The following is a 54,357-nucleotide window of genomic DNA, read 5'->3' as shown; positions in this document are numbered from 1 at the left end:
GGTAGGCCCGCAGGGTGGCGGCGGAGCCGCCGAGGGCCGTCCAGCCCACCGGTCCGAGGAGCGCGGCGACCCGGCCGCAGTTGCGGGCGTGGGCCATCTCCGAGGTGGAGTGGGCCAGGCGCAGGTCGTCGGGGCAGGCGGCGACGAGCGCGCGGATCGTGTCGAGCCGGCGCAGGGTGCCGATCGCCCCGTCGTCGGAGTCCACGTGCAGCGACCAGAACTGGGCGCCCGCCTCCGCGGCCCGGGCGGGCGGCAGGTCCTCGGGGTCGAGGAGCGCGGGGAGTTCGGTGTGGCCTTCGAGGACGGGCTGGGCGGCGAGGATCGCCCGGGCGCGGGCGGTCTCGTCGAGCGGCGGGGGTGGTGGCTCCGGGGGTTCCAGCGCGCCGACGGCGCCGGAGGCGGCAGAGAAGGGGGGATGATCGTCTAGATCTGCCATCGCACTACTCACACTTCCGAACTCGGTGATGCAGTACTACCCCGCCAAGGGGGCGGGGCAGTACCGTCCACCGTGCCAGCCGCTCCCGGCCGGGGGCCCGCCGGAGTGAGCCGTTCGGGTGAGGGCGCGGTCGCGGCTCAGTCCTTGGTGGCCCACACCCACTCGACGCCGAAGCCGTACTCCCGGTCGATCAGCTGCTGGTTGCTCGCCCACGGCGTCGCGGTGAACCAGCGGACCTCGCGGCGCACGTCCATGCCGCCGCCGGAGGCCGTGATCTGCGCGATCGCGCAGGCCGTCGCGCCGACCGGGGCGTCGTCGAGGAGGATCCGCAGAGCGCCCGAGGAGGCGGTGACCGTGACCGTCGCGCCGAGGCTGCGGAAGTCGACCGCCCCCTCGTAGACGAAGGTGTAGACGAGGATCCGGCGGATGCCCGCCCGGTGCTCCAGGTTCGTCCGCACCGTCTCGCCGTCCGAGGAGGCCCCGGTCCTGTCGTCCTGGTCGAGGAGCGTGTACGGGGGCGCGTCGAGCGCGCCGAAGGAGTTGCCGAGCGCCTGGACGACGTGGACGGAGCCGTCGGCGAGCTCGACCAGGCAGCCGAGGTCGAGGTCGGCGCCGGACGCGGCGGACCAGTTCAGATTGGCCTGGAGGACGCCCCTGCCGGAAACGAGACCGAGCGGGGCAGCCCTGGTCAGCAGGGACTCGCGCCCGGTGCGCTCCGAGGCCTGCGGGAGGGGCGGCCGAGAGCTCTCGGCCGGCGCCTTGGGCTTGAGCCGGATGACCCCGCGCTGCCTGTCTGATGCCACGTCAATTCTCCCTGACCGTATAGCTTCAGCGACCCACACAGTATCCGCGAGTGGGCTACGATCTGCTCCCTGACGGGGGATGAAGGGCGTGACGGGTGCGCTGGGGAGCGCACGGCGCCGAGAACGGCACCCCCCGCTCCTTCGTCGCGCCATGGGGGTGGGCATGACCGTCGGTTTCGCGACGGATCGTCTGAAAGTGGCCCGGGAGATCGAGGAGTTGAGCCGGGACGCCCGACTCGCCCCGCGCGCTGCCGAGTTGACCGAGCTGTGCCGGGCGCTGCGGGCGGCCGACGACGATTCCCGGCCGCTCGATCCGTGGACCGACCTCGACCTGGTGGCGGCGTACGCCCGTCCGGAGAGCGTCGACGCCGGCCCGCCGCGGCGCGACCACCCCGGCTGGGGCTGGCTGGAGACGGCGCTCGGCGGTCTCGTCTTCGTCCCGCTCGCGCTGACCTGGTACGGGCTCACCCAGGCGTCGAGCGCGTACGGGGCACTGACCGGGGCGAACCCCAAGGCGGCCACCCGGCCCTTCCTCCAGCTGTGGCAGTCCGGCTTCGAAGGGCACCTGACCGGCTTCTTCACCTTCGGGCACGTCGCCGGGACCGCCACCGGCGCGATCGTCCTCCTCCTCGTCCTCGCGGTGGTGCACGGCTGGCGGCGGGGCCGGGCGGACCGGCTGGAGCGGGTCGCGGAACAGCGGACGGAGGAGCTGCTCCGGCGCCTGGTGCCGGTGCTGACCCGGGCGCAGCTCTGCCTCAACGCGCACCGGTACTCCTCCCCCGTCAGGTTCGCGGAGGAGCTGACGAAGTCCGCCGCGGTCCTGGGCCGGCTCGGCGACCGGGCCACGAAGACCCAGGGGCTGCTCGCGCAGGCCGCCACCAGCGTCGGCGACTCCCTCGACCGGGCCCAGGAGCGGCTGGCCGGCGTGGACGACGCCGTGAAGCCGCTGGAGTCGGCCGCCGCGCGCATCGAGACGGCGGTCACCGGCGGCGGGGCCATGGTCAGCAAGGCCCTGGAGGACGTGCGGGGGACGAACGACGAGGTCCGGGACGTCCTGGAGAAGGCCGGCACCCGGGTCGAGGACTCCGTCATGACGCTGGCGGCGGCGCAGCGCTCGTTCACCACCGGGATCGAGGTCTCCGGCGACCTGTCCGGGCAGGTGCTCGGACGGCTCTCCGGTGTCGTCGAGGGGGCGGCGCAGGACCGCGCGGACGCCCAGGCCCTGCTCGGCAGGCTGGCCGACCAGGCGGACGCGCTGACGCGGGTGGCGGAGCGGCTGGGCCAGGCCTCCGACACGCTGGCGGCGGCGCTGGCCCGCGACGCGGGCGGAGGCGGCGGCCGGGAGCGCGGGCGGTGGGGCGGCGGCCGGGACGGGAGCCGGGACGGAGGGCTGAGCCTCGGCAAGAGCGGCGGGGACCACGGAGACGGCGGCGGCCGGGACGGCGGCGCGGTGCACCGCAACGACCCCGGACCCGACGGCGCGGACCACGGAAGCGGCTCCGGACGCGACGGCGGCACGGTGCACCGCAACGACCCCGGACCCGACGGCGCGGACCACGGAAGCGGCTCCGGACGCGACGGCGGCACGGACCACGGGCGGGAATCGGGCGACGGCTCCGGTGCCGGTGTGCCGTCCGCCCGGGAGGCGGGTCCGGGGGCGCGGCCCGCGCTGCCGCCCGCCACGCCGGGCCGCGGGAGCCGGGACGGGGCCGGGCCGCGGTGAGGGCGCCGCGCGCGCCGCGCTTCAACCCCCTGCACCTGGCCGGCTGGCTCTTCGCGGACATGCTGCTCGTCCTCGCCCTCGTGGCGATGGGCGACCGGGGCGACCCGCTGGCCGCGGAGGCCCGCCCCGGCGCGTCGGCGAGCCCGAAACCGGGCGCGAGCGAGCCGCCGAAGCCCAAGGGGCCGCGCGCCGTGGTCCGCACCCCGGTGAAGGTGTCGATCGCGGCGGCCCCGGGCGACCGGACCGCCATGCGGAACCGGCTGCGCGAGGCGACCGCGACGTACGCGGGCCGCCAGGCGGCCTTCGTCCTCACCTTCGGCCGCCACCCCGACCCGGGCGCCGGCGGCACCTACGCGAGCGAGGTCAACTCACAGCTGGCGAAGGCCCGTCCGGACATGTTCAAGGGCACCACGACCCGGGACTTCTGGAAGGGCGGCGCCTCGGGCGGGCGCGCCGACATCGAGATCTACTTCTACACGTACTGAGGGGCGCGCGACCGCCCCACCGGAGGGAACCGAACCATGCAGATTCTTCCGTTCTACCTGCTGTGCGACGAGTCGGGCTCGATGGCGGGCGACAGCGTCGACGCGCTGAACACGGCGCTGGTGGAGCTCCACACCGAGATCAGCACCAACCCGACGGTGGCCGACAAGACCCGGTTCAGCCTGATCGGGTTCTCCACCGACGCGCAGGTGCTCCAGCCGCTGGCCGACCTCAGCGACATCGAGGAGGTCCCGGCGCTCTCGGCGGGCGGCCTCACCTCCTTCGGCAACGCCTTCCGCACGCTGCTGCGCTGCATCGAGACGGACGTGGCCGCGCTGAAGGCGGAGGGGCACGAGGTCTACCGGCCGGTCGCCTTCTTCATGTCCGACGGCATCCCGACGGACGACGACTGGCCGCAGGCGTACAAGGAGCTGACCGGGTCCCGCTTCTGCCCGAAGATCATCGCCTTCGGCGTCGGGGAAGCCGAGGAGTCGACCATCGCACAGGTGGCGAACTTCCGGGCCTTCATCCAGCAGGACCAGCACGTCTCCCCGGCCGCCGCGCTGCGCGAGTTCGCCTCCAGCCTGACCCGCTCCATCGTCCGGTCCGCCACCACCATCGCCTCCGACGGCAACTCGGACTTCTCCCTCGTCGTCGAGGAGACCGTGCCCGGCTTCGCGACCGTCTCGCTCGACAAGCTCTGAGGACGCCGAGATGGAGCACATGAGCCGGCCGGAGCCCCCGGCCGCCGGGGAGCCCCCGCGCCCCTGGGAGTTCCCGGGCCGCGTACGCCTGGAGAAGACGACACCGCCCGAGGTGCCGTCCGCGGTGCCGTCCGCGCCGACGGCACCCCCGTCGGCGGCGCCCCCGGCGGAGCCCGCCCAGGCGGAGCCCGTACCGGCTGAGCCCGCCCAGGCGGAGCCCGTACCGGTGGAGCCCGCCCAGGTGGGGCCCGTACCGGCTGAGCCCCTACCGGTGGGGCCCGTCCAGGCGGAGCCCCTGCCGGTGGAAGCCGTACCGGCGGAGGTCCGGCCCGCGGCCGCCCCGCCGTCGCCCGCGTCGGCGCCCCCTCCGACGCCCCCGGCCGCGGCTCCCGCCGCTCCTCCCGCTCCTCCCGCGCCCTCCGCTCCCCCGGTCCCGTCCCTCCCGCCCGCCCCCGCCGGGCCCCCCGCGCCCGCCGCTCCGGTACTCGGGTCGCCGCCGCACGCCGGGCGGCGGGCGCCCAGCTATCCGCCGGTGCCGCAGGGGCGGCCCCGGATGACGGACGACACGCTCGCCGCGGCCGTCGTGCCGGACATCGTGCTCGACGGAGCGGCCCACGGGCCGCTGACCCTGCGGGCGGCCTCGGTGCGCGGGGACTCCCACCGGTACCTCGGCGAGGCCCGGCAGGACTCGGTGATGACCGCCCACCTCGGCGAGAAGGGATCCGGTGAGCTGCTTGCGGTGGCCGTCGCGGACGGGGTCGGCTCGCAGCCGCTCTCGCACCTCGGGTCGCAGCACGCCTGCCGGACCGCGCTGTGGGCCCTCGGCGTCAACGCCCGGGAGGTGTACGAGGCGCTGGCCGCCGGCCGCGAGGACCGGTTCGCCGAGCTGGCGGACGGGGTGGCCGGACACATCGCCGACCGGCTGGCGGACCGGGCCGCGCGCAAGGACCTCGACCCGGTCGTCTACTCCACCACCCTCCGGGTGCTCCTCGTCCCGCTCGACCCGGCCGTCCGCACCCGCGGGCTGCTCACCGTCGGGGACGGCGGTACGGCGCTGCTCCGTGACGGGGTGTGGGACCTGGCGCCGGGCGACGGCGCGAGCGCGGCGGACGGGGACCGGATGATCGACACCCGGACCGCCGCGCTGCCGGTGGCCCGGACCGCCGCGGCGCGGCTGGTCACCACCCGGCCCGGGGACGTCCTGGTGGTCTCCACCGACGGCTTCTCCTCGCCGCTGGCCGGGGAGCCGGAGATGCGGGCGTTCCTCACCGGCGCGTGGGGCGGCGGCGCGCCCGAACCGGCCGACTTCCTCTGGCAGTTCCAGTACCGGGTGAAGTCGTACGACGACGACCGCACCGCGGCCGTGCTGTGGGAGGGACGGCCGTGACGGCGGACGACGGCGCCGACGTCGAGCAGTCGTCGCTGCCGCTCGCGGGGAAGCTCACGGCGGGCGGCCAGGGCGAGGTGCACGTGGTCGGCGGCCCCGGGGACCTGCTCTTCAAGCGGTACCTGGAGCCGCACAAGGCGGACGGGTCGGCGCTCGCCGCGCTCGTCGCCCTGCGGACCGGGCTGGCCGCGGAGGAGCGGCGGCGGCTCGACCGGGAGGCGGCCTGGCCGCTGTGCCGGGTGACGGACGGCGGCCGGGTCGTCGGCTTCCTGATGCGCCGGGCGCCCGACACGATGACGTGGCGGACGGCCAGGGGCGACCGGCGGCTCACCGAGCTCCAGTTCCTCCTGCGCGCGCCGAAGGCGGCCACCAGGACGCTGCGGCAGCCCACGCCGGAGGAGCGGCTGGCGCTGGCCGTGGTGCTGGTGGAACTGGTGGACCGGCTGCACGTGAGGGGGCTGGTGGTCGGCGACCTCTCGCAGGCGAACGTGCTGTGGTCGCTCGATCCGGAGCCCGCCCTCCATCTGATCGACTGCGACGGCGTCCGGATCACCGGTCACCAGCCGGTCCTCGCGCAGGCCGACACCCCGGACTGGCACGACCCCCAGGCCCCGCCCGGGTCGGCGAGCGTGGACAGCGACCGCTACAAGGCGGCCCTGATGCTCGGCCGGATCCTCGCGCAGGACCCGTACGTGGCGCCGGGGCGGCCACTGGCCGTGCTGCCGGGGGTGCTGGACGAGCGGCGCCTCGACGCCGTGCTGCGGCTGTGGGAGCTGGCCGACGGGGCGTACGGCTCCCGGCCCGGCCTCGGGGAGTGGCGTACCGCGCTCTCCGGCCGGGCGACGATCAGGCTCCAGGCGGGCCGGCCCGCGCCGCGGCCCGCGGTGGACCGCTCGCGGTTCGACGGCGGGGCGGAGCGCGACCGGGGCACCATCCGGTTCAGGCGGTCCTGAACCGGACGGGCCGGGGGCGTGGGCCCCGGGTGTGCCCTCAGGCGCCGTCGAGCTGGGCGATCGTCGCGTGGGAGGCGGGGGTGCGGGCCGTCAGGTCGCGGGCGACGGCCTCCGCGTCGCCGAGCACGCGGAGCGCGTTCGACCAGGTCAGTTTGGTGAGGTCGGCCCGGGACCAGCCGCGGTGCAGGAGCTCCGCGATCAGGTTGGGGTAGCCGGCGACGTCGTCGAGGCCCGCCGGGGTGAAGGCGGTGCCGTCGTAGTCGCCGCCGATGCCGATGTGGTCGATCCCGGCTGCCTCGCGCATGTGGTCGAGGTGGTCGGCGACCGTGGCGGCGGTGGCGATCGGGCGGGGGTGCTCCGCCGCGAAGGCGGCGTGGATCGCCTTGGCCCCGGGGGTGGTGTCGAGGTGGTGCAGGCCGTGGGCGCGCAGGTTGGCGTCGGCGCGCAGGGTCCACTCGACGGCCTCGGGGAGGATGAACTTCGGCACGAAGGTCGCCATCGCCACCCCGCCGTTGGCGGGCAGGCGCTCCAGGACGTCGTCCGGGATGTTCCTCGGGTGGTCGCAGACCGCCCGGGAGGAGGAGTGCGAGAAGACCACCGGCGCCGTGCTGGTGTCGAGGGCGTCGCGCATGGTGGTGGCGGCGACGTGCGAGAGGTCGACGAGCATGCCGCAGCGGTTCATCTCGCGGACGACGGCGCGGCCGAAGGCGGTGAGGCCGCCGTGCCGGGGCTCGTCGGTGGCGGAGTCGGCCCAGTCGTTGTTCTCGTTGTGCGTGAGGGTCATGTACCGCACGCCGAGGGTGGCGAAGGCGCGCAGGGTCGCGAGGGAGTTGTCGATGGAGTGGCCGCCCTCGGCTCCCTTGAGGGAGGCGATCCGGCCCTCCTCGCGGGCCTTGACGACGTCGTCGGCGGTCCGGGCGGGTGCCAGGTCGGCCGCGTACCGCTCGACGAGCCGGTCGACGGCGTCGATCTGCTCCAGGGTGGCGCTGACCGCGTGGTCCCCGGTGAACCGGCCGGGCACGTAGACGGACCAGAACTGGGCGCCGACCCCGCCGGCGCGGAGCCGGGCGAGGTCGGTGTGGAGGGAGGCCGAGCGGTCGCCCGCGATGTCGAGCGCGTCGAGGTCGTAGCCGCACTGCTCGCGCAGCGCCCACGGGAGGTCGTTGTGCCCGTCGACGACGGGGGCCTCCGCCAGGAGGGCGCGCGCCTCGGCGAGCCGCTCGGCCGCGCTCATCGGGCGAATCCGAAGGAGTCGGTGCCCTCGACCTTGGCGCGCAGCCGCTTGCCCTTCTCGGTGGCCTGCGCGTTGAGGTCCTGGAGGAACTCCTCCATGCGGGCCTGGAGCGCCGGGTCGGAGGCGGCGACGATCCGGGCGGCGAGCAGGCCCGCGTTGCGCGCGCCGGCGACGGAGACCGTGGCGACCGGGATGCCGGCCGGCATCTGCACGATGGAGAGCAGTGAGTCCATGCCGTCCAGGTACTTCAGCGGCACGGGGACGCCGACGACGGGGAGCGGGGTGACGGAGGCGAGCATGCCCGGGAGGTGGGCGGCGCCGCCGGCGCCCGCGACGATCGCCTTCAGGCCGCGGCCGGCCGCCTGCTCGCCGTACGCGATCATCTCGCGCGGCATCCGGTGGGCGGAGAGGACGTTCACCTCGTAGGGGATCTCGAACTCGTCCAGCGCCTGGGCTGCGGCCTCCATGACGGTCCAGTCGGAGTCGGACCCCATGGCGATGCCGATGATCGGGTTACTCAACGATCGTCCCTCGCAGGTAGTCGGCGGCGTGGCGGGCGCGCTCCAGCACCTCGCCCAGGTCGTCGCCGTAGGTGTTGACGTGGCCGACCTTACGCCCGGGCTTCACGTCCTTGCCGTACATGTGGATCTTGAGCTGCGGGTCCCGGGCCATGCAGTGCAGGTAGCCCTGGTACATGTCCGGGTAGTCGCCGCCGAGGACGTTGCACATCACGGTCCACGGGGCGCGCGGGCGGGGGTCGCCCAGCGGCAGGTCGAGGACGGCGCGGACGTGGTTGGCGAACTGGCTGGTGATCGCGCCGTCCATGGTCCAGTGGCCGGAGTTGTGCGGGCGCATCGCCAGCTCGTTGACGAGGATCCGCCCGTCGGCGGTCTGGAAGAGCTCCACCGCGAGGTGGCCGACGACACCGAGTTCCTTGGCGATCCGCAGGGCCAGCTCCTGGGCCTGCCCGGCCAGCTCCTCGTCGAGGTCGGGGGCGGGCGCGATGACGGTGTCGCAGACGCCGTCCACCTGGCGGGACTCGACCACCGGGTACGCGACGGCCTGGCCGTGCGGGGAGCGCACGATGTTCGCCGCGAGCTCGCGGACGAAGTCGACCTTCTCCTCGGCGAGCACGGGCACGCCGGCGAGGAAGGGGTCGCGGGCGTCGTCGGCGGTGCGGACGAACCAGACGCCCTTGCCGTCGTAGCCGCCGCGCACGGTCTTGAGGATGATCGGGAAGCCGCCGACCTCCTCGGCGAAGGCGACCGCGTCGGCCGGGTCGGCCACGATGCGGTGCCGGGGGGCGGGGGCGCCGATCTGGTCGAGCTTCGCCCGCATCACCCCCTTGTCCTGCGCGTGCACGAGCGCGTCGGGCCCGGGCCGGACGGGGATGCCGTCGGCCTCCAGGGCCCGCAGGTGCTCGGTGGGCACGTGCTCGTGGTCGAAGGTGATCACGTCGCAGCCGCGGGCGAACGCGCGGAGCGTGTCCAGGTCGCGGTAGTCGCCGATGACGACCTCGCCGGCCACCTGCGCCGCCGAGTCCTGCGGGGTGTCGCTGAGGAGCTTGAACTTGATGCCGAGGGGGATGCCCGCCTCGTGGGTCATACGGGCGAGCTGACCGCCGCCGACCATGCCTACTACCGGGAACGTCACCCTCTTAGGGTATCCGCACCATCCGTGAACACGTTTCCGGCTGTGGATTGACACAAGGCGTGACGGGGCAGTGATGGGTTTTCCACAGGTTTCCCGCCTACCCGGGCGGGTGACAGGGGAGGCTGGTTAGCATGAGTGGGTTGACGTCACCCGGACGTCACCCGACGGACGGACCGACCCCACCATGAGCGAACCCGGCGCGCTGCGCATGCGACTCGCCCTCCTCGCCCGCGAGGTGGCCAAGTTCGGGGTGGTCGGCGGACTCGGCGTCCTGGTCAACCTGGCCGTGTTCAACCTGGTCCGGCACACCACGGAGCTTCCGGTGGTGCGGGCCAGTCTGATCGCGACGATCGTGGCCATCGCCTTCAACTACGTGGGGTTCCGCTACTTCACGTACCGCGACCGCGACAAGTCGGGCCGGACCAAGGAGATGTCCCTCTTCCTGCTGTTCAGCCTGGTCGGGCTGGTCATCGAGAACGGCATCCTCTACGCGGCGACCTACGGCCTCGGCTGGAACTCGTCGCTGGCCAGCAACTTCTTCAAGTTCCTCGGCATCGGCGTGGGGACCCTGTTCCGCTTCTGGTCCTACCGCACGTGGGTGTTCCGGGCGCTGCCGGCGAAGGAGGCCGTGCAGACGGCGGAGTCCTTCCTGGAGCAGGCCGAGCCGGTGGCGCCGCGGCAGGCCCGCCGCCGGCAGCCGGACCACGTCTGACCCGGCCCTCTCCCCCGCCCCGTGGCTGATCAGCGCACGGGGCGCTCCCGGTCCTCGGAGACCCTGCGGGTCTCCTTGCCGAGGAAGAGCGCGAAGACCGGCGGCTGCTGCTGGAGGAGCTCCAGGCGGCCGCCGTCCGCCTCCGCGAGGTCCCGGGCGACCGCGAGGCCGATGCCGGTGGAGCTGCGGCCGCTGACCGCCCGCTCGAAGATCCGCGCGCCGAGGTCGGCGGGGACGCCGGGGCCCTCGTCGGTGACCTCGATCACCGACTGGTTGCCGATGACGCGGGTGCGCAGGGCGACGGTGCCGCCGCCGTGCATGAGCGAGTTCTCGATGAGCGCGGCGAGGACCTGGGCGACCGCGCCCGGGGTGCCGACGGCCCGCATGCCCTGCTTGCCGGAGCGGACGATGGCGCGGCTCGCGCTGCGGTAGGCGGGGCGCCACTCCTCGATCTGCTGCTTGACGACCTCGTCGATGTCGAAGGCGACGGCGGAGCCGGAGCGGGGGTCGCGGGAGTTGGTGAGCAGCCGCTCGACGACGTCGGTGAGCCGCTCGACCTGGGTGAGCGCGATCGTCGCCTCCTCCTTGACCGTGTCCAGGTCGTCGGCGAGGGCGACCTCCTCCAGGCGCATGGAGAGCGCGGTCAGGGGGGTGCGGAGCTGGTGGGAGGCGTCGGCGGCGAGCCGGCGCTCGGCGGTGAGCATCCGGGCGATCCGTTCGGCGGAGGCGTCGAGCACGTCGGCGACCCGGTCCAGTTCGGGGACCCCGTACCGCTTGTGCCGGGGGCGGGGGTCGCCGGAGCCGAGCCGTTCGGCGGTCTCGGCGAGGTCGGTGAGCGGGGAGGCGAGCCGGTTCGCCTGGCGTACGGCGAGGAGGACGGCGGCGATGACGGCGAGGCCGGCGACGGCGACGATGATCAGGGCGGTGCTGCCGACCTCGGAGGTGATCGCGGAGCGGGGCTCCTCCACGATCACCGTCTCCCCGCGCTCGCCCTCGGCCTCGCCCCGGATGACGCTGCCGGCGGGGCGGGTGCCGATCTCGATGTCGGGCCGGCCGGGGATGGCGATCAGCGCGTACCGCTTGGCGCCGCTCTGCTCGGCCAGGATGTCCGGGTTGACCGGCTCGCCGCCGATCAGCCTGCTGTCGACGATCGACGCGATCCGCAGGGCCTCGGCCTCGACGCTCTCCTGGGCGCTGTTGGTGATCGTCCGGGTCTCCACGAGGACGAGGGAGACGCCGAAGACGGCGATGACGACGAGGACCACGGCGAGGGTGGAGGTGATGAGACGGCGGCGCACGTGCCCTCCCGGGCGGGGGTACGGGGGTGGGGGGCGCCGCCTGGTGTGCGGGGCTCCTGGTGTGCGGGCCCATTGCCGTGCGGGGCCCGGGCCGGGGCCCCCGGCCCCGCGGAGGGTACGCCGGCGGCGGGGCGGCGGGGCGCCCCCGGCCGTCAGCTCTTCTCGAAGCGGAAGCCGACGCCTCGGACCGTGGCGATGTAGCGGGGGTTGGCCGCGTCGTCGCCGAGCTTCTTGCGGAGCCAGGAGATGTGCATGTCGAGGGTCTTGGTGGAGGACCACCAGGTGGTGTCCCAGACCTCGCGCATCAGCTGGTCGCGGGTGACGACCCGGCCCGCGTCCCGGACCAGGACGCGCAGCAGGTCGAACTCCTTGGCCGTGAGCTGGAGCTCCTCCTCGCCCATCCAGGCCCGGTGCGACTCGACGTCGATGCGGACGCCGTGCGTGGCGGGCGCGGGGGCGGGCTCGGAGGCGCCGCGCCGGAGCAGGGCCCGGACGCGGGCGAGGAGTTCGGCGAGGCGGAAGGGCTTGGTGACGTAGTCGTCGGCGCCGGCGTCGAGCCCGACGACCGTGTCGACCTCGTCCGCGCGGGCGGTGAGGACCAGGATCGGGATCGTGTGCCCCTCGGCGCGCAGCCGCCGGGCGACCTCCAGGCCGTCCATGCCGGGCAGGCCCAGGTCGAGCACGACCAGATCGACGCCGCCCTGGAGCCCGGTGTCGAGCGCGCTCGGTCCGTCCTCGCGGACCTCGACCTCGTACCCCTCTCTCCGCAGGGCGCGGGCCAGCGGTTCCGAGATGGATGCGTCGTCCTCGGCGAGCAGTACACGGGTCATGGGGTGATGGTAGTCCGCACGGGTGCCGCGCCGGGGCGGGATCGTGAGCCGCCCGCCCCCGCTTCGGGGTGCCTCTGAAGCAGGGTGCGTAATCTGGACATCACCTTGGAATGACGCCTGTTGGTTCCATGGCCACCTGTGATCCATCTCTCAAGTCCTTCCATATCCGGCACTGTCGTGTCGTATGGTGGCGAGACGTCTGTAGCGGTAAACGGGGACCTTTGGCCTGCTTCGGCAGCCGAGGTCCTCTTTTCTGCGCAGGGTTGGCCTTGCCAGCCTTGAGACGGCGAACGACCTGTGGGCCGGGTCCCGCGGCGCGACGGCGCGCGGCGGGGCGTGGATCCCGGGCGGGGCGCACACGTCCCCTCCGGTGCCGGCCACCCCCCACCGGGCGCATCACGCTCACGAGGCGCGCGTCCCGACAGAGCAAGGATCGACATGGCGTCCAGCCTGACGACGGCTTCGAACGGAACCTCTGGTTCCGGGAAGACGTTCCTCGGCCACCCCCGCGGCCTGGCCACCCTCTTCTTCACCGAGATGTGGGAGCGCTTCTCCTACTACGGCATGAGGGCCCTCCTCGTCCTGTACCTGGTCTCCGGCGGCGCGGACGCGGCCACCGGCAGCCAGGGCGGCGGTCTCGCCATGACGGCGGCCACGGCCACGGCGATCTACTCCGTGTACGTGTCGATGGTCTACCTGATGGCCATGCCCGGCGGCTGGTTCGGCGACCGCGTCTGGGGCGCCCGCAAGACCGTCACGATCGCCGGCTTCGTCATCATGGCCGGTCACGCTTCGCTGGCCCTGCCGGGTCAGGCGATGTTCTTCGTCGGTCTGGCGCTGGTCGCCGCCGGTTCCGGTCTGCTCAAGGCCAACATCTCCACGATGGTCGGCCACCTCTACGACGGGCCGGACGACCCGCGTCGCGACGGTGGCTTCACCCTCTTCTACGTGGGCATCAACCTCGGCGCGTTCGTGGCGCCGTTCGTCGTCGGCACCGTCGGCGAGAAGGTCAACTGGCACCTCGGCTTCGCCCTCGCCGCCGTCGGCATGGGCATCGGCCTCGCCTGCTTCCTGGCCTTCACCAAGAGCCTGAGCCCCACCAGCAGCCTGGTCCCGAACCCGCTCTCGGCCCAGGAGCGCAAGAGCATCCTGGTCAAGGCCGCGCTCGTGGTCGTCGCCGCCGCCGTCTTCTACGGCGTCGTCGTGGGCCTCGACCTGTTCACCCTGAACTGGGCCCTGGTGCCGCTGACCCTCGCCGGTCTGATCATCCCGGTCGCCGTCCTGGTCCGCATCAAGCGCGACAAGGACCTCGACCGCTCCGAGCAGTCGAAGATGAACGGCTACATCTGGTTCTTCGTGGCCGCCGCCATCTTCTGGATGATCTACGACCAGGGCGGCTCGACGCTGTCGCTGTTCGCCGACGACAAGACCGGCTCGATCTTCGGCTTCGACCCGTCGGCCACCTGGTACCAGTCGCTCAACCCGATGTTCGTGATGGCGCTGGCCCCGGTCTTCGCGTGGCTGTGGCTGTGGCTGGCCCGCAAGAACCAGGAGCCGAACACCATCGTGAAGTTCGCGATGGGCCTGGTCCTGGTCGGCGCCTCGTTCTTCGTCTTCGTCGTCCCGATGGGCATGGCGGGCGACGGCACGATGGTCTCCCCGATGTGGCTCGTCTCGATCTACATGATCCAGACCATCGGTGAGCTGTGCCTCTCCCCGGTCGGCCTCTCCGTCACCACGAAGATGGCGCCGAAGAAGTACGCCTCCCAGATGATGGGCGTCTGGTTCCTCGCGGTCACCGCGGGTGACTGCACCACGGGTCTGCTGTCGCTGGCCGGGGTGGATCTCAACGGCACCGGGATCATCGCGCTCCAGGCGTCGCTGGCCGTCGGCGCGGGCATCGCGGTCTTCATGTACCGCAAGAAGGTCCAGGCCCTCATGGGCGGCGTCCACTGACGCACGTGACACCCGGGACGGCCCCGGCACACCCCACGGTGTGCCGGGGCCGTCCCGTTCGCGCGTCCTAGCGTTCGCGCCGGGCCAGCCTGCGCCACGGGGTGAAGGTGAAGAGCGCGCCGCCGAGGAGGATCACCGTGCCGGCCACGAGGCCGAGGGCGCGGAGGGCGCCGTCGGACTCGGCGCCGGTCTCGGCGAGGTTCTCGCCGCCGCCGGAGCCGTTGCCCCCGTTGCCGTTGCCACTGCCCCCGTCGCCGTTGGCGTTCGTGCCGCCGTTGTCCGTGCCGCCGTCGTCGGTGGAGCCGGAGGCGCCGCCGGACTGCTTGGCGGTGTCCAGGGTGAGCGACGCCTCGACGGCGCCCTTCACCTGGCAGGGGATCTTGATCGGGTCGGCTCCCGCCGCGAGGACGACGGAGATGGTGAGCGCGCCCGGGGAGAGCGTGGCCTTGCCGGTGGCGCCGGGACGGTAGGTGCCCTTCATGTCGGTGAGGCTCACCGGGTCGTTCATCTTGAGCGCGGTGGGGTTGGGCGCGCCGGTGACCTTGACGGTGCCGCTGTCGTCCCCGCCGATCTTGATGTCCATGCTGGGCGTCAGGGCGTTCGCGGGGAGCGGCGCCGGGCTGTTCATGACGCCCTTGGCCGTCCTGACCGTGAGGTCGTAGGCGCCGCCGTTCTTCTTCGCGTTGACGGTGACCTTGGAGTTGATCGAGGCGGGGCCGGGGGACGTACAGGTGAAGGCCACCTTGACCTCCTTGCCCGGGAAGTCGGTCCCGCCGCCGTTCCCGCCTCCGCCGTTCGCGCCGCCGTTGTCCGCGCCGCCGTCGCCGGATCCACCGCCGTCGTCCGAGCCGCCGTTGTCCGAGCCACCGTTGTCCGCGCCTCCGTCGCCGGAGCCGCCGTTGCCGCCGCCGTCCGCGCTCACCTTGATGGTGGCGCCGACGGGGACCTGCTCCTTCGGCGTGCACGCGGTGTTCGTCGACATCGGCTTGGACACGTTGATCGTGTACGCGCCGGGCGTCAGCGTGACGTCGCCCGCCTGGGTCAGCTTCAGGGTGCCCTTCATCTCGGGCAGGACCATGTCGGTGTTCTTGGGGATCGGCGGGTTCTGCCGGGGGCCCTCCATGGCGACCGTGCCGCTCTGGGCGCCGCCGATCTTCATGGTGCCGGTCGGCTTGACGGTGTTCGCGCCCAGATCCAGCATGTCGGGGTTCTTGGAGGCCGGCTTCACCGTCTTCCAGACGACCTCGACGGTGTCGCCGACCTTGGCGGTCGCGGGCGCGGTGACCAGCACCGTGGTGGTGCCCTGGACCGGAGGGAGGCCGGAGATCGCCGGCGGGACGCACTCCGTCCTGAACGAGATCTGCGCGGCCTGGGCGGGAGCGGCGGACAGCAGGATCCCCGCGCCGCCGAGCATCAGCGCGACCCCGGCCGCGATCGTCCTCCGTTGCGTGCTCACGTGAGTCCCTTCGTCGTCGGACTGTTCTCGGACGGTGCGGACCCGGGGTGGAACCACGGAAGGACCGCGGTCGTCCCGGGGCCGTCCGCGTCCGCCGGTACGGGGACGGGGACGGAGTGGTGGTTCCGGCCGCCGGCCCGGTCGACGAGGACCATGCCGATCCGGAAGAGGGCGGCGGGCACGACCACGGCGAGCAGGGCCCAGAAGAGGACGACGCCCCAGGGGCGGCCCACCTTCCAGGGTTGTTCGGCCAGGACCTTCCCGCCGTAGGAGACGGAGACCCGGTGGTCGCCGTGGGCTCCGGCGGAGAGCTCGACGTCCAGCTCGATCCGCGCCTTCTGCCCGGGCTTGATGGTGCCGCGCCACTGGTGCTGCTCGTCGCTCGGGGCGAGGACGCCGCGGGCGGTGCCGACGAGGAAGACGGGGTCGCGTACGGGGGCGGTGCCGAGGTTGCCGACGGTGAGCACGAGGGTGCGTGCGGGCGGCGCGCCGAACCAGGTCAGCACCCCGCTCGACCCGTCGAGGCGGGCGGCGGTGAGGACGGCGAGGCGTCCGTCGCCCGCGCTGTCCGGGAGCGGGGCCGTGGGGTGGCCGGCGACGGCGAGGGCGGCGTCGACGACGTCCTGCTGCCCGGTGACCCCGGAGACGTGGACGACGCAGGGGCAGGGCTTGGGCGGGGCGGTGACCGGCAGTCTGACGCTGAAGGCGCCGCGCGGGTCGACCGTGGCGGCCCGGCCGTCGGTGTTGGCGCAGGAGTTGGTGCCGCCGACGACGCCCTTGTCCGGGGTGCCCTGGCCGCAGAGCAGGACCATCAGCAGCGCTCCCGCCTTCCAGCCGGTGCCGCTGACGGTGATCTCGCTCCCGTTGGGGGCCTGGTTCCGCGAGACGGCCACGGCCGGGTCACCGGCGGCGGACACCGCCTGCGCGGAGGAAGCGGCGGACGCGGCGGACGCGGCGGAAGCGGAGGAAGCGGAGGAAGCGGCGCCGGCCGGGAGCAGGGCGAGGACGAGACCCGCGAGCAGCACGGCCAGGACGGTACGGACGGAGGCCGGGGCCGTACGGGCGGAATCCGGAGCCGTACGGGCGCGGGCCGGAGTGGTACGGGCGAGGGCCGGGGCCGTACGGACGGAGGCCGGGGCCGTACGGGCGGGGGCGGCGGCCGGGCTCATGCGGTGGCTCCCTTCGTGCGGCGCCGGAGCGCGTACGCGGCTCCGCCCGCCGCCGCGAGCAGCGCCCCCGCGGCGGAGGCGGCGGCGGGCCCGGAGGCGAGGACGGTCTCGGTGACGGCGGTGGCGGGGGTCGCCCCGGGGGCGGCGGCGGTGAACCGGACGGTCACGGAGTCGAGGGCCGGCCGGTCGGGCCAGGGTTCGGTGCGGGCGGTGCGCTCGCCGGGGCGGAGGCTGAGCGGCAGGGCGCGCTCGGGGCGGTCGAGGACGGTGCCGAGGAGGCCGTCGGCGCGGACGGCGAGGCGGGGCCGGTCGAGGACGGTGCTGCCGCGGTTGACGAGCGTGTAGTGGAGGGTGCCGGTGGCCCGGTCGACGCGGGCGTCCTCGACGGTGAGGGCGGCGAGCCGGGGGCCGCTGACCTTGAGCCGCAGGTCGACGGCGGTCCGTCGGCCGCCGGCCGCGGCGCTCACGGTGCCGCGGTGCTCGCCGGGCGGGGTGGCGGCGGCCACGGTGACGGCGAAGGGCACGTCGGCGCGGGTGCGGGCGGGCACGGTGACGGTGCGGGCGGCGAAGGCGACGGCGGCGGGGCCCTCGCCGGTGAGGGTGACGGTGAGCGGGCGCGGGCCGGGGTTGGTGACGGAGAGGGTGTCCTGGAGGACGCTGCCGGCGGGGCCTTCGAGATAGGCGTACGGCCGTCCGGCGGCGGGGGCGGCGGTCCAGGAGGGGGTGGCGGGGGGCGCGGCGCCGAGCGTGCCGAGGACGGCGGCGGCGAGGAGCGCGGACCGGGTCCTGGTCATGGGCGGGCCGGGCGGGGGCGGCGGGTGAGCCAGAGGAGTCCGCCGGCGCCGCCGAGGAGGACGGTGCCGCCGAGGGTGGCGAGCGCGGCGGTGGTGGCGGTGCCGCCGGTCCTGGGGAGTTCGCCGCCGGGCAGTCCGTCGGCCTCGTCCTCCTCGGCGGACCCGTCGGAGCCGTCGGAGCCGTCGGAGCCGCCGGACCCGTCGGAGCCCGAGGGTGCCCGGGTCTCCTCCCCGGGGAGGCCTGTGACGGTCAGGCTGAGCGACGGCCGCGGCTTGTTCGCGGGGGTGCAGACGGCGGCGTCCATCCCCAGGGCGTGGACGGTGAGCACTCCGGCGGTGAAGGTGACGGTGCCCGCGCGCCTCGGTGTGTAGGTGCCGGTGAGGGTGCCGATCCTGATGGGGGTGAAGGCGGGGACGGCGGCGGCGTTGGGGACGCCCTCGACCTTGACGGTGCCCCGGTCGGCGCCGCCGAGGACGAGGTCGGCGCGGGGGGTCATGACGCCCTTGGGGAGTTCGACGGGGCTGTCGGAGACGCCCTTGTCGAAGGTCATGGTGATCGCGTACGCGTCGCCCTCGCGCTCGGCCCTGACGTCCACGGGCGAGACGGCTGCGCGGTCGCCGATCTTGGTCTCGCACGCGTACCTCACGTCGACGATCTCGGCGTGGGCGGCGGGCGCGGCGACCAGCCCGGCCGGCGCCCAGACCGCGACGGCGGCCGTGAGCACGGCGGCCGCCCTCCTCCGGTTCGGCTTCCTGGACACCCGCGACCCCTCACCGCTCTATTTCCTGACGTCCCATCAGATTGGGCGTCAAGGTACGCCTGGGGCCGTACGGAGGGAAGAAGAGTGACGGTGAAAGTCCTGCGGCGGTCGCGCGGGGCGGCGGACGTCAGGCGGGAGCGGCCAGTTCGGCCCAGACCGTCTTGCCGGGGGCGCCCGGCACCCGCTGGATGCCCCAGTCGAGGCAGAGCCGCTGCACGATGAACATGCCGTGCCCGCCGGGGCGTCCGGACCGGTGCGGGGTGCGGGGCGCGGGCTGGCCGGCGCCCCGGTCGGTGACCTCCAGGCGGACGGCGTCGGCGAGGCGGACCACCCGGAGCCGCTCGGGGCCCTCGGCGTGCAGGCAGGCGTTGGTGACGAGTTCGGAGACGACGAGCAGGACGTCCTCGGCGGCGGCCCGCCGGTCGGCCGAGGCGGCCGGCAGCCAGCCCCACTCGGTCAGCGCCCCGCGGGTGAAGTCACGGGCGAGCGGGACGGTGCCGCTGGTCTCGCCGAGTGCGAGCGTCCGCACGTCGGAAGCCTGATCCATCAGCACTTCACCTCACCGGTCGACGAGACAGCAGGGGCAGGAAAGGGGGGGTCAGCCGGAGCCGGGGAGGGCGGTGTCGAGGCTGTCGTGCACGGTGAAGACCGCCTCCGCTCCGGTGATCTGGAAGACCCGGGCCACGGCGGGCCGCATGGCCACCAGATGGACCCCGCCGCCGGCCGCCTCGGCCCGCAGCCGCGCCCCGAGGAGCACGTTGAGTCCGGTCGAGTCGCAGAACGCGAGCCCCGAGCAGTCGACGACGAGCCGGACGCGGCCGGCGTCGAGGGCCGCGTCGAGCGGTTCGCGCAGCAGTTCCGCGGTGTGGTGATCGAGCTCACCCACCGGAGCGAGAAGTTCCGCGCCGTCGTCCACAGCGCTGGCCTCGACCCGCAGACGCGCAGGCTGCGCGCTGCCGATGTGCTGGCGGTCCATGGTCGGGCCCCTCCTCGATCGACTGCGCAGAACCCTACTAGCGGAGCGCCTTCTCGTGCACACGAGCCCCCCACATAACCACCCAATACGGATTATTGCCACTTGCAACGATCGCCGCCGAGCAGGTAGGGCTAGTAAAGAACACCCGATCCAGCCGGCTTGGAGGCGCCGCACACCGCACCCGGACACCCACCCCCTGAGGAGACTCATGTCACCCCGGCTCGACGTCCCGCGCACCCCCCTCGCGCCGTCGACACCAGCCCTTCCCCGTCCCGCCGATCCCACACCCCCTTCGCCCCTCGCGATCGAAGGACCCCTCGACCGGGTCGCCCCGGCCGACGCCCGCGCGCTCTCGAAGGAGCTCTTCGCCCGGCTCACCGAGCTGGAGGAGGGCACCCACGAGTACGCGTACGTCCGCAACACCCTCGTCGAGCTCAACCTGGCCCTGGTCCGCTTCGCCGCCGCCCGCTTCGGCACCCGCAGCGAGCCCATGGAGGACATCGTCCAGGTCGGCACGATCGGCCTCATCAAGGCCATCGACCGCTTCGAGCTGTCCCGCGGGGTGGAGTTCCCCACCTTCGCGATGCCGACGATCATCGGCGAGATCAAGCGCTTCTTCCGCGACACCTCCTGGTCCGTGCACGTCCCCCGCCGGCTCCAGGAACTCCGCCTCGACCTGGCCCGGGCCGGCGACGCGCTCTCCCAGCGCCTCGACCGGGCGCCCACCGTCGCCGAACTCGCCGCCGAACTCGGCATCGCCGAGGACGAGGTCGTCGAGGGCATGGCCGCCAGCAACGCCTACACGGCCGCCTCGCTCGACGCCCAGACCGAGGACGACGACCACGGGCAGAACGAGTCCACCCTCGCCGACCGGCTCGGCTACGAGGACCACGGCCTGACCGGCATCGAGTACATCGCCTCGCTCAAGCCGATGATCGCCTCGCTCCCCGAACGCGAACGGCTCATCCTCTCCCTCCGCTTCGTCACCGGACTCACCCAGTCGGAGATCGGCGCCGAGCTCGGCATCTCCCAGATGCACGTCTCCCGGCTGCTCTCGCGCACCCTCGCCCGGCTACGCCGGGGGCTCACCCTGGAGGAATGAGGCGCCTCTCTGGAGGAACCGCCTCCGCCGCTCCCCGCGAACCGTCAAGATAGCGACGGAAAGGGCCCGTTCACGGTCGACCGACCCGGACGGGCCCTTCCGCGCGCCCACGGCGGCCGGGGCGGGAACTTGTTGACGACCCCGCCCGGTATGGGCGACATTGAGCCCGTGGAGCCAGGGGGGAATCACATGGTTTCTGCTTACGCGGAACTGGAAGAACGCATGCGCGTCCGGCTGGGGGGCCGGGCGTGCCTCTACGTGCCGTCGTGCCGCCTCGGCCTCTACCTCGCGCTGCGCCGCTGGTGCGCGCCCGGAGGCCGGGTGCTCATGTCGCCCGTCAACGACGACGTCATCTTCTTCGTGGTGCTCGCCGCCGGCCTCCGGCCCGTACAGGCCCCGCTCGACCCGCGCGACGGCTCCCTCGACCCGGCGGCCGTCCCCGACTCCGTCTGGTCCGGGCTCTCCGCCGTCCTCACCACCAATCTGTACGGCAACCCCGACCCGGCCCCCGCACTGCGCGCCCGCTGCGACCGGCTCGGCATCCCGCTCCTGGAGGACGCCGCCCACGCCATCGGCACCACCGTCGGCGGCCGCCCGGTCGGCGCCTGGGGCGACGCCTCCGTCTTCAGCCTCTCCAAGCACACCGGCGCCAGGACCGGCGGCTTCCTCACCGTCGCCGACCCCCGGCTGCGCGACGGACTCGCCGCCGAGCGGGACGCGATGCTCCGCCCCGCCCGGCTCACCGGGGAACTCGCCTACCTGGCCCGCCCCTACGCCGAGTCCGCCGCCCGCGGCCTGCGCCTCGCCCGCCCCGCCCACGCCGCCCTGCGCGCCGCCGGACTGCACGAACGACCCGGCATCCGGATGCCGCTGCGCCCCGACGAGCTGGCCCGGGCCCTCGCCACGGCACCCGCCCTCGATCCCTTCCACTCCTGGATCCGCGTCGACATGCACGACTACCGGCTCCGCCCCGGCGCCGCCCGCCTCCGCCACGCCCGCCACCGGCTCGCCGCCCTCGACTCCGTCCTCGACGCCCATCGCGCCGGCACCGCCCGCCTCCTCGCGAGCGAGTACTCCGCCCAGGGCCTCCCCGCCGACGGCGAGGTCCCGCCGCTCTTCCGGACCCCGCTGTTCGTCGAGGACCGGGACTCCGCCGTCGCCGCGCTCGCCCGCCGCCGGATCACCGTCGGCTACCTCTACGACCCGCCCCTCGACGGCTACGCGGGCGAGGCCTTCACCGACCCCTCCCCCGCCCCGGCCGCCGCCGCCTGGTTCGCCCGGCACGCCCTGCCCGTGGACCCGCGCCGCGCCGACGAGGCGCTCGCCGCGCTGCGCGCCTCCGGCGCCCGCCCCGCCGTGCCCGCGCCCGCCCCGGGCGGCGCCCGGTGACCGACACCGTACGGACCCGGGGCGCCGAACCGGACGCCCCGGGGGCACCCGGCACCGGGGCCTCCGAGGCGAAGGCCGCCGGCGAGGACTCCCCCGGCGAGGACTCGCTCTTCCGCAACGCCTACGCCCTGATGCTCTCCACCGGCGTCTCGGCCGCCCTCGGCCTCGGCTTCTGGCTGGTCGCCGCCCGCTACTACACGGAGGAGGCCGTCGGCCAGGGCTCCGCCGCCATCGCCGCCCAGCGGATGCTCGCCTCCATCACGGCGACCACCCTCGCCGGCGCCGTCGTCCGCTACGTCCCCCGGGCCGGCCGCGCCACCGGCCCGCTCGTGCTGCGCCTCTACCTCCTCAGCAGCGTGGTGGTGGCCGCCGCCTCCGGGATCTTCCTGCTCACCCTGGACTGGTGGGGGCCCTCGTACGCCCCGCTGGGCACCCTCTCCGCCGGGATCTTCTTCACCCTCTCCTCGGTCGGCTGGGCGCTGCTCAGCCTCCAGGACGGGGTCCTCACCGGGCTGCGCAAGGCGTTCTGGGTGCCGGTGGGCAACGCCGTCTTCTCCGTCGGCAAGCTCGCCCTGCTGGTCGTGCTCGCCGCCGCCCTGCCCGTCCTCGGCGTCTTCGTCTCCTGGGCGGCGGCGATCGCGTTCTCCACGATCCCGCTGGCCTGGCTGGTCTTCCGCCGGCTCATCCCGCAGCAGGCCCGCGCCGACAGGGACCGCGAGCCGCCCACGTACCGCGAGATCCGGCGGTTCGTCGCCGGGGACGCGGTGGGCGCGTTCTTCAGCCTCCTCATGATCAGCCTGCTGCCGGTCATGGTCGCGGTCCGCTTCGACGCCGCGCACAACGCCTTCTTCTACACGGCGTACACGGTCGGCGGCACCATGGAGTTCATGGCCATCAACATGGCCTCCTCCCTGACCGCGCACGCCTCCCACAGCCCCGACTCGCTCGCCGAGGGCGTCCGCGGCGCGCTGCGCCGGATGGTGGTGCTGCTCGTCCCGGTCGTCCTGGTCCTCGTCCTCTTCGCGCCGCTGATCCTCGCCCCCTTCGGCCCGGGCTACACCGACAACGGCTCCACGGTGCTGCGGCTGCTCGCCGCCGGGGCGCTCCCCCGGGTCGCGGTGGAGCTGTACATCGGGGTGCTCCGCGTCCAGGGCCGCACCGGCATGCTCGCCGCCGTGCAGGGCGGCATGTGCGTGCTCGTCCTCGGCAGCGCGGTCGTGCTGCTCGGCCCGTACGGCATCAGCGGGGCCGGGATGGCGGTGCTCGGCGGGATGACCGTGATGGCCGTGGTCTGCGTCCCGGGCCTGCGGGCGGTCCTCAGGGGCAAGGCGCCCGAGGCCGCCCCGCCGGCGCCCGCCGCCCCCGGGGACGACGACGGCTACGGCACCAGCTGGGCGCGGCAGAGCGCCTATCTGCGCTCGACGGCCGCCCAGGACACGGTCACGCCCGCGTACGGCATCCCCGTGTACGTGCCCCGGCCGCCCGAGCCCGCGCCCGGCACCCGGCACCCGGACGCGCGGGACCGCTCGCCCGCCGCCGTCCTGTGGGCGCTGCTCGCGGTCGCGGTGCTCGTCTTCTGGCTGCCGCTCGCCTTCGCCGCGCCGCTCGACGCCGCCCGGCCCTCCGGCCGGGACCTGCTCGCCGCGCTCCCGGTGCCGACCCTGCTGGCCGGCCTGGTGCTGGTCGGCCTCCAGGGCGCGGCCGTCGGGGTGCGCGTCTTCCGCGGCGGCTACGCGTGCGCGGTGCTGCTGGCCACCTTCCTCGCCCTGCACACCGCGCCCGCGTTCGTGGGCCTGCTCCCGCCGCCGGCCGCGGGTCCGGCGGCCGAGCTGCTCGGCACCGGCCCGGCGGCCTGGGCGGCGCCGGTGGTGGCGCAGGGCCTGTGCCTGGCGCTCGCGGCGCTCCTGCTGCGGCTGCTGGGCGCGGGCGGGCGGATCGCGGCCGGGGCGGTGTGGGTACTGATATGGGCCGGCTGGGCGGCCCAGCAGTCCCTCGCCACCGCCCCGCTCCCGCTGCTGCTCGGCCTGTCCGGCGTCACGATGGCGGTGTACGCGATCCGCGGTCTGCGCTCCTGAGCGGGCTCAGCGCCGCGGCAGGGGCTGCCGGAACCAGGCGTCCTGCCCGGCCGCCCGGTAGCCGTCGAGACCCGCTCCGGAGTTCACGGTGAGGTCGCACCCGGGTCCGGGCACGGCCCGGTTCCAGTGGACGTACGCCTTGGCCTCGGGCAGGGTCGGCGCGACGGCCGGGATCTTCGCGTACCAGTCCCGCTGGCGCTGCGGGCGCTCCGGGTCGGGGGCGGTCGCGAACTCGGCGAGCATGACCGGCTTGTCGTCGGCGATGTTCTCGCGGAGCCAGTCGTAGGTGGGGCGCTGGCTGGCCTCGAAGTCCCGCCAGGCGTCGGTGTCGTGGCAGCGGTAGTAGTTGTACTGGTCCATGCCGAGCCAGTCGACGTACCGGTCGCCGGGGTAGAGGCTCTTCATCTCCTCGGCCATCCCGAGGTAGCCGGAGACGGTCCACACCCAGACGACGTTGTCGGCGCCGAGCTTCCGGAAGCGGTCGTGGAGGTGCCGGTAGGCGGCGACGTACTCGGCGGGGGTGCCGGCCCCCTCCTTGATGCGGGCGTCGACCTCCTGGTCGAAGGAGAGGAAGACCCGCTTGCCGTAGTCCTTCACGCGGCGGATCTGCGGGTCGATGATCTCGGCGTCGTACTGCCCGGAGGCGATGTTCTTCCAGCCGAGCTGGGTCTCGGTCCAGCCCTCGTGGTGGGGTTCCTTCCAGACGGTGGACTCCCAGGCGAGCATCAGCAGCCGGTCCCGGCCGAGTTCGCGCTCGTCGTCGGTGAGGAGGGTCCCGTCGAGCGCGTTGCCCGACATGTCGTGGTACGTGTACACGAGGTCGAGCTTGCGGCCGATCTTCCGCTCGAAGGCGTACACCGGCCGGGTGAGCGAACTGTCCCGGTCGTAGGGGAGATACGCGCCCCACCAGGCTCCGCAGGGGGCGACGAGCCGGGTGTCGGGGGCGCAGCGGTCGTCGCCCTCGGCGACGGTGGCCCACACCCCTATCCCGGCGGTCAGCGCGCCGACGGCGGCGAGGGCGACCGCGAGGCGTCCGGTGGCGGTGCCCCGGGCGTGCCGGCCGCCGGTCACCGGCCCCCACCGGGCCCTCGTTCGCGGGGCAGGAAGGACTCGGCGTCCGCGGGGGCGACGGCGCCTCCGGTGGCGGCGGGCAGCGGGAGACCGGGAAGGAGGACGGCGACCGTGGTGAAGGCGGCGAGCGGGACGAGGAAGGCGGGCACGGAGAAACCTCCGATCAGGAAGAGGAAGGTGGCGGTGAGCGCGGCGAGGGCGAGGCTGAGCGGGGCGGCGAGGGCGAAGGCCTCCAGGCGCGCGCCGGGGCGCAGTCCGCGCGGCTGCGGGTGGAGCAGGGCCGTGCCGGGGCCGAGGCAGACGAAGAGGAGCACGGGCGGCCAGCGGAGCGGGAAGCCGTCCGGGAGCAGGGTCGCGGCGAGGGCGACCCAGCCGGAGGCGGCGACGGCGGCTCTGACGAGGTTCCCCCGGTTCCGGGGGGCGGGAGCGGTCGGGTTGGTGGTCACGAGGCACCGCCCGGGGTGGTGGTCGACGGGATGTGGTCGAGGACGATCCCGTACGGGTGTTCCTCGACGGTCCTGAACAGCGGGGACGCCTTGAGCCGGTCGCGCAGGACGTCGAAGCCGCCGGCGGGCAGCAGGCCCTCGCCCGCGGTGTAGATGTCCTGGGTGCGGGTGAGGACGACGCGGGCGGTGACGCCGCGCGGGAGCCGGTCGGTGAGGTAGCGCGCGGGGTCGGCGAGCATCTTCTCGTTCTCGGCAGGGTCCTGTTCGCAGAACCACCAGTGCTCGACCTCGTCGTAGCGGTGCAGGGCCTGGGGGAAGGAGCCGGAAGTGGCGAGGAGGAGCCCGTCGTCCGGCATCTGGTCGATGGCGCGGGTGACGAGGGCGGACTCGGCGGGCGGGGTGTAGTACATGGCGTCCTTGCCGTAGTAGGCGGGCAGGAAGCCCGCCGTCAGGGCGAGGAGGACGGCCGGGAGGGCGACGGCGGTGACCCGGCGGCGGGCGACCGCCGCGCGGCTTCGGCGGGCGCCGCCGGCGGCGGGGACGAGCGCGGCGGCGGCGAAGAACGCGGCGCCGGGCAGTCCGAAGAGGTAGACGCGGAAGAGCATCTCGCCGCCGTAGTCGTTGACGGCGAAGAGCGGTACGGGGGCGGCCGAGGCGAGCAGCAGCGGCAGGGCGCCGCGGGTGAGGCGGCGGCGGAGCAGGACGGCGACGCCGGCGAAGAGGACGACGGCGAGGGCCATGGCGATGCCGGCCCGGCCGGCGAGTTCGGGCCCGGGCCCGGTGAGCTGTCCGGTGTATCCGGCTCGGGAGTTCTGGGTGAGCCGGCCGAGGGAGTCCTTGAGGGTGCCGAGGGTCTCCAGGAAGAGCGGGCGGCCCATGGTGAGGTTCCAGGCCAGCATGATCAGGCCGGTGACGGCGAGGAGACCGAGGTTGCGGTAGCGGCGGGTGAGGCAGAGGGCGGCCAGGACGACGCAGAGCATGACCGGGGTGAGCTGGTGGACCGCGTTGATCCCCAGGATCAGCGGGGAGAGGATCAGCACCCCGACGGCCCGCTGCCGGGTGGTGGTGGACGGCGGCACGGCGGCGGCGGCCGGGTCGAGCGCGGCGCGGTCGCGGAGCCGTCCGGCGGAGCCGGGCCGGACGAAGTGGCGCAGCACGACGGCGAGCACGGTCAGGTGGAGGACGTAGGCGAGGCCCTGCGGGGCGAGGTAGTCCTGGCCGACCCAGTTGGCGAGCTGGAAGATCCAGACGGCCGCCCAGACGAGCCGCCAGTCCTCGGTGAAGGTGCGGTAGAGGAGCACCAGCACCGGGAGGAGGATCAGGCCGAGGACGATGGGCGCCCAGTTGAGGTAGACGGCGGTGGACTCGACGCCGAAGGCGCGGACGAGCGCCGCGTTGAGCGTGAAGAAGCCCGGCCACTGGTCGTAGGCGGACATGTTGCCGGACAGGGCCGCGTGCGGGCGGAGTTCACCGGCGCCGAGGATGGTGTTGACGACGGCGTCGTGCTTGGACGCCCACGGGTAGCGCACCGAGTCGTAGAGGACGGCCGGCGCCGCCTTGAGGGCGACGAGGAGTCCGACGCAGTAGACGAGCGGCCAGCCCGGTGAGGTCCCGGCGCGGCGCAGGGCCACCAGGAAGCCGGCCGTGAGGACGGCGAGGGAGGCGTAGAAGAGGACGGGCAACCGGTCGAGGAGTCCGTAGTCGACCATGGAGCGGAAGTCGACCAGGGGCAGCGAGACCGCCCACAGGCCGAGGCCGAGCACCAGGAGGGCCGGGGGGAGCCAGGCGAGGGCGGGTGGGGCGGTGCGGCGCGGCTGCGGCGCGGTCGGATCCGGACGGTCGTCGTCCTCCCGGCCGGGGGCGCCGGGCTGTGCGGGCACGGCCCCCTCGCTCACCGGTGCCGGCTCCTGGTGGTGCTGTCGCACGATCGCGTTCTCCCCCCACTGTCCCCTCGGACGAGGCAAGGGAACGTACTTCGGTTCTGTCCTGGTGCACAACTCCCGTCTCGCGCACGGGCTTCGTCGATCCCGGTCCGGCTCGTCCGGCCGGTGCCGGTGGCCGTTCAGCCGGCGAACTCCGGGCCCTTCACCAGCGCTTTCGCCCGGCGGTAGAGCCGCCAGCCGACGGTGGGGAGCGAGTCGGGGTAGGGGGCGGTCCTGGCGCCCCGGCCCTCCATCCACGCCTCGACGTCGGCGGCGGTGTGGTCGCGGCGGACGATGAGCCGGGCGAGCCGAAAGAGCTCGTCGGTCCGGGAGCTGAGCGCGTGCCGGACGGCGACGGCGGAGGCGTATCCGGCGGCCCGCGCGGCCCGGCGCACGGCGGGGCTGTTGTAGCCGTGCGGGTAGGCGAGGTGGCGGACCTCGTGGCCGAGGACGTCCTCCAGTTCGGCCTTGGAGTCGCGCAGTTCGGCGCGGAGGGCGGCGGGCCGGAGGGTGTCGAGCTGGGGGTGGCTGACGGTGTGCCCGCCGACCTCCATCCCGTACTCCTCCAGGCGGGGCGCCTGCGCCAGGGTCATCATCGGCGCGGGCGGCAGGAGGCACGGCCGGCCGGGGGCGAGGGCACCGGTGGTGAGGTACGCGGTGGCGGGCAGCGACCGGGCGGCGAGCGCCTCGGCGGTGGGTCCCGCGAGGTCGGCGAAGCCGTCGTCGAAGGTGAGGACGACGGGCCGGGGCGGCAGCGGGGTCCCGGCGGCGAGGTGTCCGACGAGCGCGCCGACGGTGAGCGGGGTGCGCCCGCTGCCGGTGACCACGTCCAGATGCGCGGCGAACTGGCGCGGGGTGACGGTGAATTCGGCGATCCAGGCGGGCGGGTCGTCCATCACGGGGTGGTAGAGGAGGACGGGGATGCGGGTGTGCGCGGGGGCGCCGCTCATCGGGAGGCTCCCTGGGAGAGTCGCGCCTTGAGGTAGCCCACCGGGCCGTACAGCATCCCGCGCCGTTCGAGGCGGGAGAGGGAGGCGGGCCACGGGTGGTGGTGGGTGCCGTGCTCGCCGGGGACCCCGTCGCTCCCGCCGCCCCGTTCGGCCGTCATCGTGCGGGCGTGCGCGAGGCCGCGCGGGAGCCGGGCGAGGAGCGCGGGGAGCAGGGCGGGGCGGCGGACGAGGGTGGCGGTGAGGTACGCGGTGAGCCCGGCGCCGTAGCCGTACGCCTGGTTCCTGAGGTCCTGCCAGGTCTCGCGGTGGTGGTGCCAGACGAGGGCGTCGGGCGTGTAGCGGAGCCGGTGTCCGGCGGCGAGGACGGCGACGAAGGCGTAGAGGTCGTCGCCGCCCCTCGCCGGGGTCCCGGTGCCGGTGGCGGGGTCGAAGCCGCCGGCGCGGCGGAGCGCGGAGGCCCGGAAGGCCATGTTGGCGCCGGAGCCGAAGCTGCCCGCCGTGAACGGGAACAGCGGCTCGTCCGCGGGCGGCCGGGCCGGGTCGTACAGCCGGGGCGCGAAGCCCTTGGCGAAGCCGCCGTGGGACTCCAGGAGGATCTGGGCGGGGGTGCCGAGCCGGGCGGGCAGGATCAGGCCGGTGACGCAGCCGAGTCCGGGGTCGGCGGCGAAGGGCGCGGCGAGCGCGCTCAGCCAGCGCGGGTCGGCGATCACGTCGTCGTCCGTGAAGGCCAGGACCTCGCCCTCGGCGGAGGCGACCCCGGCGTTGTGGGCGGCGGCGAGCCCGGGCCGGTCCTCGCGCACGTACCGGACGCGGTCCGCGTACGTCCCGGTGACGAGGTCGCGGGTGGCGGAGGTGCGGGGCGCGTTGTCGACCACGATCACCTCGTGGTCGGGGTGGTCCTGCGCGAGCAGCGAGTCCAGGGCGCGGGCGAGGGAGCCGGCGCGCTCGCGGGTGGCGACGATCACGGAGGCGCGGGGCGGGGCGGCGGGGCCGGGCGCGGGTATGGAGAGCGCCGCTTCCTGTGCGGCGAGCCGTTCGGCGTCGGCATGGGGAGCGGCGCTCTCCATGAGCCGCTTCTCCGCGAGCGCGGCGAGCACCTCGGCCGGGTCCTCGCCCGCCCGGTACCGCCCGAGGACGGTGGCGGCGGGGCGGCCGTCGACCCGGACGAGGGCGTAGACGTCCCCGGGGACGGGCTCGTCCGCCCCGGGCGCGGGGCGGAGGCGGGGCCCGCCCGCGCCCAGCTCCAGCTCGGCGACGGAGACGGCGGACGGGCCGGACACGGCGGACTGCGGTCGGTTCATCGGTGCTCTCCCACGGCTTCGGTGCTCCCCTGCGCCTTGCGGTGCCCCCTCAGGGCTGTCGGCGGTCGCCGCGCAGGCGGGCGGCCGTGTTCAGGGCCTCGCGGGCCCGGGCTGCCAGGGCCGGGCGGGCCCGGACGTAGGCGTGGGCGGCGCGGACGGGCTCGCGGCGCAGCCAGTGCAGGGCGGTGCGCGGGTCGGGCCGGGTGACGGCGCCCTCGTACACGGTGAGCTCGCCGGTCTTCAGGGAGTCCTTGTACTCGGCGGCGCCCCGCCCGAGGTCGAGCGTCCCGATGCCCGCCTCCGCCGCGCCCGCCGCCATCCGCAGATGGAGGACGAGGCCCGGGGAGTACTTGGCGTACTCGGGGTCGTACGCGGGGAACCAGCACGACAGGACGGTCGCGGACCGCAGCCCGAAGTGGGCGGCGATCGGGCGGTCGCCCACGTACAGCACGGACAGGACGCCGGAGCAGCCGGGCGTGCGCTGTTCGTGGAGGCGGCGGACCAGGGTGCTGATCCACTCCTGTGCGAAGCGGTCGCCGCGCCCGGTGCGGCGGTACTGGGCGGACTTCCACGCCATGAGGGTGCGCAGGGCGGCCGGGTCGCGCTCGTCGAAGACGAACCGCACCTCGCCGTCGGCCTGGCGGGCGAGCTTGCGGTCCTTGGCGAGGGTGGTCCTCAGGAACTTCGGCGACTGGACGCGCAGGAGCGCCTCGTAGGCCGCGTAGCCCTCGCCGACGTCGATGACGGGCGAGGCGAAGGACTCGTCGGCGGCGCCCTCGAAGACGGGCTGCCCGGTCTCCAGGTTGTCGTACTCCCAGAAGACGAGCCCGCAGGCGCGGAGCAGCGCCCGCGTGCCGGGCCGCAGTCCGGGCCGGAAGATCCCGCCCTGGCTGTCGGAGACGCCGAAGCCGATGGCCCGGCCGCGTCCCAGCGGCCCCTTCTCGTAGGGGAAGAAGCCGACGGGTTCGCCGTCCTCCGACCACACCGCGACCCGCGAGCGGGGCCGCACGGAGCCGACGGCGAGGGTGAACTCCGGTTCCATGAACGGGTTCGCGGGAGCGCCGGACTTGGCCCTCAGCTCCCGCCACGCCTCGATCTCGCGCGGGCCCAGCTCCCCCGGCCGCACGACCCGCACACGCCACGCACCCACCTAGCCGACCCCCCGGTCATCCCCCTGAGCACTGCCAGGACAGGACGGTACCGGGCCGAACCCCTCCGCGGCAGGCATACTCGGCCTTTCGATCACGGAGGGGGCGCGCCCGCACACGTCCGCCGAGCGTCCCCGCCCGCGCGGCGGTGCGCGAGGCGGCCGGGCGGAGGGGTCGGTGCGGGCGCTGACGGGGTGACGGGGAGCCGGAGGGTCAGGACGTGGGCCCGTCGAGGACCGGCTTCCTCCGCACGTCGGTCACGTCCACGCTCGGTGACGCGGGGACCCCGAACGGTTCGACGGTCACGAAGTACCGGTAGCCGGTCACGTCGACGGCCACGTCGCCGCCGAACCGTCCGAGGCGCAGGTCGATCCGGGCCACGGGCGAGCCGTGGTGCCCCGGTACGCGGTGGACGCGCTCCGCCGGGTAGCCGAGGCCGACCAGCCTGGCGCGCAGCTGGGCGTAGTCGGCCGGGCCGGTGGGGAACGCCTGGGCGATGTGACGCCGGTGGTAGTCCCCGACGCACTGCTCGATCAGGCCGAGGCGCACCTCGTCCACGGGGGTGCCGGTCGTCGCCGACAGACCCGCGCGCTCCCCGGTCGCGCCGCCGGGCCGGGCCGGCAGGCAGCTGTCGAGGAGGTTCCCGGCCCACTTCCGGAACCGGGCCTCCGGGGTCGCGTCCCGCCACGGGAGGGCCGGGACCTTCACGACGGCGGCCCTGGCGGCGGACGCCGCGGCCGTGGCCCTGGGGCCGGGCGTCGCGGCGCCCGCCGTTCCGGTGGCGCCCGCGGTCAGGAGGACGGCGCCGAGGGCGGTGACGGTGACGGTCCGGGAGAGGCGCTGAGGAGTTCGCATGCGGGAATCATGCGGGCGGCCGGGGACCGCCGGCATGAGTAGGCGTACTCAACGCCGTCTGAGGTCGACCGGGCCTCGACCGTGCGCGGGTGACCCGTCGTCAGGCGACGCGGGCGCCCGCGCGCCAGACCTCCGAGACCAGCGGGACGCCGGGGCGGTAGGCGAGGTGCACGTGGGAGGGGGCGTCCAGGAGCGTGAGGTCCGCGCGGGCGCCGGGGGACAGACGGCCGACGTCGGTGCGGCGGAGGGCCGCCGCGCCGCCCGCGGTGGCGGACCAGACGGCCTCGTCGGGGGTCATGCCCATGTCCCGTACGGCGAGCGCGACGCAGAACGGGACGGAGGAGGTGAAGGAGGAGCCCGGGTTGCAGTCCGTGGAGAGGGCCACCGTGACGCCCGCGTCGAGCAGGCGGCGGGCGTCGGGCCACTCGGCGCGGGTGGAGAACTCGGCGCCGGGCAGGAGCGTGGCGACCGTGTTGCCGGAGGCCAGGGCGTCGACGTCGGCGTCCGTGAGGTGGGTGCAGTGGTCGGCGCTCGCCGCGTCCAGTTCCACCGCGAGCTGGACGCCGGGGCCGTACGAGAGCTGGTTGGCGTGGATCCTCGGCAGGAGGCCCTTCGCCTTGCCCGCGGTGAGGATCGCGCGGGCCTGGTCGCCGTCGAAGGCGCCCTTCTCGCAGAAGACGTCCACCCAGCGGGCGTACGGGGCGCAGGCGTCCAGCATCGGGCCGGTGACGAGGTCGACGTAGGCGGCCGGGTCGTCGGCGAGGTCGGGGGAGACGATGTGGGCGCCGAGGTAGGTCACCTCGTCGGTGTGCGCGGCGGCGATGCGGAGCGCGCGGGCCTCGTCCTCGACGGTCAGGCCGTAGCCGGACTTGGTCTCGAAGGTGGTGGTGCCCTGGCGCAGGGCCTCGTCGAGGTAGCGCGTCAGGTTGCGCTCCAGGGCCTCGTCCGACGCCGCCCGGGTGGCCGCGACCGTCGTGCGGATGCCGCCCGCCGCGTACGCCTGGCCGGACATGCGCGCGTTGAACTCGGCCGTGCGGTCGCCCGCGAAGACGAGGTGCGAGTGGGAGTCCACGAAGCCGGGGATCACCGCCCGGCCGCCCGCGTCGACCTTGTTGTCAGTGGCCGGTGCTTTGCTGGATTCACCGACCCAGACGACCCGGTCGCCGTCGATGACGACGGCCGCGTCCTGGATCAGGCCCAGGGGAGTGTGATCACCGAGGGAGGGGTCGTTCGTGACCAGGCCGGCGATGTTGACGATGGCGGTGGCGGTGGCGGCCGTCGCCACGGTGCTGTTCGCGCTCGTGGGGGCGGAGGTCGCCGCCGGGTTGTTCGTCGCCGCGGGGCCGGTGTTCATGAGGGGTGTCTCCTTCAGCCGCGCAGGGCGGCGATCGAGTCCGCGAGGGACCGGGCCACGTCCGGTACGGAGGAGTGGACCCCGTCCCGTACGACGTGCCGGCCGCCCACGACCGTGTGCCGGACGTCCGCTGCCGACGCTGCGAATACCGCCGTCTCGGCTGCCAGACGCGGTACCGGTCCCGCTGTCCTGACCGAGTCGAGGGCGATCGTGGTGAAGTCGGCGAGGGCGCCGGTCTCCAGGGCGCCGGCGTCGGCCCAGCCGAGGGCCGCGTGGCCGTCGGCGGAGGCGGCGCGGAGCAGCGCGGCGGCGGTCCAGTGGCCCCGGATGTGGGTGCGCAGCCGCTCGTTCAGCTCCATGGCCCGCGCCTCCTCCAGGAGGTCGACGACGGCGTGGCTGTCGCTGCCGAGGGAGAGCGGGGAGCCGGCCTTCTGGAGGGCGGCGGCGGGGCCGATGCCGTCGGCGAGGTCGCGTTCGGTCGTCGGGCACATGCAGGTGCCGGTGGAGGTGGAGCCGACGAGCGCGATGTCCTCGTCGGTCATGTGGGTGTTGTGGACGCCGGTGGTGCGCGGGCCGAGGACGCCGTGGTCGGCGAGGAGCCGGGTCGGGGTGGTGCCGTGGGCGGCGTGGCAGGCCTCGTTCTCGGCGGTCTGCTCGGAGAGGTGGACGTGGAGCGGGGCCCGCCGCTCCTCGGCCCAGCGGGCGACGGTGGACAGCTGGTCGGCGGGGACGGCCCGGACGGAGTGGATCGCCGCGCCGATCCGTACGCCGTCGCGGTCCTTCAGGGCGCTCGCCCGCTCGGCCCACCGCTCGGCGGTGCCGTCGGAGAAGCGGAGCTGGTGGTGCTCGGGGGCGGCGCCGAAGCCGGCCGAGAGGTAGGCGGTGTCGAGGAGGGTGATGCGGATGCCGGCCTCCCGGGCCGCCGCGATCAGGGCCTCGCCCATGGCGTTGGGGTCGGCGTAGGGGGTGCCGCCGGGGGCGTGGTGGAGGTAGTGGAACTCTCCGACGGCCGTGATGCCGGCGAGCGCCATCTCGGCGTACACGGCCCGGGCGAGCGCGAAGCAGCTGTCCGGGGTGAGCCGCTGGGCGACGCCGTACATGACCTCGCGCCAGGTCCAGAAGGTGCCGGAGCCGACCTGGACGGTGCCGCGCAGGGCGCGGTGGAAGGCGTGGCTGTGGGCGTTGGCGAGGCCGGGGACGGTGAAGCCGCGCAGGACGACGGCGCCGGGCGGCGGGGCGTCGACGCCGGTCCGGACGGCGGCGATCCGCCCGTCGGCCACGTCCAGGGCGACGCCCGGCTCGGCGTAGGTGCCGAGCCAGGCGTGCTCCAGCCAGTACGTCGTCAGCGGCACGCCAGCTCCTCCAGTACGTCGGCGAGTGCGAGGACCCCGGCGACGCAGTCGTCCTCGGCCGCGTGTTCGGCCGGGGAGTGCGAGACGCCGGTGGGGTTCCGTACGAACAGCATGGCGGTCGGGATCGATTCCGACAGGATGCCCGCGTCGTGTCCCGCACCGGTCCCGAGGACGGGGGTCCTCTCCCCGAGGACGCGGCCCAGCTCGTCGCGGAGGGCGTGCGAGAAGTCCACGACGGGGGTGTACGACTCCTGGACGACGGCGAGGTCGATGCCGTGCCGGTCGGCGTACTCCCGGGCGGCGGTCTCGACGCCGGCGACGACGGCGTCCAGGGAGCCTTGGTCGGCGGCGCGGGCGTCGAGCCAGCCGCGGACCAGCGACGGGATCGCGTTGACGCCGTTGGGCTCGACGGCGATCTTGCCGAAGGTGGCGACGGCGCCCGCGAGTTCGGCCTCGCGGCGGGCGGCGAGGACGGTCTCGGCGTAGGTGAGCATGGGGTCGCGGCGGTCGACCAGGCGGGTGGTGCCCGCGTGGTTGGCCTCGCCGGCGAAGTCGTACCGCCAGCGGCCGTGCGGCCAGATGGCGGAGGCGATGCCGACGGCGTCCCCGGAGAGGTCGAGGGCGCGGCCCTGCTCGACGTGGAGCTCGACGAAGGCGCCGACGCGGGCGAGCCGCTCGGGGTCGGGGCCGATCCGCTCGGGGTCGTACCCGGCCTTCTCCATGGCCTGCGGGAGGGTGATGCCGTCCGCGTCGCGGAGCTCGTACGCCTGCTCCTTCGTCAGCCGGCCGGCGGTGAGGCGGGAGCCGACGCAGGCGAGGCCGAAGCGGGCGCCCTCCTCGTCGCCGAAGTTGACGATGGCGAGGGGCCGCTTGAAGGAGGCGCCCCGGGAGCGGAGTTCGTCGAGGGCGGCGAAGGCGGAGACGACGCCGAGGGGGCCGTCGAAGGCGCCGCCGTCGGGCACGGAGTCCAGGTGGGAGCCGGTGACGACGGCGTCGCCCGCGGTCGGGTCGCCGAGCCAGGCCCACTGGTTGCCGTTGCGGTCGGTCTCGACGTCCAGGCGGCGGGCCTCGGCCTGCATCCGGAACCAGAGCCGGCAGTCGGCGTCGGCCTCGGTCCAGGCGTATCGGCGGTAGCCGCCCGAGGCGGCGCTGCGGCCGAGGGGCCGCAGCGACCGCCACATGGCGTGGAAGGTGGCGCTCACGCCTGGTCGCCCTCACGCATCGGGACGCGGACGCCCTTCTCGTCGGCGACGCGCTCGGCGATGTCGTAGCCGGCGTCGACGTGGCGGATGACGCCCATGCCGGGGTCGTTGGTGAGCACGCGGCGGATCTTCTCGCCCGCGAGCTTCGTGCCGTCGGCGACCGAGACCTGGCCGGCGTGGAGGGAGCGGCCCATGCCGACGCCGCCGCCGTGGTGGATCGAGACCCAGGAGGCGCCGGAGGCGACGTTGACCATGGCGTTGAGGAGCGGCCAGTCGGCGATGGCGTCGGAGCCGTCGAGCATGGCCTCGGTCTCGCGGTACGGGGAGGCCACGGAGCCGCAGTCGAGGTGGTCGCGGCCGATCGCGAGGGGCGCGGCGAGGGTGCCGTTGCCGACCATGTCGTTGAACATGTCGCCGGCCTTGTCGCGCTCGCCCTGGCCGAGCCAGCAGATGCGGGCCGGGAGGCCCTGGAAGTGGACGCGCTCGCCGGCCATCTTGATCCAGCGGTGCAGGGACTCGTTCTCCGGGAAGAGGTCGAGGATCGCCTTGTCCGTCTTGTGGATGTCGGAGGCCTCGCCGGAGAGGGCGGCCCAGCGGAACGGGCCCTTGCCCTCGCAGAACAGCGGGCGGATGTAGGCGGGGACGAAGCCGGGGAAGGCGAAGGCGCGGTCGTAGCCGGCGAGCCGGGCCTCGCCGCGGATGGAGTTGCCGTAGTCGAAGACCTCGGCGCCCGCGTCCATGAAGCCGACCATGGCCTCGACGTGCCGGGCCATCGACTCGCGGGCCCGGACGGTGAAGCCGGCCGGGTCCTTGGCGGCGGCGTCGGCCATGTCCTCGAAGGCGACGCCGACCGGGAGGTAGGAGAGCGGGTCGTGGGCGGAGGTCTGGTCCGTCACGATGTCGATCGGGGCGCCCTCGGCGAGCATCCGCGGGAGCAGCTCGGCGGCGTTGCCGAGGAGGCCGATGGAGAGCGGGCGGCGGGCGTCGCGCGCCTCGACGGCGAGCCGGAGCGCGTGGGCGAGGTCGTCGGCCCTCACGTCCAGGTAGCGGTGCTCGATGCGGCGCTCGATGGCGCGCGGGTCGACGTCGACACAGATGGCGACGCCGTCGTTCATGGTGACGGCGAGGGGCTGGGCGCCGCCCATGCCGCCGAGGCCGGCGGTGAGGGTGATGGTGCCGGCCAGGGTGCCGCCGAACTTCTTCGCGGCGACGGCGGCGAAGGTCTCGTAGGTGCCCTGGAGGATGCCCTGGGTGCCGATGTAGATCCAGGAGCCGGCCGTCATCTGGCCGTACATGGTGAGGCCGAGCTGCTCCAGGCGCCGGAACTCCTCCCAGTTGGCCCAGTCGCCGACCAGGTTGGAGTTGGCGATGAGGACGCGCGGGGCCCACTCGTGGGTCTGCATGACGCCGACCGGGCGGCCGGACTGGACCAGCATGGTCTCGTCCTGCTTGAGGGTGCGCAGGGTGCGGACCATGGCGTCGAAGGAGCGCCAGTCGCGGGCGGCCTTGCCGGTGCCGCCGTAGACGACGAGCTTGTCGGGGTGCTCGGCGACCTCGGGGTCGAGGTTGTTCTGGAGCATCCGGAGGGCGGCCTCCTGCTGCCATCCCAGGGCGCTCAGTTCCGTACCGCGGGGGGCTCGTACGGGGCGGGGTCCTGACATGGCGGTGCCTCCTCGGATGTCGTCCAGATATTCACATCCTGTCGTGATGAATAGTTGTAGTCAACAGGGCGCGGTGCGGCCGTCCGGCGCGCGGGGGCTCGCGCCGCCCACCCCGCGCCTCGGAGCGCCCCCTGCGCGCCCCCGCGCACGCCCCGGTGACGGGCCGCGCCGCGCCCGCCAGGATGGACCCATGGCCTCCTCCCGCCGCGACCTCGCCGTCCGAGCCGCCGTCGCCCAAGGACTCCTCGCCCCCGTCGCAGACACCCCGGGGCCCCACTCCCCCGCCGCCGCCCCCGTCGTCGCGCTCCTCGACACCGCCGGGATCCGCGCCTCCGCCGCCGCGCTGACCAGCGCCTTCGCCGCCGTCACCGACGCCGAGGTGCTGCACGCCTTCGCCGTGAAGGCCGCCCCGCTCGTCCCCGTCCTGCGCCTGCTCGCCGAAGCGGGCATCGGCGCCGAGGTGGCCAGCCCGGGCGAACTGGCCCTCGCCCGCGCCGCCGGGCTGCCCCCGTCCCGTACGGTCCTCGACTCGCCCGCCAAGACACCCGCGGAACTCCGCGAGGCGCTGGCCCTCGGGATCGCCGTCAACGCCGACAACCTCCAGGAACTGGCCCGCATCGACGCCCTGGTGGCCTCCGCCCCCACCGCCTCGCCGCTCGGGCTCCGGGTCAACCCCCAGGTCGGCGCGGGGACGATCGGCGCCCTGTCCACGGCCACCGCCACCTCCAAGTTCGGCGTCGCGCTGCGCGACGAGGGCGCCCGCGAGGCCGTCGTCCAGGCGTTCCTCGACCGCCCCTGGCTCACCCGGCTGCACACCCACACCGGCTCGCAGGGCGTCCCCCTCACCCTGATGGCCGAAGGCGTCGGGACCGCGTACGCGCTGGCCGAGGAGATCAACACCAAGGCCGGCCGCCCCCAGATCGACACCCTCGACATCGGCGGCGGCCTCCCGGTCAACTTCGCCTCCGAGGACGAGACCCCCACCCACGCCGAGTACGCCCGGCTGCTCGCCGCCACCGTCCCCGGCCTCCTCGACGGCCGCTACCGCCTGGTCACCGAGTTCGGTCGCTCCCTGCTGGCCAAGCACGGCACGGTCCTCACCCGCGTCGAGTACACCAAGACCTCCGGCGGACGCCCGATCGCCGTCACCCACGCGGGCGTCCAGCTCGCCACCCGGACCGTGTACGCCCCCGAGGCGTGGCCGCTGCGGATCCTCGCGTACGACTCCGAGGGCCGCCCCCGGTCCGGCGGGACCACCGTCCAGGACGTGGCGGGCCCGGCCTGCTTCGCCGGTGACCTGCTGGCCGCCGGCCGCGCCCTGCCGCCGCTCCACCCCGGCGACGTGGTCGCCGTCCCGGACACCGGCGCCTACGCCTTCGCCCACCACTACGCCTACAACTCCCTGCCCCGCCCCGCCGTGCACGGCTTCACCGTCGCGTGCGACGGCGGGGTCTCCTTCGCCCTCGTCCGCCCCGCCCAGACCGCGGAGGAGATCGTCGCCGAGGCCGGCGGCGCCCACGCCGACGCGCTCGTCCGGTAGCGGAGAAGCGGCACAACCCCTTCGATGGAGACCATGACCACCACCACAACCGTCGTCGTCGAGCGCCGGGTCGCCGCCTCGCCCGGCCGCGTCTGGGAGGCGATCACCGACCTGCCGGAGATGCCCCGGGTCCTCTCCGGCGTCCAGCGGGTCGAGGTCCTCACGGAGGGCGGCTTCGGCGTCGGCACCCGCTGGCGCGAGACCCGGAAGATGCTGGGCAAGGAGGCCACGGAGGAGATGACCGTGACCGAGTGCGAGCCGCCCGACCGGTACGTGGCGGTCGCCGACTCGCACGGCATGCACTACGTCTCCGAGCTCTCCCTGCGCGCCGAGGGACCGGACGCGAGCGTGCTCCGGATGACCTTCTCCGGCGGCCCCGCGGACGGCCGCAGGCCCGGATTCGTCACCCGCCTCCTCGCCCGCATCGGCTCGAAGGCCGTCGCCAAGGCGCTCGCGAAGGACCTCGACGACATCGCCCGGACGGTCACGAGCCGCTACTGACCCGAGGTCCACCCTCCATCGTCGATCACTTCAGGCCGCCCTTGGGCATGTTCCGATGGAAAATGCCAGAACCCCCTCCCGGGACCGCGCCGTTGAGTAACGTCACCGTCACTGCCGTTGCCCGCACGCCGTATCGGGAGGGGAACCCGCGTGCCCGGAATCGACGAGTGCCTCATGGAGGCCATGACCCTGCCGGGTGCTCGCGGTGCCTCCCTGGTCGACTGGAACAGCGGCCTCGCACTCGGGACCGCGGGCGAGTCTCCGGTCGGCGACCACGAGACGACCGCCGCCGAGACCGCGGAACTCGCACGCGCCGCGGCCGAGTTCGACTCCTTCACCGCCCCCGGGGACGAGCCGGAGGCCGCCGGAGGGGCCGAGGGCCAGCCGCCCGTCGAGGACCTGATCGTCACCACCCGGGCCGGCTACCACGTCCTCCGCTTCGTCCGGACCTCCTTCGACAGCAGCGTCTTCCTCCACCTCTGGCTCGACCGCGACACCGGCAACCTCGCCCTCGCCCGCCTCCGGCTCGGCGACCTCGCCGAGAGACTGGTCCTCGGATGAGCGTCTCCCCGATGCTCGTCCGGCTCGCGGCGGAGAAGGCCACCGGCGCCCTGCTGCGCGACCACGGCACCCTCTACCTCGTCGACGGGCACGTCGTGCACGCCGAGAGCCCCGCCGCCCCCGGCATGGACGTCCTGCTCACCACCGCGGGCCGGCTCCCCCGCGAGAACTGGGACGAGGCCGTCGACCGGGCCGGCGCCCACCGCGCCGTCGGCCGCTTCCTCGTCGACAGCGGCCGGCTGCGCGACGGCGAACTGGAGATATGCCACCTTGGCGCCGTCTTCGACGCCGCCTTCTTCGCCCTCGCCCCCACCAGCGGCCCCACCCGCTTCCGGTACGGGGTCGGCCACTGGTTCGGCACCGTCCGCCCGGTCTCCGCCGAGGCCGTCGAGCGCGAGACCCTCCGCCGCCGCGAACTCCTCGACGCCGTCTGGCCGTACGCCTCCGTCGACTCCGCCCCCGTCACCCCCCGCCCGGCCTCCCCCGGCCAGGGCGTCGGCGCCCGCCGCCGCGCCCTGCTCGCCGCCGCCGACGGCGTCCGCACCCCCGCCGAGCTGGCCCGGGTCCTCGGCCGCCCCGCCTTCCACACCCTCCTCGACGTCCGCAGGCTCGCCGCCGCCGGCCTCGTCGAGACCCCGCTCGACGCGGCCCCCGGCGCCACCCCCCCACCGCCGTCCCCGGAGTGGTCACCGGTCCCCCCGGTCTCCGACCCCGACATCGCCCTGCTGCGCCGGCTCCGTGACGCCCTGGAGGCACACCTGTGATGAGGCGTGCTCTGCGCCTGCGCGCCGAGAGGAGACAGTTGATGACAGCCGAAGCCGAGGTGCTCGGCGAGCTCAGACGCCTGCGCGCCCGGCTGCCCCAGCTCACCGGGGCCCTCGCCGCCAGCGCCGACGGCCTCGTGCTCGCCCACGACACCGTGGACGGCGCCGCCGAGAGCGTCGCCGCGCTGACCGCCGCCGCGCTCGGCGTCGGCCGGCGGCTGACCGAGTCCACCGGACAGGGCGGCTTCCGCGAACTGCTCGTCCGCGGCGAGACCGGCTACGTCGCCACCTACGCGGCCGGCGGCTCCGCCGTCCTCACCCTGCTCGCCGAGCCCCGTATCAACGTGGGCCGGCTCCATCTGGAGGCCCGCCGCTCCAGCGCGCGCATAGGCGACCTCGTCGACGGCGCCCTGGAGCGCAGGGACCTCAGCTGACCCGGCCCCGACAGCAATCCGAACCCGAACAGAAGGAAGTGCACACCATGGCGAACACCGAAGGCGCCCTCAAGGAAGCGCTCACGATCGAGGGCGCGGTCGGCGCGGCCCTCGTCGACTACACCAGCGGCATGGCCCTCGGCACCATCGGCGGCGGCAAGGAGCTCGACCTCACCGTCGCCGCCGCCGGCAACACCGACGTGGTGCGGGCCAAGCTCCGGACGATGGAGATGCTGGGCCTCCAGGAGGACATCGAGGACATCCTGATCACCCTCGGCACCCAGTACCACCTCATCCGGCTGCTCAAGTCGCGCGGCAGCAACGGCCTCTTCCTCTACCTGGCGCTCTCCAAGGACCGGGCCAACCTCGCGATGGCCCGCCACCAGCTGAAGAAGATCGAGGCGGAGCTGGAGGTCTGACCGGCGCCGGCCCCCGCCGCACGCCCGGAACGCTCCGTGCCGCCGGGCAGGACCAGGGCCGCGCCCCGCCGGCGGTCCCCGCCTCACTCCACGAAGAGCCCCCGCTCCGCCGCCCGCGCGTCGAACTGCTCCAGACGCGCCTGCGCGTCCGGCAGCTCGTCCGCCATGGCCTCCAGCAGGACCCGGCCGAGGAGCATCGGCGCGCAGGCGGTGTCGAAGGCGAGCCCGGTGCCGACGGCGGCCGGGATGAGCAGGTCGGAGTGGGCGGCGACGGGGGCGAAGGCGGACTCGGCCACGGTCACCACCAGGAGACCGGCCGCCCGCGCGTACTCCAGCGCCTCGACGACCTCGCGCGGGTGCCGGGGCAGCGCGAAGCAGAGCAGCGCGGTGGCCCCGGCCCGTACGGCCGCGTCGATCCGGTCCATGAGCATCGAGCCGCCCTCGTCGAGCAGCCGGACGTCCGGGTGCACCTTGGCGGCGAAGTAGGCGAAGCCGCGGGCCTGCGAGGAGGCGGCGCGCAGGCCGAGGACGAGCAGCGGCCGCGAGCCGGCGAGGAGCCGCCCGGCGCGCTCCACGGGCGCGGGGTCGGCGAGCAGTCCGGCGAGGTGCCGCAGGTTCTCGATCTCGGCGAGGACGGCCTGCTGGTACGCGTTGTGCCCGGCGTCCTCCCCGCCCGCGGGCCGCTCGGGCGGCGCGACCTCGCGCAGGTGGCGGCGGAGCGCGGGGTAGCCGTCGAAGCCGAGGGCGACCGCGAAGCGGGTCACGGAGGGCTGGCTGACGCCGGCGAGCTCGGCGAGCTCGACGCTGGAGAGGAAGGGCGCGTCGGCGGCCCGCCGGACCATGCAGTGGGCGATCCGCCGCTGCGTGGGCGTGAGCCGGTGCCCCTCGAAGAGCGCCTGGAGCCGCCCGGCCGGGCTGTCGCTCATGCCGTCCCCCTTCATCCATTCATCCCTGACCCTGTCTGCATAAGGATATGCAGAGGTGGTGCGGACGGGACGGGAGCGGCCCCTTCCGGGCGTCATGGTCACGCCATGACGTCCGCTTCGTCCGAGGGCTGTAACAAACGCGGGCGGCCGGTGGAGCCCCGCCCCCGGCTGGCAAGAATAGCCATGTCGCTTGCATACGGGCCGACTTGAGCTCGGCCACGGGGGAAGAGGGAACGGCATGAACTCGAAGACGGCCGGAGCCGGCGCACCGCGCCGCCGCCTGCGCGGCGCCGTCCTGGGCGCCGCCGTGGTCGCGGCGCTGCTGACGACCACCGCCTGCCAGGAACCCCAGGGCGACGACGGCGCCGCCGCGTCGCCGACCGCCTCCGCCCCGTCGGCCGCGTCCCCCTCGGGCTCCGCGTCCGCCGGCCGGGCCCCGGCGTCCACCGCGCCCGCGACCGCCGCGCCCACCGGCGACTCCGGGACCGGCTCCGCCGAGCCGTCGGCCACCGGGACCGGGGACAGCGGCGAGACCGGCGGCGGCAACGGCACGGAGTACGCGGACTGCGAGGCCGACGGGCTCGACACCGCCGTCGAGCTCCAGGACGCCTCCGGGGAGACCCCCCGCCGGTTCCTGCTGACGGTCACCAACGCCTCGAAGACGCCCTGCGTCCTCAACGAGGCCCCGATCCTGCGGCTCCGGGCCGGGAACGACGCCCCGATCGTCGAGACGCTCGGGGAGCCGGACTCCGAGCCGGTGGTCGTCGAGGGCGGCGGCAAGGCCTACGCGGGCCTGTACGTCTTCGGCAACGACGAGGGCGGCGAGGCGGTGTACGACCAGTCCGACCGCTTCACGGCCACGCTGGTCGCCGGTGAGGGCACCGAGCTGCGCGGCACGCTCGTCTTCGACCTGCCCGACGGCCTCGACACGGTCTCCGTCGACGACGCGGCGCGGGTGAACGGCTGGGCCGGCACCGAGGGCCTGGCGATGCGGCCGATCACCCAGCTCTGAGCCGGGAGGAGGATTGCGCGGGGACCGCCGCACCCCCATCGCTGGGGGGCGGGACGACGGCGGTCCCCGCGGGGGACACGGGCCCGGGTCAGGGCCGGTCTCCGCGTCCGCGGCGTCTTCAGAGGTCCGGGAGCCGCTCCGGAAGTTCTGTGACGCCGACGAGGAACACTCTGCCGGAGGCGTGTTAAGCGGGTGCTGCGCGGACGTGACGCGCTCGTACCGTTTGCGCGAACGCCCGCACGGGCTCCCGCCGCCCCCGGCCGGGTGCTACCTCGAACCGCCGTTGGCCAGGAAGGCCAGCAGGTCCTGGCGGCTGACGACACCGGTCGGCTTGCCCTCGACGAGGACGATGGCCGCGTCGGCGCCGCCGAGGACCGACATCAGGTCGGCGACCGGCTCGCCAGAGCCGACCTGCGGCAGCGGGGCGGACATGTGGCCCTCCAGCGGGTCCTCCAGCTTCGCCTTCTGGGTGAAGAGGTGGTCCAGGAGCTCCCGCTCGACGACCGAGCCGATGACCTCGGCGGCCATCACGTCGGGGTGGCCGGCGCCGGGCTTCACGATGGGCATCTGGGAGACGCCGTACTCGCGCAGCACCTCGATGGCCTGGCCGACCGTCTCCTCCGGGTGCATGTGGACGAGGGAGGGCAGACCGCCCGACTTGTGGCGCAGGACGTCGGCGACGGTGGCGGTGGAGGTGTCCTCCAGGAAGCCGTAGTCCGCCATCCACTCGTCGTTGAAGATCTTCGACATGTAGCCGCGGCCGGAGTCCGGGAGCAGCACGACGACGACGTCGTCGGGGCCGAGCTCCCGGGCGACCTCCAGGGCGGCGACCACGGCCATGCCGCAGGAGCCGCCGACGAGCAGGCCCTCCTCCTTGGCGAGGCGGCGGGTCATCTGGAAGGAGTCCTTGTCGGAGACCGCGACGATCCGGTCGGTGACGTTCCGGTCGTAGGCGGTGGGCCAGAAGTCCTCACCGACGCCCTCGACCAGGTACGGGCGGCCGGAGCCGCCGGAGTAGACGGAGCCCTCGGGGTCGGCGCCGACGACCTCGACGCTCCCGCCGCTGGCCTCCTTGAGGTAGTTGCCCGTGCCGGAGATGGTGCCGCCGGTGCCGACGCCCGCGACGAAGTGGGTGATCTTCCCCTCGGTCTGCTCCCACAGTTCGGGACCGGTGGTCTCGTAGTGCGAGCGCGGGTTGTTCGGGTTGGAGTACTGGTCGGGCTTCCAGGCGCCGGGGGTCTCGCGGACGAGCCGGTCCGAGACGTTGTAGTACGAGTCCGGGTGCTCCGGATCGACGGCGGTGGGGCAGACGACGACCTCGGCCCCGTAGGCCCGCAGCACGTTGATCTTGTCGAGCGACACCTTGTCCGGGCAGACGAAGATGCACTTGTAGCCCTTCTGCTGGGCCACGATCGCCAGGCCGACGCCGGTGTTGCCGGACGTGGGCTCGACGATGGTGCCCCCGGGCTTCAGCTCGCCGCTCTGCTCGGCGGCCTCGATCATGCGCAGGGCGATGCGGTCCTTGACCGACCCGCCGGGGTTGAAGTACTCCACCTTGGCGAGGACGGTGGCCTGGATGCCTGCCGTCACGTTGTTGAGCTTCACCAGCGGGGTGTTGCCGACGAGGCTGATCATCGAGTCGTGGAATTGCACCGTGTTCTCCGGGGTCTCCGTAATGGTGTGGCCAGCGTATGCGTAGTCGGGACGCCTTTCGGGGCAGTTAGACCCTGAACGGCTGGAACGGCTTGACGGACCTGTACGGCTCGAAGGAGGTGACGCCCCCGATGTCCAGGGCGAGGGTGGCGCGCCGGATCGCGGCGGGAGCGGCGTACGGCGGCGGGAGCATCGGACTGATCGGCGTGGCCGCGGTCGGGATCGTGCTGGCGGAGGCGCAGCTCGCGAAGCGGACGGTGGGCACGGGGACGGCCCCCCTGCCGCCGGCGGCGGACGGGCTCTACGGCAGGGCGTTCGGCGCGGAGGACCCGCTGCGGCTGGCCCTTCTGGGTGATTCCACCGCCGCGGGTCAGGGCGTGCGCCGGGCGGGCCAGACGCCGGGCGCCCTGCTCGCCTCGGGGCTCGCCGCGGTCGCGGAGCGCCCGGTGACGCTGCGGAACGTGGCGCTGTCGGGGGCCCGCTCGGACGACCTGGAGCGGCAGGTGTCACTGCTCCTCGCGCAGCCGCTGGGCCCGCCGGACGTCTGCGTGATCATGATCGGGGCGAACGACGTGACGCACCGGACGCCGGCGACGGAGTCGGTACGGCTCCTGGCGGCGGCGGTGCGGCGGCTGCGGACGGCCGGGGCGGAGGTGGTCGTCGGCACCTGCCCGGACCTGGGCACGATCGAGCCGGTCTACCAGCCGCTGCGCTGGCTGGCCCGGCGGGCCTCGCGGCAGCTGGCGGCGGCGCAGACGATCGTGGTGGTGGAGCAGGGCGGGCGGACGGTGTCGCTGGGCGACCTGCTGGGCCCGGAGTTCGCGGCGAACCCGCGGGAGATGTTCGGGGTCGACCTCTTCCACCCGTCGGCGGAGGGGTACGCGACGGCGGCGATGGCGGTGCTGCCGACGCTGTGCGCCTCGCTCGGCGTGTGGCCGGAACCGGACCGCCTGGAGCCGGGCCGCCGCGAGGACATGCTGCCGGTGGCGAAGGCGGCGGCCGAGGCGGCGAAGCAGGCCGGTACGGAGGTGACCGGGGCCCGGGCGCCGTGGGCGCTCCTGAAGCACCGGCGCCGGCGGCGGCTGACGGAGGCGGCCGAGGCCGCGGGGACGGGGGCCGGGGCGGAGGCCGGGTCGGCCGCGGGGGCGGACGCCGGGGAGGCGCCGGAGGGCCGGGGGGAGCCGCTGCCGCAGGACTCCCCCCGGGCCTGAGGGCGGGCCGGGAGCGAACCTCCACCACCTGAGCAAGCGCTTAGAAAAGAGGTCCGCATCACACGCCGATCCCGGTGACCCCGTGCGGTACGTCCGGGTAACTTCCCAGTGAGTCCGACCGCCACCAGCCCCCTGGAGCCGTGATGCCCGAAGCCGTGATCGTCTCGACCGCCCGTTCCCCCATCGGCCGGGCCTTCAAGGGCTCCCTGAAGGACCTGCGCCCCGACGACCTCACGGCCACGATCATCCAGGCCGCGCTCGCCAAGGTCCCCGAGCTGGACCCCCGCGACATCGACGACCTGATGCTGGGCTGCGGCCTCCCGGGCGGCGAGCAGGGCAACAACCTGGGCCGGATCGTCGCCGTGCAGATGGGCATGGACCACCTGCCGGGCTGCACCGTCACCCGCTACTGCTCCTCCTCGCTGCAGACCTCCCGGATGGCGCTCCACGCGATCAAGGCGGGCGAGGGCGACGTCTTCATCTCGGCGGGCGTCGAGATGGTCTCCCGCTTCGTGAAGGGCAACTCGGACTCGCTGCCGGACACGCACAACCCGTTCTTCGCCGACGCCGAGGCCCGTACCGCCGAGGTCGCCGCGTCCGAGGGCTCCTCCTGGCACGACCCGCGCGAGGACGGCGTCGTCCCCGACGCGTACATCGCCATGGGCCAGACCGCGGAGAACCTCGCCCGCTGGAAGGGCGTCACCCGCCAGGACATGGACGAGTTCGGCGTCCGCTCGCAGAACCTCGCCGAGCAGGCCATCAAGAACGGCTTCTGGGCCCGCGAGATCACCCCGGTGACGCTCCCGGACGGCACGGTCGTCTCCACCGACGACGGCCCGCGCGCCGGCGTCACCCTGGAGGGCGTCTCCGGCCTGAAGCCGGTCTTCCGCCCCGACGGCCTGGTCACCGCCGGCAACTGCTGCCCGCTGAACGACGGCGCCGCCGCGCTCGTCATCATGTCCGACACCAAGGCGCGCGAGCTGGGCCTGACCCCGCTGGCCCGGATCGTCTCCACCGGCGTCTCCGGCCTCTCCCCCGAGATCATGGGCCTCGGCCCGGTCGAGGCGTCGAAGCAGGCCCTCCGGCGGGCCGGCCTGACCTCCTCCGACATCGACCTGGTCGAGATCAACGAGGCCTTCGCCGCGCAGGTCATCCCCTCCTACCGGGACCTCGGCTTCGACCTCGACAAGGTCAACGTCAACGGTGGCGCCATCGCCGTCGGCCACCCCTTCGGCATGACCGGCGCCCGCATCACCGGCACCCTGATCAACAGCCTCCAGTTCCACGACAAGCAGTTCGGCCTGGAGACCATGTGCGTCGGCGGCGGCCAGGGCATGGCGATGGTCATCGAGCGGCTGAGCTGAGCCGCAGTGGAGGGTAGGGGTCGCTCGAGGAACGAGAGCGGCACCTGCCCGCAGCGGAGGCGAGGTGCTGAGCCGGTACGGGTCTCCACCCGCCGAGCGCGTCAACCTCACCGCGTCCGAGCCGTGACCGAATCTCCCCCAGGATGTGACCTACATCCCGGGGGAGTTCGTTTTCCCAGGTCAGCGCCATTTCGGGACTAAACACCCGGCCAAAATACCTGTCCATTTCGTGACGTAATGCACTGACAGGCAGCCCCACCCCACGACAAGCTGATGTAGGAAGTCGGGGGGATCGACTCGAACCGGGAGTACGTCAGTGAGCGCCATGTCTCTTGCCCTGCTGCTGACCACGGCCGCTGCCACGGCCGTGGGCGCCGCTGCCCTGCACCACGTGCGGGGTCTCCGCAAGGAGGTCACCGCCCTGCGCACCGAGCTGGCCGCCGGCCACGGCGTGACGGTCCCCGCGGCCCGCGCCACGCCCGCCGCCGAGATACGGGCCGCGGTCGCGGAGGCGCTGGCCGAGGAGCGCGAGCGCGAGCTCGCCGAGGCGCGGGCCTTCTGGGCCGCGCAGGAGGCCAGGGACGCGGCCGACGCGCCCTCCGCCCTCCTCGGCGGCCCGGGCGGCGAGGAGGCCGGTGGTCTCTTCGTCCCGCGGCAGACGGACTTCGTGGGCCTGGAGGCGATGGCGCTGGAGGCCATGGAGGCCGAGGCCGCCGCCCTGGACGGCATCGTCGACCCGCTGGACGACTTCCCGGAGTACCCGGAGGACTCGGCCGAGCTGGCCGCCGCCCGCCGCCGGCACCCCTCGCACCCGGACTTCGTGCCGGTGCAGACGCCGGTCGTCACGGACCACGAGCGCACGGTGGCGCGCCTGGAGGAGCTGGCCGACACGGCCACGGCCCTCACGGACGTCCGCCCGGGCCCGCTGGGCACTCTGGACGTGTACGTCTTCGCCGACGGCACCACGCTCTGCATGACCCCCGGGCACCGCGAGACCGCGGAGCGCCTCGCGGAGGCCCTCCAGGCCGGCCGCACCCCGGTCCTCCTCGGCGGCTCCGGCGTCTCGGGCGCCTTCGCCCTGACCTTCTCGTACGGCGAGACCGACGAGGAGAACGTCTACATCCTCGCCGACCGCGTCATCGCGTCGCTCTAGTCCTCGACACGCCCCCGCTACAGACCCGACCGCTCCGCGGCCTCCCGCACCAACCGCACGGCCTCGCCCAGCTCCCGCTCGCGGGAGGGGGACGGGGCCGTTCTCAGTGCCTCCGCCAGGTCCGTACCCACGACGACCAGCTGGTCCGCGACCGCGAAGAGCCCCGCGTCGGGGACGGTCCTGGGCTCACGGCCCGGCTCCTCCGCGCGCTGCGCGCGTACCGCCAGCTCCCTCGCCAGGGCCAGGCCCTCGGCGGCCGCGCCCCGCTGGAGGCGGCTCTGCGGGGCGACCCTCAGCCGGTCCGCGAAGCGTTCCACGACGCCGGTCAGTTCACTCGTGTCCAACACCCGCCCGACCCTACCGGGGGCCCGAGGGAGACGCGGAAGGGCCCGCCCGGCGGATGCCGGACGGGCCCTTCCCCCGAGTCACGGGGTGCGTCAGTCGTCGCCCTGGAGGATCGACAGCAGGCGCAGCATCTCCAGGTAGATCCACACCAGGGTCATGGTGAGACCGAAGGCGGCCAGCCACGCCTCCTCGCGCGGCGCGCCGTAGGTCACGCCGTCCTCGACCTGCTTGAAGTCGAGGGCCAGGAAGCAGGCGCCCAGGATGACGCCGATGACACCGAAGAGGATGCCGAGGCCACCGCTGCGGAAGCCGAGGCCGTCACCGCCGGCGAACACCGAGAAGAGCAGGTTCACCACCATGAGCAGCATGAAGCCCATGGCCGCGGCCATCACGAAGCCGGTGAAGCGGCGGTTGACCCGGATCCAGCCCATCTTGTACGCGATGAGCACACCGGCGAAGACCGCCATCGTGCCGAGGACCGCTTGGACGACCACGCCGTCGGCGATGTAGGTCGAGACGGCCGCGGAGATCACACCGAGGAAGACGCCCTCGAAGGCGGCGTAGCCCAGGATCAGCGCCGGCGAGGCCTTGCGCTTGAAGGACTGCACGAGCGCCAGGACCAGGGCGACCAGTGCGGCGCCGATGGCGATGCCGTAGGACTTGCCCAGGTTCGCCGGGTCGACCGGCAGCAGGAACCAGGACAGGGCGGCGGTGAGGACGACGGTGCCGAGCGTCATGGCCGTACGGCTCACGACGTCGTCGATCGTCATCACATTGCCGCGCGCCTGCTGCGGGGCGCCCGCCTGGACGTCCTGCGGGGCGTAGGGGTTGGTGGCGTACGGGTTGGTCGCACCCTCGGCGGTCGGGTTACCGGTCGCGTACGGGTTCGCTCCGACGGCGGGGCCCCCGGCCTGCGGCTGCTGCGCGTTGAAGCCCGCGTAGCCGTTGTCGCGGCTGAACCCCCGTCGCGAGAAGACCGGGTTGCTGCTCCTCATCTCACTCCTCCATGGACGGCCGCACTGCGCGGCCTTGCGTCAAGGGTAATGCGTAGGCAAAAGAAACTCTCTAGTGCTCGGGGAGGATCTTTCGCGTCAATTTTCGATCTTCACCGGCCACCGGGGGCCCGGGAGTGAGGGGCGGGCAGGTGCCGGAGGGGCGAGGGAGGCGGTGCACCGGGCCGCAGGCGTCTCCTGGGGCCCGGGTGGTGCCCGGAACCGGACTTGAACCTGTTCCGACACCCGCCCTGACCTGCGACAACGCGGTGACCTCTGCGTTTCGACCCGCCCTGACCCGTTCCAACCCGTCCAGGCCCGTCCCGGCGCGCCCCGAGGTTCCCATGGGAACGCCCTCGGGAACGCGCAGGTCGAGGTCACGCTCGCCCCGACGGCTGGATGGCGAAATGTCGACGTCCTACGCCGAACGGCGTGCTTCGGGTGGCAGTTGATCACCGAGGCGTCGGCGGACCTGCTCCCGCACGCGGGGGGGCAGCCCAGCCAGGATGGCGAGTACCGCCTCGGCCTGGGGATCCAGGGGCTCCTCGGAAGACGCCTCCTCAGCCTCCGCCGCCAGCAAGGCAGGAGGACGGCCGGCCCGGACGTCGGACACCGCCATGGGTGCCCAGCCGAGGGCGCGCTCCAGTCGCCTGTAGGTCGAGGGCCGCACCTGGATGCCCTTGCGAATCTTGGCGAGGGTCTCGTCGGAGAAGCCGGCGCGCCCGGCGACGTCGATGTACTGCCATCCCTGCTCGGAGATGTAGCGGTCCACCGTGTCACCGAGTCTGTCGAGCCCCTCGTCATCCCCAGCTGTCATGTCGCGGAGCGTACCGCCCCACTCCAAAGCGCTCCAATGTCGCGTCAGCCAAAGTGGCCGGATCCCGCTTAGGGGAATCGACGCATGGCCGAATCCCCCCGCGGAGCGAATCACTCCAATTTTGAACAGAGAGACCCAACATTGGGGTTGACCGACTCCAAAGTTGGAGTACTTTGGAGTCATGACGCACACGGTCGACGGCCAGAAGGTCCGCCGCCTGAGGCGCCGGCGGGGCCTTACGGTCGTCGCCGTCGCAGAGGCCGCGGGCTGCTCGAAATGGATGATCTACAAGATCGAAAGCGGCAGACACCAGCCCAGCCCCCGGGTGTACGTCGGCATGCGGACGGTGCTGAAAGCGCGCGACCGCGACCTCCAGCCGGCCGGGGGCGCGGCATGACCACCTCCCCGAACCTCGACATCAAGCAGGCCGCCGAGTTCCTCAAGTGCGCGCCTCGCTTCCTCGAGGACAACTTGAAGCGCCTGCCTCACCAGAAGCTCGGCCAGTCCGTCGCGTTCGACCTCGATGACCTCGCCGAGATCAAGGACATGTTCCGCGTCCGTCCCGGCGCCCGGTCCGTCCGGCCCGCTCCGGCCGCGGACGTTTCCTCCCTCTCGCGGATCCGCCCCAAGGGCGCCCGTATCTCCTGACATCAGAAGGCCGGAGCCGCCCACCGGCCCCGGCCTCCCCGGCACCTCAACCACGAATCGAGGCACCGTGAAACACCCTACCCATCGTGCGCCCGACTCCTCCCGGATTGTCCGCGCGGCTGACGGCTCCCTGTGGCGCACCGCCGGCCACACGAGCACCGGTGAGCAGCTGTACGTCCTCGACGGCGTCGACGTCGACACGTGCCCGATGTGGGTCCGTGAGCGCGAGACGCTGCTCATCGACCTGACCGGTGGCCCGCTCACCCCCGTGACCGACAGGGGGGCCGCCGCGTGACGTACCCGGTCATCGCCGCCGTCGCAGCCCTCGCCTGGGTCCTCGGAGTGCTCGCGCTCCGGGCCGCCCTCACCCGCGGCGCCCGCCGCCCGGGCGGTGAGCGCTGATGCTCACCGCCGACCGCTTCGCGGAGATCTGCGCGGGCCGCAGCTCCTACCGCACCACCGAGCAGCTGGACCGCGACATCCAGGACCTGCTCGCCGAGCGTGCCGAGCTGCTCGCCCAGCTCGGCGCGCGGGGGAAGGACACCGCCACCGGCGGCGAGTCCACCCTCGCCCCGCACACCGCCCACACCGCCGAGGTCCGTTTCGGCGTCTGGGGTTCCCTGAGGCTGATCGGGCCCACCGTCCGTGACCTGGAGCCCGACTACTACGGCAACCACTACCGGTCGCTGGGTGGCTGGCTCCCGGACACGCTCTCCGGTGAGCTGCCCCGCGGCACCGAGCACATGGAGTGGGCGCACGTCCCCGGTCTGGTCATGCCCACCGGCATCAACGTCCAGGTGGGCATCGCCCTGACCCGCGACGGCTCCCGGTACATGACGATCGAGTGGCGCCGCGAGCGTCCGGCCTCCCCGCGCGCCACCGGGCGGGGGCGGTCCCTGTGACGAACGTCCGCGCCATCCTTCACCGCAGCTGCTGCGACCACCCCCTCGGCGGTCCCGGAACCGTGCGGCTCGCGGCCTGGGAACTGTTCGTAGCTCCCCCCGGCGTGCCCGCCCCGTGGCCCCACCACCGGTGGCCGTCCTCGCGACGGCACCTCATGCCCACGCTCGACGAGCGCGCCCAGGCGCTCGCCGACCTCGGCTACGCCCTGGCCCCCGCCGCCGAATGGCAGTGGCGCGAGGACATGACGCCCACCCACCACGGGCACCCCTCGGTGCCCACCGTGTCCGCCGGCGCGGACGTCGTCCAAGTGGACACGGAGGGCACCGCCCTGCGATTCCCGGAGACGGCCGTGCCCTGCCCGCTGTGCGCGGCCGCGGGGGGTGAGCCGTGCACGAGCCACAGCGGCACCCGCGTACGGGAACACGACGTGCACCGCGCCCGCCGCGCCGCCTACAAGATGAGGGGGGCGCGCTGATGGCGACGAGCACCGCCACGGTCGACGGGATCGATCACGGCACGCACCGCGGCTACGGCCAGCACCTGCGGCGCGGTATCCCGCCGTGCCAGGGCTGCCGGGACGTGCACTCCGAGCGCGAGCGCGAGCGTAAGGCGCGTCTCCGCGAGGCCAAGGGCGCGTCGGCGACGCAGCGCGCCTGGAACCAGGGCGCTGTCGGTACCCCGGTCGCGGGGCGGGACGTGCCCGTCGGGCGGGACTGCCCGGTCTCCGGCTGCGGTGCGCTCGGTACCGAGCCGCGGCCCGCCGCCCGGATGGTGCGGGTGGAGTGGCCCGGGTCGAGGGAGCCCGCCCGCTGGTACTGCCCGGGCCCGTGCAAGGCGTACGGGGTGGCCCTCGCCGAGGTCCGCACGCTCGGGGGGCTCGGTGCGTGACGTCCTCGCCCTCGGTGTCCTCGTGCTGCTCGGCATCGGGGCCGTGACCGTGACCGTCGCCGCCCTGTGCGGCGCGGTCGCGGCCGCCCGCGCCGCCTGGGCCCTCGTCGGCCCTTCCCGGCGTCGCCCGGCGATGCCCCGGCCGCCGGCTGTCGTCCCCGAACTGCCGACCTTCCGCCCGTACGTGTGGGTGCAGTGCGACACCCCCAAGTGCGGTCACCTCCAGACCCCGCACTACCCCGCCGGCCCGGGCTACGTGGCGTGCAGCAACTGCTCTGCCCGCCGTCCGGCCCCCGCGCCGTGACCCGCGGCCGCCGACCTCGGCCGTGCGACCACGTCGGCCCCCACGGCCTCCTCCGCGCCCGCCTCTACGTCACCGGCTGGTGCTGCGACCGCCACACCCCCGCCGCCGAGGCGGGCCGTCCCGAACCGCAGCCCGGCCCTGGCTGGCCGCCCGGCGCCTACATCCACATCAACTCACCTGCCCCCGACCCGAACCCCACCCTGGAGCACCCGTGAGCACCATCCCCACGCCCGCCGACGTCTTCGCCCGCAGCACCCGGGCTCTCATCGCCCCGGCTCCGCACGACCCGGTCACCGACGAGCCGTTCCGCCGTCTGTGGGAGCGAGGCGTCACCGGCTCCCGGCTGATCCGGAACACCAAGTTGGTCGCCCTCACGCTCGCCGCCGGCGCCGACTGGACGACCGGCGCCCTGGCGGACCCGCGGCTGTCCGTCGGGCAGCTCGCCGAGGCCACCACCCTCACCCACGGCCAGGTCGTCGTCTCCCTCAACGCGATGGAGCAGCGGGGCTGGCTGCGCCGCGACTCCCGCCGCACCCGCTGGGGCGCCGCCGAGGTCCGGCTGACCATCCCCAACGCGCTCATGCCCCGGCTCATCGAGACCCGCCCCGCCTGAGACAGGCCCGGCCGGGGCCCCGCGCCCCGGCCCGCCGAGGTTCGTTCCCGCATCAGTTTCAGAGAGGCACCCCTGTGAACGACGAGCAGCAGCACCGGACCGGCAGCGTGGCGCACGCGTTCGGCAACGCGCTCGCCCGCCAGTGGGCGCCCG

General features: G+C 74.2%; 59 protein-coding genes (2 of these 59 only partly in view). 30 read left to right on the top strand and 29 right to left on the bottom strand.

The genetic code is table 11. The features are described from left to right. On the bottom strand, positions 1-436 hold the start of the coding sequence (locus ACF1BN_RS16235; protein ID WP_392332267.1) for a membrane dipeptidase. It extends 488 nt beyond the left edge of the window; 436 of the gene's 924 nt are visible here — the first part of the coding sequence; the start codon lies at positions 434-436; the stop codon falls past the left edge of the window. Positions 437-573: 137 nt separating this feature from the next. Further along, on the bottom strand, positions 574-1,239 hold the full coding sequence (locus tag ACF1BN_RS16230; RefSeq protein WP_392332266.1) for a tellurium resistance protein: 666 nt from the start codon (positions 1,237-1,239) through the stop codon (positions 574-576). Positions 1,240-1,402: 163 nt separating this feature from the next. Here ACF1BN_RS16230 and ACF1BN_RS16225 point away from each other — a divergent pair, with 163 nt between their 5' ends. The 5 genes from ACF1BN_RS16225 to ACF1BN_RS16205 all read left to right on the top strand — a co-directional run bounded on the left by ACF1BN_RS16225 (position 1,403) and on the right by ACF1BN_RS16205 (position 6,489). Beyond that, complete coding sequence (locus ACF1BN_RS16225) at positions 1,403-2,962, top strand: methyl-accepting chemotaxis protein (protein WP_392332265.1); 1,560 nt, start codon at positions 1,403-1,405, stop codon at positions 2,960-2,962. Beyond that, on the top strand, positions 2,959-3,447 hold the full coding sequence (locus tag ACF1BN_RS16220) for a hypothetical protein (RefSeq protein WP_392332264.1): 489 nt from the start codon (positions 2,959-2,961) through the stop codon (positions 3,445-3,447). The genes ACF1BN_RS16225 and ACF1BN_RS16220 overlap by 4 nt, the downstream gene beginning before the upstream one ends. A 36-nt stretch (positions 3,448-3,483) precedes the next feature. Next, positions 3,484-4,149 carry a VWA domain-containing protein gene (locus tag ACF1BN_RS16215; protein WP_392332263.1) on the top strand — a complete coding sequence of 222 codons (666 nt, stop codon included), beginning with the start codon at positions 3,484-3,486 and terminating at the stop codon, positions 4,147-4,149. Between the two features lie 553 nt (positions 4,150-4,702). Next, a complete protein-coding gene (locus tag ACF1BN_RS16210) occupies positions 4,703-5,536 on the top strand; it encodes a protein phosphatase 2C domain-containing protein (protein WP_392332262.1) in 834 nt (277 codons plus the stop codon). Beyond that, positions 5,533-6,489, top strand: coding sequence for a hypothetical protein (locus ACF1BN_RS16205; protein WP_392332261.1), 957 nt, complete (start codon positions 5,533-5,535; stop codon positions 6,487-6,489). The genes ACF1BN_RS16210 and ACF1BN_RS16205 overlap by 4 nt, the downstream gene beginning before the upstream one ends. A 37-nt stretch (positions 6,490-6,526) precedes the next feature. Here ACF1BN_RS16205 and ACF1BN_RS16200 read toward each other — a convergent pair whose 3' ends face one another. The 3 genes from ACF1BN_RS16200 to ACF1BN_RS16190 are packed head-to-tail and all read right to left on the bottom strand — an operon-like array spanning position 6,527 to position 9,376. Further along, on the bottom strand, positions 6,527-7,723 hold the full coding sequence (locus ACF1BN_RS16200) for a dipeptidase (RefSeq protein ID WP_392332260.1): 1,197 nt from the start codon (positions 7,721-7,723) through the stop codon (positions 6,527-6,529). Next, positions 7,720-8,217, bottom strand: a complete 498-nt coding sequence (gene purE / locus ACF1BN_RS16195; RefSeq protein WP_392332306.1) for a 5-(carboxyamino)imidazole ribonucleotide mutase — start codon at positions 8,215-8,217, stop codon at positions 7,720-7,722. The genes ACF1BN_RS16200 and purE overlap by 4 nt, the downstream gene beginning before the upstream one ends. Positions 8,218-8,236: 19 nt before the next feature. Continuing rightward, entirely contained in the window at positions 8,237-9,376 is a 1,140-nt protein-coding gene (locus tag ACF1BN_RS16190; RefSeq protein ID WP_392332259.1) for a 5-(carboxyamino)imidazole ribonucleotide synthase, read from the bottom strand. Positions 9,377-9,560: 184 nt separating this feature from the next. Here ACF1BN_RS16190 and ACF1BN_RS16185 point away from each other — a divergent pair, with 184 nt between their 5' ends. Further along, positions 9,561-10,088, top strand: coding sequence for a GtrA family protein (locus ACF1BN_RS16185; protein ID WP_392332258.1), 528 nt, complete (start codon positions 9,561-9,563; stop codon positions 10,086-10,088). Positions 10,089-10,117: 29 nt separating this feature from the next. On the opposite strand, the gene ACF1BN_RS16180 is transcribed toward ACF1BN_RS16185, so the two are convergent. Continuing rightward, on the bottom strand, positions 10,118-11,386 hold the full coding sequence (locus ACF1BN_RS16180; RefSeq protein WP_392332257.1) for an ATP-binding protein: 1,269 nt from the start codon (positions 11,384-11,386) through the stop codon (positions 10,118-10,120). A gap of 152 nt (positions 11,387-11,538) precedes the next feature. After that, the gene (locus tag ACF1BN_RS16175; protein ID WP_392332256.1) at positions 11,539-12,216 is read right to left on the bottom strand and encodes a response regulator transcription factor; all 678 of its coding nucleotides are present in this window, start codon (positions 12,214-12,216) and stop codon (positions 11,539-11,541) included. A gap of 438 nt (positions 12,217-12,654) precedes the next feature. Between ACF1BN_RS16175 and ACF1BN_RS16170 the strand changes: the two genes are divergently transcribed. Next, positions 12,655-14,172, top strand: a complete 1,518-nt coding sequence (locus ACF1BN_RS16170) for a peptide MFS transporter (RefSeq protein WP_392332255.1) — start codon at positions 12,655-12,657, stop codon at positions 14,170-14,172. Between the two features lie 67 nt (positions 14,173-14,239). Here ACF1BN_RS16170 and ACF1BN_RS16165 read toward each other — a convergent pair whose 3' ends face one another. From ACF1BN_RS16165 to ACF1BN_RS16140, 6 genes are all read right to left on the bottom strand, one after another. Then, the gene (locus ACF1BN_RS16165; protein WP_392332254.1) at positions 14,240-15,628 is read right to left on the bottom strand and encodes a hypothetical protein; all 1,389 of its coding nucleotides are present in this window, start codon (positions 15,626-15,628) and stop codon (positions 14,240-14,242) included. After that, on the bottom strand, positions 15,625-16,797 hold the full coding sequence (locus tag ACF1BN_RS16160) for a hypothetical protein (protein ID WP_392332253.1): 1,173 nt from the start codon (positions 16,795-16,797) through the stop codon (positions 15,625-15,627). The genes ACF1BN_RS16165 and ACF1BN_RS16160 overlap by 4 nt, the downstream gene beginning before the upstream one ends. Beyond that, positions 16,794-17,591: a hypothetical protein gene (locus ACF1BN_RS16155; protein WP_392332252.1), complete on the bottom strand. Its 798-nt coding sequence runs from the start codon at positions 17,589-17,591 to the stop codon at positions 16,794-16,796. Before ACF1BN_RS16155 ends, ACF1BN_RS16160 begins: the two co-directional genes overlap by 4 nt. Further along, positions 17,588-18,316 (bottom strand): peptidase, encoded by a 729-nt coding sequence (locus ACF1BN_RS16150; protein ID WP_392332251.1) that lies wholly within the window; start codon positions 18,314-18,316, stop codon positions 17,588-17,590. Before ACF1BN_RS16150 ends, ACF1BN_RS16155 begins: the two co-directional genes overlap by 4 nt. Before the next feature lie 163 nt (positions 18,317-18,479). After that, positions 18,480-18,899, bottom strand: coding sequence for an ATP-binding protein (locus ACF1BN_RS16145; protein WP_392332250.1), 420 nt, complete (start codon positions 18,897-18,899; stop codon positions 18,480-18,482). Between the two features lie 51 nt (positions 18,900-18,950). Beyond that, positions 18,951-19,328 (bottom strand): STAS domain-containing protein, encoded by a 378-nt coding sequence (locus tag ACF1BN_RS16140; RefSeq protein WP_392332249.1) that lies wholly within the window; start codon positions 19,326-19,328, stop codon positions 18,951-18,953. Positions 19,329-19,536: 208 nt separating this feature from the next. On the opposite strand from ACF1BN_RS16140, the gene ACF1BN_RS16135 reads away from it, so the two are divergent. The 3 genes from ACF1BN_RS16135 (at position 19,537) to ACF1BN_RS16125 (ending at position 23,894) form a co-directional block, all read left to right on the top strand. Continuing rightward, positions 19,537-20,430, top strand: a complete 894-nt coding sequence (locus ACF1BN_RS16135; protein ID WP_392332248.1) for an RNA polymerase sigma factor SigF — start codon at positions 19,537-19,539, stop codon at positions 20,428-20,430. 189 nt (positions 20,431-20,619) lie between these two features. Then, positions 20,620-21,819 carry a DegT/DnrJ/EryC1/StrS family aminotransferase gene (locus ACF1BN_RS16130; RefSeq protein WP_392332247.1) on the top strand — a complete coding sequence of 400 codons (1,200 nt, stop codon included), beginning with the start codon at positions 20,620-20,622 and terminating at the stop codon, positions 21,817-21,819. Then, positions 21,816-23,894: a lipopolysaccharide biosynthesis protein gene (locus ACF1BN_RS16125; RefSeq protein ID WP_392332246.1), complete on the top strand. Its 2,079-nt coding sequence runs from the start codon at positions 21,816-21,818 to the stop codon at positions 23,892-23,894. Before ACF1BN_RS16130 ends, ACF1BN_RS16125 begins: the two co-directional genes overlap by 4 nt. 6 nt (positions 23,895-23,900) lie before the next feature. On the opposite strand, the gene ACF1BN_RS16120 is transcribed toward ACF1BN_RS16125, so the two are convergent. The 11 genes from ACF1BN_RS16120 to hutU form a co-directional block, all read right to left on the bottom strand. Continuing rightward, complete coding sequence (locus ACF1BN_RS16120) at positions 23,901-24,965, bottom strand: glycoside hydrolase family 26 protein (protein ID WP_392332245.1); 1,065 nt, start codon at positions 24,963-24,965, stop codon at positions 23,901-23,903. Further along, complete coding sequence (locus tag ACF1BN_RS16115; RefSeq protein ID WP_392332244.1) at positions 24,962-25,411, bottom strand: hypothetical protein; 450 nt, start codon at positions 25,409-25,411, stop codon at positions 24,962-24,964. Before ACF1BN_RS16115 ends, ACF1BN_RS16120 begins: the two co-directional genes overlap by 4 nt. After that, positions 25,408-27,336: a hypothetical protein gene (locus tag ACF1BN_RS16110; RefSeq protein ID WP_392332243.1), complete on the bottom strand. Its 1,929-nt coding sequence runs from the start codon at positions 27,334-27,336 to the stop codon at positions 25,408-25,410. Before ACF1BN_RS16110 ends, ACF1BN_RS16115 begins: the two co-directional genes overlap by 4 nt. A 137-nt stretch (positions 27,337-27,473) precedes the next feature. Next, positions 27,474-28,283: a polysaccharide deacetylase family protein gene (locus ACF1BN_RS16105; protein ID WP_392332242.1), complete on the bottom strand. Its 810-nt coding sequence runs from the start codon at positions 28,281-28,283 to the stop codon at positions 27,474-27,476. Then, positions 28,280-29,584: a glycosyltransferase gene (locus ACF1BN_RS16100; protein ID WP_392332241.1), complete on the bottom strand. Its 1,305-nt coding sequence runs from the start codon at positions 29,582-29,584 to the stop codon at positions 28,280-28,282. The genes ACF1BN_RS16105 and ACF1BN_RS16100 overlap by 4 nt, the downstream gene beginning before the upstream one ends. A 49-nt stretch (positions 29,585-29,633) precedes the next feature. Beyond that, a complete protein-coding gene (locus ACF1BN_RS16095; RefSeq protein ID WP_392332240.1) occupies positions 29,634-30,734 on the bottom strand; it encodes a GNAT family N-acetyltransferase in 1,101 nt (366 codons plus the stop codon). A 211-nt stretch (positions 30,735-30,945) separates the two neighbouring features. Next, complete coding sequence (locus ACF1BN_RS16090; protein ID WP_392332239.1) at positions 30,946-31,587, bottom strand: hypothetical protein; 642 nt, start codon at positions 31,585-31,587, stop codon at positions 30,946-30,948. Between the two features lie 100 nt (positions 31,588-31,687). Continuing rightward, on the bottom strand, positions 31,688-32,941 hold the full coding sequence (gene hutI, locus ACF1BN_RS16085) for an imidazolonepropionase (RefSeq protein ID WP_392332238.1): 1,254 nt from the start codon (positions 32,939-32,941) through the stop codon (positions 31,688-31,690). Between the two features lie 14 nt (positions 32,942-32,955). After that, positions 32,956-34,293, bottom strand: a complete 1,338-nt coding sequence (locus tag ACF1BN_RS16080) for a formimidoylglutamate deiminase (RefSeq protein WP_392332237.1) — start codon at positions 34,291-34,293, stop codon at positions 32,956-32,958. Next, complete coding sequence (locus tag ACF1BN_RS16075; RefSeq protein WP_392332305.1) at positions 34,284-35,474, bottom strand: allantoate amidohydrolase; 1,191 nt, start codon at positions 35,472-35,474, stop codon at positions 34,284-34,286. Before ACF1BN_RS16075 ends, ACF1BN_RS16080 begins: the two co-directional genes overlap by 10 nt. A gap of 17 nt (positions 35,475-35,491) precedes the next feature. Next, positions 35,492-37,156: a urocanate hydratase gene (hutU, locus tag ACF1BN_RS16070; protein WP_392332236.1), complete on the bottom strand. Its 1,665-nt coding sequence runs from the start codon at positions 37,154-37,156 to the stop codon at positions 35,492-35,494. Between the two features lie 190 nt (positions 37,157-37,346). Between hutU and ACF1BN_RS16065 the strand changes: the two genes are divergently transcribed. The 6 genes from ACF1BN_RS16065 (at position 37,347) to ACF1BN_RS16040 (ending at position 41,375) form a co-directional block, all read left to right on the top strand. Further along, positions 37,347-38,696 carry a diaminopimelate decarboxylase gene (locus ACF1BN_RS16065; protein ID WP_392332235.1) on the top strand — a complete coding sequence of 450 codons (1,350 nt, stop codon included), beginning with the start codon at positions 37,347-37,349 and terminating at the stop codon, positions 38,694-38,696. A gap of 33 nt (positions 38,697-38,729) precedes the next feature. Then, positions 38,730-39,197, top strand: coding sequence for an SRPBCC family protein (locus tag ACF1BN_RS16060; RefSeq protein ID WP_392332234.1), 468 nt, complete (start codon positions 38,730-38,732; stop codon positions 39,195-39,197). 150 nt (positions 39,198-39,347) lie between these two features. Further along, positions 39,348-39,758, top strand: coding sequence for a hypothetical protein (locus tag ACF1BN_RS16055; protein ID WP_392332233.1), 411 nt, complete (start codon positions 39,348-39,350; stop codon positions 39,756-39,758). Next, the gene (locus tag ACF1BN_RS16050; RefSeq protein ID WP_392332232.1) at positions 39,755-40,522 is read left to right on the top strand and encodes a transcriptional regulator; all 768 of its coding nucleotides are present in this window, start codon (positions 39,755-39,757) and stop codon (positions 40,520-40,522) included. Before ACF1BN_RS16055 ends, ACF1BN_RS16050 begins: the two co-directional genes overlap by 4 nt. Further along, positions 40,522-40,956 carry a roadblock/LC7 domain-containing protein gene (locus tag ACF1BN_RS16045; protein WP_376595874.1) on the top strand — a complete coding sequence of 145 codons (435 nt, stop codon included), beginning with the start codon at positions 40,522-40,524 and terminating at the stop codon, positions 40,954-40,956. Before ACF1BN_RS16050 ends, ACF1BN_RS16045 begins: the two co-directional genes overlap by 1 nt. 47 nt (positions 40,957-41,003) lie before the next feature. Further along, positions 41,004-41,375, top strand: a complete 372-nt coding sequence (locus ACF1BN_RS16040) for a hypothetical protein (RefSeq protein ID WP_376595873.1) — start codon at positions 41,004-41,006, stop codon at positions 41,373-41,375. Positions 41,376-41,458: 83 nt separating this feature from the next. Here the strand turns inward: ACF1BN_RS16040 and ACF1BN_RS16035 are convergent, their stop codons facing one another. Further along, positions 41,459-42,301 carry a MurR/RpiR family transcriptional regulator gene (locus ACF1BN_RS16035; protein ID WP_392332231.1) on the bottom strand — a complete coding sequence of 281 codons (843 nt, stop codon included), beginning with the start codon at positions 42,299-42,301 and terminating at the stop codon, positions 41,459-41,461. 238 nt (positions 42,302-42,539) lie between these two features. Here ACF1BN_RS16035 and ACF1BN_RS16030 point away from each other — a divergent pair, with 238 nt between their 5' ends. Further along, on the top strand, positions 42,540-43,313 hold the full coding sequence (locus ACF1BN_RS16030; protein WP_392332230.1) for a DUF4232 domain-containing protein: 774 nt from the start codon (positions 42,540-42,542) through the stop codon (positions 43,311-43,313). Positions 43,314-43,580: 267 nt separating this feature from the next. On the opposite strand, the gene ACF1BN_RS16025 is transcribed toward ACF1BN_RS16030, so the two are convergent. Then, complete coding sequence (locus ACF1BN_RS16025) at positions 43,581-44,966, bottom strand: cystathionine beta-synthase (RefSeq protein ID WP_392332229.1); 1,386 nt, start codon at positions 44,964-44,966, stop codon at positions 43,581-43,583. Positions 44,967-45,097: 131 nt separating this feature from the next. Here ACF1BN_RS16025 and ACF1BN_RS16020 point away from each other — a divergent pair, with 131 nt between their 5' ends. The 3 genes from ACF1BN_RS16020 to ACF1BN_RS16010 all read left to right on the top strand — a co-directional run bounded on the left by ACF1BN_RS16020 (position 45,098) and on the right by ACF1BN_RS16010 (position 48,694). After that, complete coding sequence (locus ACF1BN_RS16020) at positions 45,098-46,177, top strand: SGNH/GDSL hydrolase family protein (RefSeq protein ID WP_392332228.1); 1,080 nt, start codon at positions 45,098-45,100, stop codon at positions 46,175-46,177. Positions 46,178-46,320: 143 nt separating this feature from the next. After that, positions 46,321-47,541 carry an acetyl-CoA C-acetyltransferase gene (locus ACF1BN_RS16015; protein WP_392332227.1) on the top strand — a complete coding sequence of 407 codons (1,221 nt, stop codon included), beginning with the start codon at positions 46,321-46,323 and terminating at the stop codon, positions 47,539-47,541. A 325-nt stretch (positions 47,542-47,866) separates the two neighbouring features. Further along, the gene (locus ACF1BN_RS16010; RefSeq protein WP_392332226.1) at positions 47,867-48,694 is read left to right on the top strand and encodes a hypothetical protein; all 828 of its coding nucleotides are present in this window, start codon (positions 47,867-47,869) and stop codon (positions 48,692-48,694) included. A gap of 17 nt (positions 48,695-48,711) precedes the next feature. On the opposite strand, the gene ACF1BN_RS16005 is transcribed toward ACF1BN_RS16010, so the two are convergent. The 3 genes from ACF1BN_RS16005 to ACF1BN_RS15995 all read right to left on the bottom strand — a co-directional run bounded on the left by ACF1BN_RS16005 (position 48,712) and on the right by ACF1BN_RS15995 (position 50,848). Beyond that, positions 48,712-49,041 carry a hypothetical protein gene (locus ACF1BN_RS16005; protein WP_392332225.1) on the bottom strand — a complete coding sequence of 110 codons (330 nt, stop codon included), beginning with the start codon at positions 49,039-49,041 and terminating at the stop codon, positions 48,712-48,714. Between the two features lie 90 nt (positions 49,042-49,131). Next, entirely contained in the window at positions 49,132-50,034 is a 903-nt protein-coding gene (locus ACF1BN_RS16000; RefSeq protein ID WP_392332224.1) for a Bax inhibitor-1/YccA family protein, read from the bottom strand. A 415-nt stretch (positions 50,035-50,449) separates the two neighbouring features. Next, a complete protein-coding gene (locus tag ACF1BN_RS15995; protein ID WP_392332223.1) occupies positions 50,450-50,848 on the bottom strand; it encodes a helix-turn-helix domain-containing protein in 399 nt (132 codons plus the stop codon). A 181-nt stretch (positions 50,849-51,029) separates the two neighbouring features. Between ACF1BN_RS15995 and ACF1BN_RS15990 the strand changes: the two genes are divergently transcribed. The 10 genes from ACF1BN_RS15990 to ACF1BN_RS15945 all read left to right on the top strand — a co-directional run. Beyond that, complete coding sequence (locus ACF1BN_RS15990) at positions 51,030-51,245, top strand: helix-turn-helix domain-containing protein (protein ID WP_392332222.1); 216 nt, start codon at positions 51,030-51,032, stop codon at positions 51,243-51,245. Then, positions 51,242-51,496, top strand: coding sequence for a hypothetical protein (locus ACF1BN_RS15985; RefSeq protein ID WP_392332221.1), 255 nt, complete (start codon positions 51,242-51,244; stop codon positions 51,494-51,496). The genes ACF1BN_RS15990 and ACF1BN_RS15985 overlap by 4 nt, the downstream gene beginning before the upstream one ends. 67 nt (positions 51,497-51,563) lie before the next feature. Then, positions 51,564-51,791, top strand: a complete 228-nt coding sequence (locus ACF1BN_RS15980; protein ID WP_392332220.1) for a hypothetical protein — start codon at positions 51,564-51,566, stop codon at positions 51,789-51,791. Between the two features lie 106 nt (positions 51,792-51,897). Beyond that, positions 51,898-52,398, top strand: a complete 501-nt coding sequence (locus tag ACF1BN_RS15975) for a hypothetical protein (RefSeq protein WP_392332219.1) — start codon at positions 51,898-51,900, stop codon at positions 52,396-52,398. After that, complete coding sequence (locus ACF1BN_RS15970; protein ID WP_392332218.1) at positions 52,341-52,874, top strand: DUF6303 family protein; 534 nt, start codon at positions 52,341-52,343, stop codon at positions 52,872-52,874. Before ACF1BN_RS15975 ends, ACF1BN_RS15970 begins: the two co-directional genes overlap by 58 nt. Continuing rightward, complete coding sequence (locus ACF1BN_RS15965; RefSeq protein ID WP_392332217.1) at positions 52,874-53,287, top strand: hypothetical protein; 414 nt, start codon at positions 52,874-52,876, stop codon at positions 53,285-53,287. Before ACF1BN_RS15970 ends, ACF1BN_RS15965 begins: the two co-directional genes overlap by 1 nt. Further along, positions 53,280-53,591, top strand: coding sequence for a hypothetical protein (locus ACF1BN_RS15960; RefSeq protein WP_392332216.1), 312 nt, complete (start codon positions 53,280-53,282; stop codon positions 53,589-53,591). Before ACF1BN_RS15965 ends, ACF1BN_RS15960 begins: the two co-directional genes overlap by 8 nt. Beyond that, positions 53,588-53,806 (top strand): hypothetical protein, encoded by a 219-nt coding sequence (locus ACF1BN_RS15955; RefSeq protein ID WP_392332215.1) that lies wholly within the window; start codon positions 53,588-53,590, stop codon positions 53,804-53,806. Before ACF1BN_RS15960 ends, ACF1BN_RS15955 begins: the two co-directional genes overlap by 4 nt. Then, a complete protein-coding gene (locus ACF1BN_RS15950; RefSeq protein WP_392332214.1) occupies positions 53,803-54,204 on the top strand; it encodes a hypothetical protein in 402 nt (133 codons plus the stop codon). Before ACF1BN_RS15955 ends, ACF1BN_RS15950 begins: the two co-directional genes overlap by 4 nt. Before the next feature lie 74 nt (positions 54,205-54,278). After that, positions 54,279-54,357, top strand: partial view of a hypothetical protein gene (locus ACF1BN_RS15945; protein ID WP_392332213.1) — the 5' portion only. Its footprint extends 989 nt past the window's final position; the window shows 79 of its 1,068 coding nt (coding positions 1-79); the start codon lies at positions 54,279-54,281; its stop codon lies off the right edge, out of view.

The organism is Streptomyces sp. NPDC014861, from assembly GCF_043081625.1.
In the GTDB taxonomy this organism is placed as follows: domain Bacteria; phylum Actinomycetota; class Actinomycetes; order Streptomycetales; family Streptomycetaceae; genus Streptomyces.
Note: the sequence above shows the minus strand (reverse complement) of the source record. Positions and strands in the feature narration are given on the sequence as shown.

Excerpts from the sequence above, each read along its gene's own strand:
- ACF1BN_RS16225 (WP_392332265.1), top strand. The coding sequence starts at position 1,403 with ATGACCGTCGGTTTCGCGACGGATCGTCTGAAAGTGGCCCGGGAGATC.
- ACF1BN_RS16215 (WP_392332263.1), top strand. The coding sequence starts at position 3,484 with ATGCAGATTCTTCCGTTCTACCTGCTGTGCGACGAGTCGGGCTCGATG.
- ACF1BN_RS16210 (WP_392332262.1), top strand. The coding sequence starts at position 4,703 with ATGACGGACGACACGCTCGCCGCGGCCGTCGTGCCGGACATCGTGCTC.
- ACF1BN_RS16200 (WP_392332260.1), bottom strand. The coding sequence starts at position 7,723 with ATGAGCGCGGCCGAGCGGCTCGCCGAGGCGCGCGCCCTCCTGGCGGAG.
- purE (WP_392332306.1), bottom strand. The coding sequence starts at position 8,217 with ATGGGGTCCGACTCCGACTGGACCGTCATGGAGGCCGCAGCCCAGGCG.
- ACF1BN_RS16185 (WP_392332258.1), top strand. The coding sequence starts at position 9,561 with ATGAGCGAACCCGGCGCGCTGCGCATGCGACTCGCCCTCCTCGCCCGC.
- ACF1BN_RS16175 (WP_392332256.1), bottom strand. The coding sequence starts at position 12,216 with ATGACCCGTGTACTGCTCGCCGAGGACGACGCATCCATCTCGGAACCG.
- ACF1BN_RS16170 (WP_392332255.1), top strand. The coding sequence starts at position 12,655 with ATGGCGTCCAGCCTGACGACGGCTTCGAACGGAACCTCTGGTTCCGGG.
- ACF1BN_RS16160 (WP_392332253.1), bottom strand. The coding sequence starts at position 16,797 with ATGAGCCCGGCCGCCGCCCCCGCCCGTACGGCCCCGGCCTCCGTCCGT.
- ACF1BN_RS16155 (WP_392332252.1), bottom strand. The coding sequence starts at position 17,591 with ATGACCAGGACCCGGTCCGCGCTCCTCGCCGCCGCCGTCCTCGGCACG.
- ACF1BN_RS16145 (WP_392332250.1), bottom strand. The coding sequence starts at position 18,899 with ATGGATCAGGCTTCCGACGTGCGGACGCTCGCACTCGGCGAGACCAGC.
- ACF1BN_RS16140 (WP_392332249.1), bottom strand. The coding sequence starts at position 19,328 with ATGGACCGCCAGCACATCGGCAGCGCGCAGCCTGCGCGTCTGCGGGTC.
- ACF1BN_RS16135 (WP_392332248.1), top strand. The coding sequence starts at position 19,537 with ATGTCACCCCGGCTCGACGTCCCGCGCACCCCCCTCGCGCCGTCGACA.
- ACF1BN_RS16130 (WP_392332247.1), top strand. The coding sequence starts at position 20,620 with ATGGTTTCTGCTTACGCGGAACTGGAAGAACGCATGCGCGTCCGGCTG.
- ACF1BN_RS16105 (WP_392332242.1), bottom strand. The coding sequence starts at position 28,283 with ATGAGCGGCGCCCCCGCGCACACCCGCATCCCCGTCCTCCTCTACCAC.
- ACF1BN_RS16100 (WP_392332241.1), bottom strand. The coding sequence starts at position 29,584 with ATGAACCGACCGCAGTCCGCCGTGTCCGGCCCGTCCGCCGTCTCCGTC.
- ACF1BN_RS16090 (WP_392332239.1), bottom strand. The coding sequence starts at position 31,587 with ATGCGAACTCCTCAGCGCCTCTCCCGGACCGTCACCGTCACCGCCCTC.
- hutI (WP_392332238.1), bottom strand. The coding sequence starts at position 32,941 with ATGAACACCGGCCCCGCGGCGACGAACAACCCGGCGGCGACCTCCGCC.
- ACF1BN_RS16075 (WP_392332305.1), bottom strand. The coding sequence starts at position 35,474 with ATGTGGCGGTCGCTGCGGCCCCTCGGCCGCAGCGCCGCCTCGGGCGGC.
- hutU (WP_392332236.1), bottom strand. The coding sequence starts at position 37,156 with ATGTCAGGACCCCGCCCCGTACGAGCCCCCCGCGGTACGGAACTGAGC.
- ACF1BN_RS16065 (WP_392332235.1), top strand. The coding sequence starts at position 37,347 with ATGGCCTCCTCCCGCCGCGACCTCGCCGTCCGAGCCGCCGTCGCCCAA.
- ACF1BN_RS16060 (WP_392332234.1), top strand. The coding sequence starts at position 38,730 with ATGACCACCACCACAACCGTCGTCGTCGAGCGCCGGGTCGCCGCCTCG.
- ACF1BN_RS16050 (WP_392332232.1), top strand. The coding sequence starts at position 39,755 with ATGAGCGTCTCCCCGATGCTCGTCCGGCTCGCGGCGGAGAAGGCCACC.
- ACF1BN_RS16045 (WP_376595874.1), top strand. The coding sequence starts at position 40,522 with ATGAGGCGTGCTCTGCGCCTGCGCGCCGAGAGGAGACAGTTGATGACA.
- ACF1BN_RS16040 (WP_376595873.1), top strand. The coding sequence starts at position 41,004 with ATGGCGAACACCGAAGGCGCCCTCAAGGAAGCGCTCACGATCGAGGGC.
- ACF1BN_RS16035 (WP_392332231.1), bottom strand. The coding sequence starts at position 42,301 with ATGAGCGACAGCCCGGCCGGGCGGCTCCAGGCGCTCTTCGAGGGGCAC.
- ACF1BN_RS16030 (WP_392332230.1), top strand. The coding sequence starts at position 42,540 with ATGAACTCGAAGACGGCCGGAGCCGGCGCACCGCGCCGCCGCCTGCGC.
- ACF1BN_RS16020 (WP_392332228.1), top strand. The coding sequence starts at position 45,098 with ATGTCCAGGGCGAGGGTGGCGCGCCGGATCGCGGCGGGAGCGGCGTAC.
- ACF1BN_RS16015 (WP_392332227.1), top strand. The coding sequence starts at position 46,321 with ATGCCCGAAGCCGTGATCGTCTCGACCGCCCGTTCCCCCATCGGCCGG.
- ACF1BN_RS16010 (WP_392332226.1), top strand. The coding sequence starts at position 47,867 with ATGTCTCTTGCCCTGCTGCTGACCACGGCCGCTGCCACGGCCGTGGGC.
- ACF1BN_RS16000 (WP_392332224.1), bottom strand. The coding sequence starts at position 50,034 with ATGAGGAGCAGCAACCCGGTCTTCTCGCGACGGGGGTTCAGCCGCGAC.
- ACF1BN_RS15995 (WP_392332223.1), bottom strand. The coding sequence starts at position 50,848 with ATGACAGCTGGGGATGACGAGGGGCTCGACAGACTCGGTGACACGGTG.
- ACF1BN_RS15990 (WP_392332222.1), top strand. The coding sequence starts at position 51,030 with ATGACGCACACGGTCGACGGCCAGAAGGTCCGCCGCCTGAGGCGCCGG.
- ACF1BN_RS15985 (WP_392332221.1), top strand. The coding sequence starts at position 51,242 with ATGACCACCTCCCCGAACCTCGACATCAAGCAGGCCGCCGAGTTCCTC.
- ACF1BN_RS15975 (WP_392332219.1), top strand. The coding sequence starts at position 51,898 with ATGCTCACCGCCGACCGCTTCGCGGAGATCTGCGCGGGCCGCAGCTCC.
- ACF1BN_RS15965 (WP_392332217.1), top strand. The coding sequence starts at position 52,874 with ATGGCGACGAGCACCGCCACGGTCGACGGGATCGATCACGGCACGCAC.